56 protein-coding genes and 2 riboswitches (1 of these 58 running past the window's edge) are annotated in these 53,343 nt (G+C 43.8%); of the genes, 52 read left to right on the forward strand and 4 right to left on the reverse strand.

Annotated features, from left to right (window positions below):
• Positions 1-172: the 5' portion of a hypothetical protein gene (locus AC0NJP_RS10175; RefSeq protein WP_474040271.1), read on the reverse strand. 104 nt of this gene lie to the left of the window's left edge; 172 of the gene's 276 nt are visible here — the first part of the coding sequence; the start codon lies at positions 170-172; its stop codon lies off the left edge, out of view.
• A gap of 155 nt (positions 173-327) precedes the next feature.
• Here AC0NJP_RS10175 and AC0NJP_RS10180 point away from each other — a divergent pair, with 155 nt between their 5' ends.
• From AC0NJP_RS10180 to AC0NJP_RS10370, 39 genes are all read left to right on the forward strand, one after another.
• Positions 328-486, forward strand: a complete 159-nt coding sequence (locus AC0NJP_RS10180; RefSeq protein ID WP_474040270.1) for a hypothetical protein — start codon at positions 328-330, stop codon at positions 484-486.
• Positions 487-578: 92 nt separating this feature from the next.
• Complete coding sequence (locus AC0NJP_RS10185; protein ID WP_474699725.1) at positions 579-902, forward strand: hypothetical protein; 324 nt, start codon at positions 579-581, stop codon at positions 900-902.
• Positions 903-1,006: 104 nt separating this feature from the next.
• The gene (locus AC0NJP_RS10190) at positions 1,007-1,165 is read left to right on the forward strand and encodes a hypothetical protein (RefSeq protein ID WP_474040268.1); all 159 of its coding nucleotides are present in this window, start codon (positions 1,007-1,009) and stop codon (positions 1,163-1,165) included.
• Positions 1,166-1,237: 72 nt separating this feature from the next.
• Positions 1,238-2,026 carry a replication initiation protein gene (locus tag AC0NJP_RS10195; protein WP_474040267.1) on the forward strand — a complete coding sequence of 263 codons (789 nt, stop codon included), beginning with the start codon at positions 1,238-1,240 and terminating at the stop codon, positions 2,024-2,026.
• Positions 2,027-2,243: 217 nt separating this feature from the next.
• The gene (locus AC0NJP_RS10200) at positions 2,244-3,068 is read left to right on the forward strand and encodes a TIGR04282 family arsenosugar biosynthesis glycosyltransferase (RefSeq protein WP_474699726.1); all 825 of its coding nucleotides are present in this window, start codon (positions 2,244-2,246) and stop codon (positions 3,066-3,068) included.
• A 29-nt stretch (positions 3,069-3,097) separates the two neighbouring features.
• A complete protein-coding gene (locus AC0NJP_RS10205) occupies positions 3,098-4,231 on the forward strand; it encodes a (Fe-S)-binding protein (protein WP_474699727.1) in 1,134 nt (377 codons plus the stop codon).
• Positions 4,221-5,198, forward strand: a complete 978-nt coding sequence (locus AC0NJP_RS10210) for a DUF169 domain-containing protein (RefSeq protein WP_474040264.1) — start codon at positions 4,221-4,223, stop codon at positions 5,196-5,198. Before AC0NJP_RS10205 ends, AC0NJP_RS10210 begins: the two co-directional genes overlap by 11 nt.
• Positions 5,199-5,248: 50 nt before the next feature.
• On the forward strand, positions 5,249-6,100 hold the full coding sequence (locus AC0NJP_RS10215) for a TIGR04282 family arsenosugar biosynthesis glycosyltransferase (RefSeq protein ID WP_474699728.1): 852 nt from the start codon (positions 5,249-5,251) through the stop codon (positions 6,098-6,100).
• A gap of 126 nt (positions 6,101-6,226) precedes the next feature.
• Complete coding sequence (locus AC0NJP_RS10220; RefSeq protein ID WP_474040262.1) at positions 6,227-8,392, forward strand: sigma-54 interaction domain-containing protein; 2,166 nt, start codon at positions 6,227-6,229, stop codon at positions 8,390-8,392.
• Between the two features lie 238 nt (positions 8,393-8,630).
• A complete protein-coding gene (locus tag AC0NJP_RS10225) occupies positions 8,631-10,862 on the forward strand; it encodes a molybdopterin-containing oxidoreductase family protein (protein WP_474699729.1) in 2,232 nt (743 codons plus the stop codon).
• A gap of 1 nt (position 10,863) precedes the next feature.
• Positions 10,864-11,424 (forward strand): 4Fe-4S dicluster domain-containing protein, encoded by a 561-nt coding sequence (locus AC0NJP_RS10230; protein WP_474040260.1) that lies wholly within the window; start codon positions 10,864-10,866, stop codon positions 11,422-11,424.
• Positions 11,424-12,347, forward strand: a complete 924-nt coding sequence (nrfD, locus tag AC0NJP_RS10235) for an NrfD/PsrC family molybdoenzyme membrane anchor subunit (protein ID WP_474040258.1) — start codon at positions 11,424-11,426, stop codon at positions 12,345-12,347. Before AC0NJP_RS10230 ends, nrfD begins: the two co-directional genes overlap by 1 nt.
• Positions 12,348-12,386: 39 nt before the next feature.
• Entirely contained in the window at positions 12,387-13,691 is a 1,305-nt protein-coding gene (locus AC0NJP_RS10240; RefSeq protein WP_474699730.1) for a radical SAM protein, read from the forward strand.
• On the forward strand, positions 13,688-15,889 hold the full coding sequence (locus tag AC0NJP_RS10245; RefSeq protein ID WP_474699731.1) for a molybdopterin-containing oxidoreductase family protein: 2,202 nt from the start codon (positions 13,688-13,690) through the stop codon (positions 15,887-15,889). Before AC0NJP_RS10240 ends, AC0NJP_RS10245 begins: the two co-directional genes overlap by 4 nt.
• 21 nt (positions 15,890-15,910) lie before the next feature.
• Positions 15,911-16,933: a molybdopterin-binding protein gene (locus AC0NJP_RS10250; protein WP_474699732.1), complete on the forward strand. Its 1,023-nt coding sequence runs from the start codon at positions 15,911-15,913 to the stop codon at positions 16,931-16,933.
• Positions 16,934-17,200: 267 nt separating this feature from the next.
• The gene (locus AC0NJP_RS10255) at positions 17,201-17,680 is read left to right on the forward strand and encodes a GNAT family N-acetyltransferase (protein WP_474699733.1); all 480 of its coding nucleotides are present in this window, start codon (positions 17,201-17,203) and stop codon (positions 17,678-17,680) included.
• Entirely contained in the window at positions 17,677-18,474 is a 798-nt protein-coding gene (locus tag AC0NJP_RS10260; RefSeq protein WP_474699734.1) for an MBL fold metallo-hydrolase, read from the forward strand. Before AC0NJP_RS10255 ends, AC0NJP_RS10260 begins: the two co-directional genes overlap by 4 nt.
• 29 nt (positions 18,475-18,503) lie before the next feature.
• Positions 18,504-19,472, forward strand: a complete 969-nt coding sequence (gene arsS, locus AC0NJP_RS10265) for an arsenosugar biosynthesis radical SAM (seleno)protein ArsS (protein ID WP_474040251.1) — start codon at positions 18,504-18,506, stop codon at positions 19,470-19,472.
• Positions 19,469-20,044 carry a flavin reductase family protein gene (locus tag AC0NJP_RS10270; protein WP_474699735.1) on the forward strand — a complete coding sequence of 192 codons (576 nt, stop codon included), beginning with the start codon at positions 19,469-19,471 and terminating at the stop codon, positions 20,042-20,044. Before arsS ends, AC0NJP_RS10270 begins: the two co-directional genes overlap by 4 nt.
• A 3-nt stretch (positions 20,045-20,047) precedes the next feature.
• Positions 20,048-20,176: riboswitch (molybdenum cofactor riboswitch) on the forward strand.
• An 82-nt stretch (positions 20,177-20,258) separates the two neighbouring features.
• Positions 20,259-21,239, forward strand: a complete 981-nt coding sequence (gene moaA / locus AC0NJP_RS10275; RefSeq protein ID WP_474699736.1) for a GTP 3',8-cyclase MoaA — start codon at positions 20,259-20,261, stop codon at positions 21,237-21,239.
• Positions 21,239-21,739 carry a cyclic pyranopterin monophosphate synthase MoaC gene (gene moaC / locus AC0NJP_RS10280; protein WP_474699737.1) on the forward strand — a complete coding sequence of 167 codons (501 nt, stop codon included), beginning with the start codon at positions 21,239-21,241 and terminating at the stop codon, positions 21,737-21,739. The genes moaA and moaC overlap by 1 nt, the downstream gene beginning before the upstream one ends.
• Before the next feature lie 5 nt (positions 21,740-21,744).
• Entirely contained in the window at positions 21,745-22,233 is a 489-nt protein-coding gene (locus tag AC0NJP_RS10285) for a MogA/MoaB family molybdenum cofactor biosynthesis protein (RefSeq protein WP_474040246.1), read from the forward strand.
• Positions 22,234-22,289: 56 nt separating this feature from the next.
• Positions 22,290-22,727 carry an MOSC domain-containing protein gene (locus AC0NJP_RS10290; protein ID WP_474040245.1) on the forward strand — a complete coding sequence of 146 codons (438 nt, stop codon included), beginning with the start codon at positions 22,290-22,292 and terminating at the stop codon, positions 22,725-22,727.
• A 38-nt stretch (positions 22,728-22,765) separates the two neighbouring features.
• Entirely contained in the window at positions 22,766-23,788 is a 1,023-nt protein-coding gene (locus tag AC0NJP_RS10295; protein WP_474699738.1) for a molybdopterin-binding protein, read from the forward strand.
• A gap of 11 nt (positions 23,789-23,799) precedes the next feature.
• The gene (locus AC0NJP_RS10300; protein WP_474699739.1) at positions 23,800-25,014 is read left to right on the forward strand and encodes a molybdopterin molybdotransferase MoeA; all 1,215 of its coding nucleotides are present in this window, start codon (positions 23,800-23,802) and stop codon (positions 25,012-25,014) included.
• Entirely contained in the window at positions 25,011-25,676 is a 666-nt protein-coding gene (gene mobA, locus AC0NJP_RS10305) for a molybdenum cofactor guanylyltransferase (protein ID WP_474699767.1), read from the forward strand. The genes AC0NJP_RS10300 and mobA overlap by 4 nt, the downstream gene beginning before the upstream one ends.
• Positions 25,624-26,136, forward strand: a complete 513-nt coding sequence (gene mobB / locus AC0NJP_RS10310) for a molybdopterin-guanine dinucleotide biosynthesis protein B (RefSeq protein WP_474699740.1) — start codon at positions 25,624-25,626, stop codon at positions 26,134-26,136. Before mobA ends, mobB begins: the two co-directional genes overlap by 53 nt.
• A 93-nt stretch (positions 26,137-26,229) precedes the next feature.
• A complete protein-coding gene (locus AC0NJP_RS10315) occupies positions 26,230-26,907 on the forward strand; it encodes a L,D-transpeptidase family protein (RefSeq protein WP_474699741.1) in 678 nt (225 codons plus the stop codon).
• A 171-nt stretch (positions 26,908-27,078) separates the two neighbouring features.
• Positions 27,079-27,657 (forward strand): DMSO/selenate family reductase complex B subunit, encoded by a 579-nt coding sequence (locus AC0NJP_RS10320; protein WP_474040240.1) that lies wholly within the window; start codon positions 27,079-27,081, stop codon positions 27,655-27,657.
• Positions 27,658-27,701: 44 nt separating this feature from the next.
• A complete protein-coding gene (locus AC0NJP_RS10325) occupies positions 27,702-29,951 on the forward strand; it encodes a DMSO/selenate family reductase complex A subunit (protein ID WP_474699742.1) in 2,250 nt (749 codons plus the stop codon).
• 122 nt (positions 29,952-30,073) lie between these two features.
• Positions 30,074-31,231: an iron-containing alcohol dehydrogenase gene (locus AC0NJP_RS10330; protein ID WP_474699743.1), complete on the forward strand. Its 1,158-nt coding sequence runs from the start codon at positions 30,074-30,076 to the stop codon at positions 31,229-31,231.
• Positions 31,232-31,252: 21 nt separating this feature from the next.
• Complete coding sequence (locus AC0NJP_RS10335; RefSeq protein ID WP_474699744.1) at positions 31,253-32,560, forward strand: trans-sulfuration enzyme family protein; 1,308 nt, start codon at positions 31,253-31,255, stop codon at positions 32,558-32,560.
• A 26-nt stretch (positions 32,561-32,586) separates the two neighbouring features.
• A riboswitch (TPP riboswitch) is annotated at positions 32,587-32,685 on the forward strand.
• A gap of 53 nt (positions 32,686-32,738) precedes the next feature.
• Positions 32,739-33,575, forward strand: coding sequence for a hydroxyethylthiazole kinase (thiM, locus tag AC0NJP_RS10340; protein WP_474699745.1), 837 nt, complete (start codon positions 32,739-32,741; stop codon positions 33,573-33,575).
• Positions 33,576-33,884, forward strand: coding sequence for an MTH1187 family thiamine-binding protein (locus AC0NJP_RS10345; protein ID WP_474699746.1), 309 nt, complete (start codon positions 33,576-33,578; stop codon positions 33,882-33,884). It abuts the gene before it with no gap.
• The gene (locus AC0NJP_RS10350) at positions 33,881-34,588 is read left to right on the forward strand and encodes a thiamine phosphate synthase (RefSeq protein WP_474699747.1); all 708 of its coding nucleotides are present in this window, start codon (positions 33,881-33,883) and stop codon (positions 34,586-34,588) included. The genes AC0NJP_RS10345 and AC0NJP_RS10350 overlap by 4 nt, the downstream gene beginning before the upstream one ends.
• A gap of 90 nt (positions 34,589-34,678) precedes the next feature.
• Entirely contained in the window at positions 34,679-35,116 is a 438-nt protein-coding gene (locus AC0NJP_RS10355) for a hypothetical protein (protein ID WP_474699748.1), read from the forward strand.
• A gap of 185 nt (positions 35,117-35,301) precedes the next feature.
• The gene (hcp, locus tag AC0NJP_RS10360) at positions 35,302-36,921 is read left to right on the forward strand and encodes a hydroxylamine reductase (protein ID WP_474699768.1); all 1,620 of its coding nucleotides are present in this window, start codon (positions 35,302-35,304) and stop codon (positions 36,919-36,921) included.
• A gap of 196 nt (positions 36,922-37,117) precedes the next feature.
• Positions 37,118-37,315, forward strand: coding sequence for a hypothetical protein (locus AC0NJP_RS10365; RefSeq protein WP_474040231.1), 198 nt, complete (start codon positions 37,118-37,120; stop codon positions 37,313-37,315).
• Positions 37,316-37,437: 122 nt separating this feature from the next.
• Complete coding sequence (locus AC0NJP_RS10370) at positions 37,438-38,079, forward strand: hypothetical protein (protein WP_474699749.1); 642 nt, start codon at positions 37,438-37,440, stop codon at positions 38,077-38,079.
• A 3-nt stretch (positions 38,080-38,082) separates the two neighbouring features.
• Here AC0NJP_RS10370 and AC0NJP_RS10375 read toward each other — a convergent pair whose 3' ends face one another.
• Positions 38,083-38,274, reverse strand: coding sequence for a hypothetical protein (locus AC0NJP_RS10375; RefSeq protein ID WP_474040230.1), 192 nt, complete (start codon positions 38,272-38,274; stop codon positions 38,083-38,085).
• A 203-nt stretch (positions 38,275-38,477) separates the two neighbouring features.
• Here AC0NJP_RS10375 and AC0NJP_RS10380 point away from each other — a divergent pair, with 203 nt between their 5' ends.
• The 4 genes from AC0NJP_RS10380 to AC0NJP_RS10395 all read left to right on the forward strand — a co-directional run bounded on the left by AC0NJP_RS10380 (position 38,478) and on the right by AC0NJP_RS10395 (position 42,406).
• Positions 38,478-38,639, forward strand: coding sequence for a hypothetical protein (locus tag AC0NJP_RS10380; protein ID WP_474040229.1), 162 nt, complete (start codon positions 38,478-38,480; stop codon positions 38,637-38,639).
• 207 nt (positions 38,640-38,846) lie between these two features.
• On the forward strand, positions 38,847-40,052 hold the full coding sequence (locus AC0NJP_RS10385; protein WP_474699750.1) for an MFS transporter: 1,206 nt from the start codon (positions 38,847-38,849) through the stop codon (positions 40,050-40,052).
• 227 nt (positions 40,053-40,279) lie between these two features.
• Positions 40,280-41,479: a CaiB/BaiF CoA transferase family protein gene (locus tag AC0NJP_RS10390; protein WP_474699751.1), complete on the forward strand. Its 1,200-nt coding sequence runs from the start codon at positions 40,280-40,282 to the stop codon at positions 41,477-41,479.
• A 15-nt stretch (positions 41,480-41,494) separates the two neighbouring features.
• Entirely contained in the window at positions 41,495-42,406 is a 912-nt protein-coding gene (locus tag AC0NJP_RS10395) for a hydroxymethylglutaryl-CoA lyase (protein WP_474699752.1), read from the forward strand.
• A gap of 46 nt (positions 42,407-42,452) precedes the next feature.
• On the opposite strand, the gene AC0NJP_RS10400 is transcribed toward AC0NJP_RS10395, so the two are convergent.
• The gene (locus AC0NJP_RS10400) at positions 42,453-43,436 is read right to left on the reverse strand and encodes a peptidoglycan recognition protein family protein (RefSeq protein ID WP_474699753.1); all 984 of its coding nucleotides are present in this window, start codon (positions 43,434-43,436) and stop codon (positions 42,453-42,455) included.
• Between the two features lie 153 nt (positions 43,437-43,589).
• Between AC0NJP_RS10400 and AC0NJP_RS10405 the strand changes: the two genes are divergently transcribed.
• Together AC0NJP_RS10405 and AC0NJP_RS10410 are read left to right on the forward strand one after the other, a co-directional pair.
• Entirely contained in the window at positions 43,590-44,768 is a 1,179-nt protein-coding gene (locus AC0NJP_RS10405) for an exonuclease SbcCD subunit D (RefSeq protein ID WP_474699754.1), read from the forward strand.
• A gap of 2 nt (positions 44,769-44,770) precedes the next feature.
• The gene (locus AC0NJP_RS10410; RefSeq protein ID WP_474699755.1) at positions 44,771-47,920 is read left to right on the forward strand and encodes an AAA family ATPase; all 3,150 of its coding nucleotides are present in this window, start codon (positions 44,771-44,773) and stop codon (positions 47,918-47,920) included.
• Between the two features lie 13 nt (positions 47,921-47,933).
• Here the strand turns inward: AC0NJP_RS10410 and AC0NJP_RS10415 are convergent, their stop codons facing one another.
• Entirely contained in the window at positions 47,934-48,197 is a 264-nt protein-coding gene (locus AC0NJP_RS10415) for a hypothetical protein (protein ID WP_474040222.1), read from the reverse strand.
• Between the two features lie 165 nt (positions 48,198-48,362).
• On the opposite strand from AC0NJP_RS10415, the gene AC0NJP_RS10420 reads away from it, so the two are divergent.
• The 7 genes from AC0NJP_RS10420 to AC0NJP_RS10450 all read left to right on the forward strand — a co-directional run bounded on the left by AC0NJP_RS10420 (position 48,363) and on the right by AC0NJP_RS10450 (position 53,035).
• On the forward strand, positions 48,363-48,800 hold the full coding sequence (locus AC0NJP_RS10420) for a hypothetical protein (protein ID WP_474699756.1): 438 nt from the start codon (positions 48,363-48,365) through the stop codon (positions 48,798-48,800).
• 77 nt (positions 48,801-48,877) lie between these two features.
• On the forward strand, positions 48,878-49,159 hold the full coding sequence (locus AC0NJP_RS10425) for a hypothetical protein (RefSeq protein WP_474699757.1): 282 nt from the start codon (positions 48,878-48,880) through the stop codon (positions 49,157-49,159).
• A gap of 123 nt (positions 49,160-49,282) precedes the next feature.
• Positions 49,283-50,536 (forward strand): aspartate aminotransferase family protein, encoded by a 1,254-nt coding sequence (locus tag AC0NJP_RS10430; RefSeq protein ID WP_474699758.1) that lies wholly within the window; start codon positions 49,283-49,285, stop codon positions 50,534-50,536.
• Between the two features lie 14 nt (positions 50,537-50,550).
• Positions 50,551-50,991 carry a type II toxin-antitoxin system RatA family toxin gene (locus AC0NJP_RS10435; RefSeq protein WP_474699759.1) on the forward strand — a complete coding sequence of 147 codons (441 nt, stop codon included), beginning with the start codon at positions 50,551-50,553 and terminating at the stop codon, positions 50,989-50,991.
• 142 nt (positions 50,992-51,133) lie between these two features.
• Entirely contained in the window at positions 51,134-52,003 is an 870-nt protein-coding gene (htpX, locus tag AC0NJP_RS10440) for a zinc metalloprotease HtpX (RefSeq protein ID WP_474699760.1), read from the forward strand.
• Positions 52,004-52,089: 86 nt separating this feature from the next.
• Positions 52,090-52,506: a nucleoside-diphosphate kinase gene (gene ndk, locus AC0NJP_RS10445; RefSeq protein ID WP_474699761.1), complete on the forward strand. Its 417-nt coding sequence runs from the start codon at positions 52,090-52,092 to the stop codon at positions 52,504-52,506.
• Between the two features lie 19 nt (positions 52,507-52,525).
• Positions 52,526-53,035 carry a cob(I)yrinic acid a,c-diamide adenosyltransferase gene (locus tag AC0NJP_RS10450; protein WP_474040459.1) on the forward strand — a complete coding sequence of 170 codons (510 nt, stop codon included), beginning with the start codon at positions 52,526-52,528 and terminating at the stop codon, positions 53,033-53,035.
• Positions 53,036-53,343: the final 308 nt, after the last annotated feature.

Below are 53,343 nucleotides of genomic sequence, written 5' to 3' on the forward strand. Positions count from 1 at the left end.
TATACAGGCAGTGAACAGTCGGCCGAGGTATTGGCGGCGGCAATGCAGCACCGCATTTTTGACAGCGGTTTGTTTCATCGCGAAAGGTTAGTATATGGCAGGCTGGACATTTTAACGGTCTTTCTTTGGGCGGCTTACAGCCGCCGCAATAAGGGTTGCAGGACCAACACATTAAAACTCACTCCTTTTATAAATTTAAACTATGGATTTTGTTTATTTTATATGATTTTATTATATGACTCCTTGGAGAGTCGGTCAACTGCTCTTCTTACGGCAGTTTAGTTTGCTGCTATGAGAATAGAAAGAATATATAAGGAGATGACTGTGATGAGTGAAGAAAAGAAAAATGTTGAAGAAGTTGTAAAACCAAAACGGAAAATTGAAAAACCGCTTAATCCCTTAGCGCAGAAGCCAGGACAAAAATACGGATCTACACAGTTTGAAAAAGAAAAAACTTATAAAGAACAACTGAAGACAGAAGAATAAATTCTAACGCGAAAAGCGGCCAAACCTAAAATGAATGGCAAGGCTGCTTTCGCTTTTATAGCACGAAAAGAGAAAGGATGGTTGAGCAGAACATGATTTCTAAACAAATTGGCGATGTTAACCTAACTGTAACGATGGCTGAAAATCTACAGAAAGATCTTACTCTGCAAGGCATAAATCCCGGTGAAATCTATCGGCTCATTTTCAATTTTGCTGAGCAACTGCTTGTAGTAAAAAATGATACAGAATTAGTACTGACAAATGATGAAACAGGGGCGCAGATTATCCTTGCTGTACAGTGGGAGTCGCAGGAAAAAGTTACGATGAAGGTCATTGATACAGTTCGTGTCGGCGGTCGGCCCGAGCGGCAATTTGATTTGGCGCCTAAATTAGAGGAAGCGGCTACTTGCCAGTAATCGGTTTGGGTTGGACTATTTTGGCATGATTATTGCTTTAAATAAATGTGGTCGTGGTTATAAATAGAAATCACGCTATATTATGAATCGAGGAGGAATATAACATGTGTTTTAGACCAGCAGGTGTTGCTAAAAATCAAATATGTCCCAAATGTGGGAAAAAGCTAGTCCCGATTGGCGGAGTTATGCAGAAAAAATGTCCTTTCTGTAAAACAGACCTGACTAATCTTGGCGAAACGAAAGAAGAAGCGCCGAAAGAATAAGTATGTTGTTTGTTTTGGGGGATTTGTCAGCAGGTCGATTTTTCGTTAGAATAGGTTCATGAGGTGATGCTCGTGAATGAAAATGAGGCCGCTGCAGGCTTTTTTCAGAGTGAATGCAGTAGTTTGAAAAAGAGTGAGATTTTGCGTTGGAACGACTTGGTTGTCTACCGCGATTCGCTTACGGAAATACAGGTCAAAATGATTGGAGCTGTATTTGCCTGTCACAATAAAGAACAGAATCCGGCTGGCGAATATTCGGTACCTGCCTCTGAGCTTCTGGGCCTTTCTCCCAACGGTGATGAGCAAAAAGAAGCGTGGCTTTTGGCAGAATTAGCCAAAGTGTTGAAAAAAGGTGTTCTTCTTTATGAGAAAACTGAGCAGAGTATGTGTTACACTTTGTGGTTTCAGAAGATTGAATGGCGCAAAGAACAGATTGTTTTCCAATTTACCGAAAAAATGTTGCCGCTTATTTTGCAGGTTTCGCTGGAGGAGAAAGAAAGTGAATTTGCCAGAAAACTACAATACAAGGGAAAACATACGCTGGCTGTCTTTCAGATTATCTGGCCGGAGCAGTCAAAGGGAGTTGTTGAATTAACAATTCAAGAGCTGATGCGGCGACTGCAGCTGGAAAATACGCGGTACTCTTACGGTCAGTTGCGGCTTCGCGTGTTGGAGCCGGCTTTTGAAGAGATCTATGCATGGGATCCAGCAATTTTTGTGCGGTTCGGTCCGACCTTTTCGGGACGTCGCGTCGAGGGAGTCTGGTTTGAAGTGATTACGGGCGACAAGGCTGTTAAACTGCGCCAGGAAAAACCATCATTTTCCGTTTTGCTTCCCGAAGAAAAAATGCAGCAGTTATGAATCGTTTTTTTATCTATTAGCTTGTGTCAAAATGATACAAAAGCACAGAACTTTCTCAAATAAGGACAGAAAAATAAAAACGATCTCCAACTTTTCGAAAGAAAGATCCTGATTCTAAAACGGATCTTTCTTTTATTTTTTGGCATGAACTTTGCATAATTAACTTAAAGATAGCGTTGGCTTTACAGAAAAACGACGTTAATTGGGAGGAATTACGATGCGTAATGCAATTGTTGTATTTTCTAAAGTTCCGCAAATGAGCAAGACAAAAACCCGTTTGACAACACGAAAAGGAGGCATTTTGACTGATGAAGAAGCCATAGCTTTTTATGAAGGCTCTGTGGTTGATGTAATTAATGTTTGTATTGCTGCCCAATGCGGCGATGTGTGGATCTGCCACGATAAGGACGGAGATGAGGCGGTTCTAGATCGTTTACTAGCTAAGGTGAGTCAGCGATCGGCGATAAAAGGAATTTTTTCTGATCAGGGCGGCAGTTTTGATGCTTGCATGCAGTATGCGACTGAACATATGTTACTGGGAACAGAAGCTTTGGCTGACAGTATTATGATCGTTGGCGGCGATATTCCTAGTATTCAGCCGTATATGCTGCAATCTGCTTATCGTAAAATGGAAAAGCTCGCAGCGAGTGAAGCAGGCTTACAGGCGGCGCAGGCAGCTGGTTATTCCTGCGATAGTTTTGGCGCAGCTTTGGTGGAGGGCGCTTGTCAGGAAGGTGGATTTTCCATTGTCGGGTTTACCGCAAAAACTCCTTTTGATTTTTATAAAGTCTTTTATAATATGTCAGGGGTCACAGCTCTTGATATGCTCGTGGACAAGGCGCGGGAACGGAAGATACCGCTTGCTACGGTAGAAATGGCACCTGATGTTGATATCCCTATTGATTTAGCCAGTATGATACCCATGTTGCGAGCATTGCAATTATCGGCCCAATATGATGATACGGTGTTGGTTCCGCGCCATACGATTCATATTGTGGAGAAAATCGGTTTGCAAAGTATGACGACTCCGACGCAGCGGTAAAGGTCTTTTACAGGAAGGATCTGAATAGTATGTCAAAAGACGATTCTATAGACAGGTTGCTATCACAGTGCGTCGAGTGTGGCATGTGTCAGGATCAATGTTTTTTATTGCAGGAGAGTGGCCAGTCACCGCTAGCTATGGCGAGAAGAGGGATTACGCTAGAAGAGGCTCGGAGTTGTTTCTTTTGCGGTGCCTGTGAAACGGCCTGCCCTCAGTCGCTCAGTCCTAGTGCCTTGTTTCTAGCCAGACGCCAAGAAGGTATTCTTGCTGGTGAAATAATCGATAGCGAGTACATATATATGCTGCCTGATCGCAAGAATCACTTGGCAAAAGCGTATCGTTCGTATTATCAGGTTGATTACAGCGATATTTCTTATCGAGAAAATTGTGGCGAAAAGCGGTGCTTTTTCCCAGGCTGCACTCTAATGACCTATTCATCGGCTCTTACACGTGAAATTTGGCGGCAGTTACAAGCACAGGGATCTCCTGCGGGTTTGTGGGAGGAATGCTGTGGCAAGCTTTTGGTTCAGGTTGGTTTAAATGATCGTGTCGAGCAGTTTCATCAGAGACTGCGGGATTTTGTGAAGAGAAATGAAATCCAGGAAGTGATTGCTGCTTGTCCTGGTTGTTACTATGAATTGCGTGATGTTTTTGCTGGAATGGGTGTTACCGTAAAAACTGTTTATGAAGTTCTTACTTTTGGGCGGCGCGATGACGACAAGAAGCTATATACAATTCATGATTCTTGTCCAGATCGGCAGGAAGGAGTTTTTGCTAAGCAAGTTAGGAATGCTTTACGAGCAAACGGTTTTCGTTGTGCCGAGATGCCGCATCATGGACAAGAGACTATTTGCTGTGGCAGCGGTGGTCAGGTATCGCATTTTCGACCGGAACGAGTTGCAGAGCTTGTGCAGCAAAGGCAACAGGAAGCGGCAGCTTTGCAGGCGGATACAATTCTTGCTTATTGTCTTAGTTGTGTATTAAAGTACGATACTGCATTAGCCACTGTGCCAGTTATGCATGTCTTGGCGTTGCTACTAGGAGTAGATGAAGATTATCATGGTGGTAAGAACCGCCTCGAAACGATGTTTAGCAACAGTGATGGCAAAGCGCGATGGGAACAGTTATTTGCAGATGAAGGGGATAATAAACATGACAAATAAAGAACTAGTTGCACGATTTCGTGAAATTTTAACATTGCGGTGGTCACCTGTTGCCGTAAAGCTGCTGAAAGACGGTGAGGCTGTTCCTGCCGGAGTAATGGAACCGGCTGTGCCGCTGCGTCATTGTCAATCCATTAATCTAGCGCGGCGCGGCAATGGACTCTATATGCCGCCTAGCCGACACGCTTGCCCCGACGGTGCTGCCATTATGGGATTGATTCCTATGGCGCCGAAATTACGGTCTGGGGAGTTATATTTGTTGTTTAAAAAGCTTCCTAATATTGAATGCGCCCAAAAGATGATTGCTTCGCGGCCGGAATTTGATGCCGGTACTTATAGTGCTTCGGTTATTGCACCGCTAGAAGCAGCGGAATTTGAACCAGATGTAGTTATTTTTACTCTCTATCCCGAGCAGATGATGTGGCTTTGTTGTGCATCAAGTTATGGCAGTGGCGAACGCCATATTTTTCATACTTCCGGTTATAATTCGACTTGTGCTGATTTAACAGTGCAAGTAATGAAAAGCCAAAAAATGAATATATCCTTTGGCTGTTATGGGGCCAGGGCTATTACTGATTTAAATGATTTTGAAGCTTATCTTTCTGTGCCTTTTAAACAAATGGAGTCACTTGCCGAATCTTTGCAGAAACTTTCGCTTAAAAGCATACCGGAGGCGCGCAACAAGATCTATATGCCACCTGTAATTAGAAGCAGTTCGGCAGTATCTGCGGCAACGGGAGCGTATCGTGTTACGATAACTGTTGATGATAGTCGCTGCAATGGTTGTGGTCTCTGTGAGGCCTTTTGTCCTGAAGAGGTTATGAGAGTAAAATCGAATTCTGCTGGTAATGGTTCTATTGCCTTTGCGTCGACAGACAAGAAATGCTGCGCTTGCTATACCTGTGTTGGACAATGTCCACAAAAGGCGATCCGAATTGAGGTGAATCAGGAAGAAATTTTGGACTGAGCAGGCACGATGAAAGATACGCAAATATCAGGAGAAATGGTGGGATAGCCATGAAAAATGGAATTCTTGTTTTTACGAAAGTACCTGAGGCAGGCAAAACAAAAACACGGTTAACCATAGAAAAAGGCGGGATTTTCACGGCGAAAGAAGCGAAAATGTTTTATGAACACTGTCTTCTTGATGTAGTGGAACATTGTTTGGCCGCGCAATGCGGCGATGTGTATCTTTGCTATAATCAAGATGGGGATCGCGGTTACTTAGAACAGATACTAGGAAAAATTGCTGCTTTCGATTCTATTGCAGGGATCTTTCCCGATCAGGGCGGTGATTTTAATGAAGTGATGCAATACGGCGCCGATTATTTGCTTGGCCGAGGGCAGGGCCCGCATCGAACAGACAGTATTTTAATTGTTGGCGGCGATATGCCTGTACTACAGCCCGTTGTTCTGCAAAATGCGGCGAGGGAACTGTATCGTCTAGCGCAATCAGAAGCCGGGATGCGTTGTGCCTCGCTTCATTCAGGCCAACAGGAAGAAGTTGGCGCTGCGCTCGTGGAATCAGCTGATCAGGCTGGAGGATTTAATGTAATTGCTTATACGCGGACAACGCCGTTTCGCTTTACCAATCTGTTCTATGATCGAAATGGCGGAACCGTTCTTGATCTTGTTATTAGAAAAGTTAAAGAAAATAAGATTCCCCTGGGGATGGTAGAAATGGTGCCGGATATTGATTTACCGGAAGACTTGGGCGGGATGCTGCCAGTTATGCATACGATGCAGACTGCGTCGTTGTATAGTCAGGATATTTTATCACCTCGCTGGACGATTGATTCCTTACAGAAACTGCAAATAGAAGCCTTTGCAGAGGTTCCCGAAGAAGAAGTGGGCGAATCACCGAAGTGAAATTACAGAATAATAAAAATTTTACAATTGATATATTAGTTAATTTATTTTATACTGAATTTGGTAGAGTGTTGCAGGCCCGGTTTACGTCCGGTTCTTATCAGTAAGAATTAGGAGGACTTTACGGTGGCTAGTTTCAATCAGATTTACCCTGTATCGACAAAGCATTCCGAGCAAGTACCTGAGGCGAAAGAACGCGTAGCATGGGAACGTTGGCAGAACATTTTGCAGTATAAGCAAAAGTTTTTTCAAAATCAGGAGACCGATGCTTGCCCGAAAGATTTTATGAATCAAGAGGTATTTGATTCTTGGATTCGTTCGCGCAGCTTAGGGGTCGATCCTTATTCGATTGTAAAGCACGCTAATTTGGCACAGGCTAATTTGGAAGAGTTGCTGCAAAAATATCATTTATTGATTCATATTACGAATTCGGTTATCGAAAATATAAAGGATAAACTTATTGCCTGTGGCGATATTCTGTATTTATTTGATAAGAGTCGTGTAGCTTTGCTAAGTGAAGGGAACTGGGAAGCTGTTCAGCTGTTTCAAGAAAAAAACTCGCGCCTTGGTATTGTTTCCGATGAACATTCGGAGGGGACGACGGCCCATGAACTGTGTATTCGTCTAGGAAAACCAGTTCAATTGCTGGGGCCCGAACATTACTGTATCGCCTTTCAAGACTGTATTTCTTCTGCTGCTCCTATTCGTGATGAGAATAATGAAGTGACAGCGGTACTTGTTCTGCTCAATTCCCCGTTTACGGAAGAGATTGATAAAGAAGTACTAGAAAAAACTTGTTTTCATAGTTTTGGTATTGTTGCGTCGCTGGCGTCCAGTATTGAAACACAGTATAAAGTCGCTAAAATGGTTTGTGGTGCCGCTAAAGATCAGGAGAAAGACAGTATTTCGGGCTGGGATTTCTCTTTTACGATGGCGCGAATGACGGCGGCTCATCATGCGTTGCTTACTATGATGGCTATGACGAACGAAGGCATTGTTGTTACGGATCGCCAAGGGAAAATTCTGCATGTTAACGCTCGGGGGCTGTCACTGTTCAATCTTCCGGAATCAAATATGGTTGGTATGAATATTGCGGTTTTCTTTCAGCAGGTGCCTTCACTCATTCCGGCGATTGAAAAAGGTGAAACAGTTACGATAGAAGGAACTATCGGGAGCGGCAGCAATCGACAAGTATGGCAGATTTCTGTAATGGCTGAGATGAATTCCTATACGCAACAGCGTGATATTGTTGTTGTTATGCTTTCGCCAGTGGAGAAGAGCGTTACTGGTATCGTGAAAGGCGGACGTAGAGGCGTTGCTCTGACCGATACGGCGTTTGAACACTTGATCGGTGAAAGCAACAAACTGAAAAAAAGTATTGCTATGGCCCGACAATTTTCTTGTATGGGAGAAAGTATTTTGCTTACTGGCGAAAGCGGCACGGGTAAAGAGCTGTTTGCTAAGGCGATACATCAGATGTATCGGCCGCAGGGACCCTTTATTGCTGTTAACTGCGCAGCTATGCCCGCTCAGCTTATCGAAAGCGAAATGTTTGGCTATGAAGGCGGTAGTTTTACGGGCGCTGAACGAAGCGGACGGCCTGGTAAAATTGAGCTAGCTCATGGCGGGACGCTTTTTCTTGATGAGATCGGCGATATGCCGCTTGAACTGCAGGCTGTATTGCTGCGAACGCTGGAAGATAAGCAAGTTATGCGTATTGGCGGACGTTACTATAAGCAGGTCGATTTTCGACTGATTTCAGCTACCAATAAGAACTTATATCAGATGGTACAAGAAAATAAATTTCGCGGTGATTTATTCTTTCGATTGTCTGTGTTGCCAATCAATATTCCTCCTTTGCGCGAGCGCGGTAACGATATTGCAACTTTAAGTCAGTATTTTGTAGAGAATTACTGCTTGAAGAATGGCTGGAAGATTCCCCAGATCAGTTTGTCAGCTCAGAAGATTATTGAGCAATACACTTGGCCTGGTAATGTGCGGCAGTTGCAAAATGCGATGATTTATTCGGTTAATATGTGTTCTGACGGTATAATTAAGCCGGACAACCTGCCTTATTATATTCCGCTGGAGGCTTGTGCCCAGGAACAAGGCGGGAGAAGCGACAGCAGCGAATCGATTGGCGAGATTCTGTGTTTAGAAAAGCTAGAGAAAAACGCGATAGAAACAGCTTTGAATTATACGAATAAGTGTGTGCCAAGTGCGGCGGAAATTCTAGGAATCAGTCGATCCACGTTGTATCGGAAGTTAAAAGAATATCATATTGGCTATTGAACGGTGAAAAAGATTCGGCAGATGTTGTCGGGTCTTTTTTTATCCTACATTTAGAAAATGCGTGTCATTTTGATACAAGAAGACGTGAGGTTTGGTGAGCTCTGATCCTTTTCTGCCTTGAAAACAAGCTGAATGTTTATAAAATAACAATGGCATGGTTATTGCATAAATTAACGATAACGGCAAATGAAGATCATTTCGTGCGCTGTAATGTCAGGAAGGAGGCAATAGGGAGAATATGATTGATATGACGGAAGAAGGAATAGAAGTTAAGAAATCTTGCTGCTATTTTTGTCATCAAAATTGCGGTGTACTAGCTTATGTAAAAGACGGAAAAGTGCTTGATATTGAAGGGGATTCTGATTTTCCGACCAACCAAGGCGGTTTGTGTTGCCGGGGAAATATTGCTATGCAGCATCTTGATCATCCGGATCGGGTCAATTACCCTTTGAAACGGGTTGGTAAGCGGGGCGATGGTCAATGGCAGCGCATTTCCTGGGATCAAGCACTTGATGAAATTTCCGCAAAACTTTCAGAAATCCGTGATTCTTTCGGTGCTGAAGCGGTTGCTACGGCTGGCGGCACGCAGAGAACAGACGACTGGGCAAGACGGAGGTTTATGAATTTGTTCGGTAGTCCTAATGGATTTCATAATTCTCATCTTTGCTGGATTCCCACGTTCATGGTAGAAACCGCTATTTATGGCTGGTGTCCTTTTGATTTGGATCTTGACAGCAGTCGCTGTCTCGTTTTATGGGGGCAAAACCCCGGGGCGTCAGGTATGCCGGAAATGCATCATATTATGGATCTGAAAGCAAAAGGTTTGAAACTGATTGTGATTGATCCGCGCTATACAGAAACGGCGGCAAAAGCCGATATGTGGCTTCCCATACGACCTGGATCAGACTTGGCTCTGGCGCTTGCCTGGCTGAATGTTATTATTTTTGAAGGGCTCTTTGATCCGGAATTTGTTGATGAATGGTGCGAAGGCTTTGGTGAACTGGCCGATCATATTGAAGAGTATACGCCGGAGTGGGCAGAACCGCTGACTTGGATTAGCGCTGATAAGATTAGGGAAAGCGCGCACATGTATGCGATGAATAAACCAGGCAATATTCAATGGGGAACGTCGATTGACCAGATCGGCCGACCAGCTGGGGCAGCCATGCAGGCACGGGCTTTGCTGCGGGCTATTACCGGTAATCTGGATGTGCCAGGATCAGACCTTTTGACAGGGCCGAGTCCTGAATTTGTTACGGATGAGGAAATGGAAGCGAATGATAAGCTGCCTGATGGACAGAAAGCGAAGCAGATTGGTTCGGATCAGTTCCGCCTGATTACTTGGCCGGGATATAGCCGGATTGCTGAGCTGACAAAAGAAGTATGGGGCAAGGCGCCAACGGCTGAATGGATGTGTGAGGCTCATCCGCCCTCTGTATTCAAGGCTATATTGACAGAAAAGCCCTATCCCGTAAAAGCCTTACTTGTTTCGGCAACAAACCCAATCAATTCCTATGGTGATTCGAATCTAACGTTGGAAGCCTTAAAAGCTGTTGATTTTCTTGTAACTTGTGACTACTGGCTGACACCGACGGCCATGCTGTCTGATTATGTGCTGCCGATTGCCGGAGCGTTGGAACGGCCGACGATTACAAGTTCTTATGGCTGCGCCGACTTCCTACTTGCATCACAACGGGCCATTCAGCCAATGTATGAACGACGCAATGATTATAATTTCTGGCGTGATCTAGGTCTGCACCTTGGGCAAGATGGGATGTGGCCATGGGAAACCGTGGAAGATGCTTATTACAGTAAAATTGAACCACTAGGCTATGGCGTAAAAAACTATGACGAATTCGTAGAAAATTACCGTTTCCATTTCCCCGAACGGGAATATCAAAAATATAAACGGATCGGTTTTGCCACGCCGTCAAAAAAGGTAGAGCTTTATTCAACGGTACTAAAAGATCTAGGTTATCCGCCACTGCCAACCTATGTTGGTCCATCAGAAAATGAATTAGATGATCCGGAGATTGCCGACGAGTACCCGCTGGTGTTAACGACAGGCGGCGGATTTATGCCTTACCATCACTCGGAACATTTCCAGATTAAGGAGCTCCGTTTCTTGCGTCATGAGCCCTATATGGATATCAATCCGATTACAGCCGAAAAACTAGCAATTCATGATGGCGACTGGGTATGGATTGAAACGAAACGAGGTCGTATCAAACAAAAGGCAAATCTGACACAAAGCATTGATCCCCGGGTCGTATTCGTACAGCGCGGCTGGTGGTATCCGGAGCGCGATATGAATGCGCCAGAACTTGGCGGCTGTATGGAATCCAATGCGAATGTTTTGACAAGTGTGAATGATGATGACTGTGATCCTTTTAGCGGCGCCTGGGCCAACCGTGGGCTGCTCTGTAAGGTATATAAAGTGACTGCAGCTAATGCAAAGGAGGCGAAGTGAGATGACGCGTTATGCTATGGTGATTGATACGCGACGTTGTATCGGTTGCCATTCTTGTACCGTTGCCTGTAAGGTTCATAACCATCTCCCCCTTGATATGATCTATAATCCGGTTACGACGATTGGGCCTACTGGTGTATTTCCTGATGTGCATATGGTGCATCTGCCACTTTTATGCATGCATTGCGGCAACTCTCCCTGTGTTGACGCTTGTCCGACGGGGGCATCGCAGCAAAATGACGACGGTATTGTTTTTGTGGAAGAGAAAAAGTGCATTAGTTGTAAGGCTTGCGTGATGGCTTGCCCTTACGGTGCGCGAGTTTCCAATCATGAAAAAGGGACTGTGCAAAAATGTGACTTTTGTAAAGATCGCATTTATGCGGGATTACTGCCGCATTGCGTGAAAACCTGTCACCAGAAGGCGAGAATTTTTGGTGATCTTGATGATCCGTCTAGTGAAGTATATAAGCTAGTTCATTCCAATCATCCAGTACGATTATTGGGAGAACTGGGAACAGAGCCCTATGTATTTTATATTTGTGATTCGGAGGTGAAGCTCTGATGAGTCAGAAGCATGATATTTGGGGATGGATGCTGGCTGTTGATATTTTTCTTGCTGGCATGGGCGGCGGAATGCTCGTGATTATAGGAGTCCTTGATTTGTTTGTGGGAGAAGGACGGACTTCTTTGCTTGCTAATGTATTAGCGCCTGTAGTGATTGGTCTGGGGTCGGCTATGCTGATTCTCGAACTAGGAAGACCGTTCCAGGCCTTACGGGTATTTATGAATCCTAAAGCAATCCTGACAGTTGGTGCTTGGTGTATGTCTTTTGCGATTACTTTCGGACTGATTTATGCGTCATTTGGTTTTGATTTCTTTTACTGGAGCAATTGGGCGCTTATTCGTAAGATTTTTGCGATCCTTTGTGCCGTCAGTGGTCTTGTTGTTGCCACGTATCCCGGGGTTTTACTCGCACGGCACAAAGGTCGGCCGTTCTGGCATGGGCCTGGCATAATGGTTTTATTCGTTCTTTCGTCTTTTGTAACCGGATTGGCAGCCCATATTCTGTGCGGTCTAGTAATTCCGCCAGCTACACTGACTGATGCGCTGTCCGTATTTCCGACGATTGCCGCAGTATTGCTCTTTTTTCAATTGCTGTTTTGGCTGGGCTATGTGGCTGTTAAAAAGAGCGGCGGTCAGGCGGCGGAAACTGTGGCGGCCCAGCGTTGGCTGAAGGGGGATTTTTCCCTGTGGTTTAAAGGCGGATTCCTGTTTGTTGGTACGCTTGTGCCGCTGATTCTATTACTGTCTGATTCAATGAACCTGCGAGCAGCTGGAGCTGCTTTAACGCTCTTTGGCGGTATAACCATGCGTATGTTGGTTATTTATGGTGGTAAAGACCGCACTTGGCTGCCAGGAGAAGTATTGTATCGGTCTCGTCTGCCCAAAGGTGATGAGGCCTTTATTAAAGCTTGGAACAAGTAATAAAGCTAATATCTACCCATTGAGTTAGGAGTGAGCCATGTGCAATTATCTAAGCCGAAGCAACAAACCAACCTGATTGATACGACTAAGAGTGTCTGCCCTGTTTGTTTGAAGGTAATTGCAGCACAGATTACTACGCGTGATCAGGCTGTCTATATGGAAAAAGAATGTCCGGAGCACGGCGCTTTTGAGTCTTATTTATGGCCTGATGCCGAGCACTATCGTTGGATGAGCAGTTTTCACTTTCCTTATATAAAACCGCAAACTGTTCGACCGTCAACGGGCCGCTGCCTTGAAGACTGCGGCCTATGTGAAACACACCGCCGTCGTCCGACTTTGGTTGAATTTGAAACGACTCACCGTTGTAATTTGCGCTGTCCTGTCTGCTTCATGGCGGCTGGGGAAGAGGCTTGCGTAAAAGATAAGGAGTACTCTTTGCCAGTACTGAAAGGCATGTTTGAAACGGTAAGAGATCAAGTCGGTTTTGATGTTAGTATTCAACTCACTGGCGGTGAACCAACAGTACGGCCTGATTTGCCTGATATTGTAGCATTAGGAAGAAGCGTTGGATTTTCAGCGATTGAAATCAATACTAACGGCCTGGTTATTGCCGAAGATGAGGCTTATTTAGCCAAGCTTGCTGCGGCGGGGATCAGTGGCGTGTACTTGCAGTTTGACGGAATGAACGGCTCTTTATATAAAACAATCCGCGGTCGTGACCTTTTGGCAAAAAAAATGCAAGCGATTGCCAATTGTCGACGCCAGGGAGTTCAGGTGGTATTAGCGATGACCGTTATTGCCGGCATCAACGATGATCACGTTGGAGCTGTCTTGAAATTTGCATTGGAAAATAATGATGTGATTGCTGGTGTAGCTTATCAGCCTGCTTTTGGTTCAGGCCGTTTTGATGTGGCGCCAGTGCGGCGCTTGACAATTGGCGACGTAGCCCATATGTTGGAACAACAAAGTGACGGTATTGTCAAAGCAAATGATTTTTGGCCGTTGGGCTGTTCCCATCCTCTATGTGATGCGGCAACTTATCTTGTGGAACAGGATGGGGCTATTGTTTCACTTACGAGTATGATTACGCCCCAAACCTATCAAGCGGCTTTTGATCCGTCCAGTCCGCAAGGGGCGGTATTTCCTGATATTGCGCAAGCCTTATTTCCTGAGATACAACGTGGATTGTCAGTCGTTATGATGAATTTTATGGATGCGGATATTCTTGATTTGAAAAAAATACAGGAATGCAGCATGACCGTTATGGGGCCTGATGGCCATATTATTCCTTTTTGCGTGTATCAGTTGACAAATAAAGAGGGAAAAAGGAAGAATGAGTTATGACGAGTCAACCGAATGATCTAGAGGCAGTCAATTTGGTCAAAACGAATTGTCGTTTCTGCGGTTATCAGTGCGGGCTGTTGGCTGATGTGAAAAATGGTAAAGTGAAAAGTGTTAGACCGGATCCCACGCAGTATCCTGGTGATGAAAGCATTCAGCGCGGTTGCTCGCGCTGGCGGTTGGCGCCGCAATTTATTGATCATCCGGAGCGGATTAATTATCCACTGAAACGCGTGGGGGAGCGGGGCAGCGGCCAATGGCAGCGAGTATCGTGGGATGAGGCTCTTGGCGAAATTGCACAAAAGCTGGAAGAACTGAAAAATCGCTATGGACCGGAAATGCTGGCAACATGCATTGGTGGCCCTCATGCTATATATTGGCCTTTACATCGGTTTATGAATTTATTTGGCAGTCCCAATAATATGGGAATTGGCCAGATTTGTTGGAACCCAGGAACCTGGATCAATACCGTTTTATTTGGCTGGCCTATTGAAAGTGAACTTGATCCGGCAAAAACGAATTGTCTGGTTGTGTGGGGAATGAATCCTGCTGAATCAGATAATTCACTGCTATGGCGAGAGATGATTCATTTTCGTAAAACAGGTAAGCCCTTCATTGTTGTTGATCCGCGAAAAACTCGCGCCGCGCAGCTCGCGCAGTTATGGCTGCCTGTACGACCGGGAACTGATGCAATTCTGGTATTAGGGCTATTGCATGTAATTATTAAGGAAAAACTCTATGATCAAGCTTTTGTGGAAAATTGGTGCCATGGCTTTAGCGAGCTAGTTCAGCATGTTTCGGCCTATACGCCAGCAAATGTGGCCGAAAAAACTGGTGTTGAGGTTGAGCTGATTATAAAAGCGGCTCGCTTGTATGCGAAAAATGGTCCAGCCACACTCTTTTCGGGGAGAGGAATTGATCAGATTGGCTGCAATAGTGTACCGACCCATCATGGCCTAGCACTGTTGAAAGCCATTACAGGAAATATTGATCGTGATGGGGCTTCGCATATTCATGAAATGCCCGATTTTATTCCAGAATTAGATCTGGAACTGAGTGAAAATCTTCCTGATTCTGTGCGGCAAAAGCAGCTCAATTCGTTTTTACTGCAGTCTTATAAGGGGTATGATCGGGTTCGGGAGCTGACGATGCGCCATAATAAGCGGCTGCCGCTACGCTATCTGACATCGGCACAGCCCAATCTAGTCTGGAACGCGATCATCACAGGCAAACCTTATCCGATACGGTCGCTTGTGGTTATGGCAACGAATCCTTTGTTGACGCAGGCTGATACGCACTTAGTCTATAAGGCTTTAAAAAAGCTTGATCTATTGGTGTGTCTCGAACTATTTCAAACGCCAACAGCTATGCTGGCTGATTTTATCCTGCCAAGTGCGGGAGCGCTGGAGCGTCCCTTGTTTGAGACGAAAGCAGGTACGGCCAATATTGCTTACGGCGGTCAAAAAGCAGTGGCGCCGTATTATGAACGGCGTACAGACTATGCTTTTTGGCGGGAACTCGGATTGCGTCTAGGGCAGGAAGGTCAATGGCCTTGGGAAAGTTTAGAAGATACATTAGAAGATATTTTAGCGCCAACGGGATTTACGTGGCAGGATTTTTGCGAGTCCGGTCTATATTATCCCGAAGAAGATCACCAAAAATATGAACGGATTGACAGCCAGACTGGTAAGCCTGTTGGTTTTGCTACGATGACTGGCAAGGTAGAATTGTATAGCGAGCTTTTGAAAGCAATTGGCGGTGATCCACTGCCCAAAGTCCGACTAGGCCGCGATAAAGCTAAATTTCCGCTGCAACTGATTACCGGTGCTCGGTTTCAGCCTTATTATGCATCAAGTTTTCGGCAATTTGATGCTTTGCGCAAGCTCCATCCTGCACCGCTTATCGAAATGAGTCCCGCTACGGCCAAACAGCTGGGGGTAAGTGATGGAATTCCTGTATGGGTGGAAACAGAAAGAGGAAAAGCACGTTTTATTGTCAAAATTATTACGATGTGCGATGGCGTTGTGAGCGTAGAATATGGTTGGTGGTATCCAGAAATGGCCAAAGCAGAGCCTACGCTAAGCGGGCTTTGGATTGCCAATGCCAATATTTTGACTCAGGCCGATGCAGAAGCGGCGGATCCATTGACAGGAACCTCGGTATATAACGGGATTCCTTGCCGAGTCTGGTCCGTTGACTAGAGTGACGCAGGAGGGATCCGTATGAGCTTACGTAAAGTAAATGCGGAAGATGCAGTGGGAATGGTTTTAGGACGGAATTTGACGAGTCCTATTTCTGGCTATGGCGGCGAAGTACTGAAAAAAGGTCATGTTATTTGTGCCGAAGATGTTCCTTATTTAAAGAAAATAGGCAGTGATCCTATTTTCCTGTTAGATTTATTGCCTGGACAAATTCATGAAGAAGATGCGATTGTTCGGATTGCTGAATCTGTCTGCGGTGAAAATGTTGTTATGACTGAGCCGAAAGATGGACGGATTAATATTATTGCCGATAGTGACGGGTTGCTGAAAATCAATCGCACTGCAGTGACCGCGATTAATATGGTCGAGCATGCCGTTGTGTCAACGCGTCATGACAATATACTGGTAAAACGCGGCGAATTGTTGGCCGGAATCAAGGTAGTGCCTCTTGTTGTGAATGAAACAATGGTTCTTTCGGTCGAAAGTATCGCTGGTCAATACAATGGAATTATTTCTGTGAAATCGCTGCGCAATCTGAATGTTGGCGCGATCATTACAGGCAATGAAGTATATTATGGCCGGATTAAAGACCGTTATGCACCGATTTTTGCCGAAAAAGTGGCGGGGTATGGGGCAACGCTTGTCGATATTGTGTATCAGCCCGATGATCGTGAGGCGATCAAGCAAACCATTCTTGACTATAAAGAGCGCGGGGTAGACATTATTATTGCTACAGGCGGTATGTCTATTGATCCGAGCGATGTGACGCCTGACGCAATTCGCTCTACAGGAGCGCAGGTTGTTACGTATGGAACACCAGTACTGCCAGGTGCTATGTTTATGCTGGCTTACCATGGCGATACGGTGATTATGGGCATGCCTGGCTGTGGCATGTATGCTAAAATTACTATTTTTGATCTTGTTTTTCCACGAATTTTGGCCGGAGAATGGATGTCAAAACTTGATTTTGCGGAACTCGGTTATGGCGGCCTTTGTTTGCAGTGCAATACTTGTACCTATCCTGTTTGTCCTTTTGGTAAATAACAAGTATGAACAATAAAATAGATAACAACAAGGAAGGATCGTTTGATAAAAGCGATTCTTCCTTGTTGTTTATCTCATTGTGTCAAAATGGGAATCGGAAAAACTAAATCGCAAAATGAAACGAAAAGAGAAGAGCTTTTCTGCCAAAGTCCCCCTATTCCTGCTGTTGGGACATTGGCACAAAACTTGCTAAAGTATAAATGGACGAAACATTCAAATTTTTTACTGGAAGAACTTATAACAAGAAAGGAGCTCAGGAGTTGCGAGATGACACCTACGATTACCTTTGCTCAGGAAAGTGACGAAGCTGCACTAAGAAATCTCTTTTTATCATATCAAATGGATATAGCGGGGCCCGCGGAATTTCATGTCGTTGTGAGGAAGGGCGATAAAATAGCGGCAGGTGCTATGGTTGTACCGACTGAAGTGGTGGGGGAATTCCACTTAGCTGTTTTTGCTGTTGAACCAGGCTGGCAAGGAAAACGCTTAGGAGCGAGCTTTCTTCAAGCGTTGATCAAAAATCCAGCCCGTTACTGTTATGATTTTTCCGAAGCAACGCCGGAAGTGTTTCGGGTTACGACTGTTGCAAAGGGGAGTGTCGTTGGCTTTTATGAAAAATACGGTTTTATTGTGAGTGATTTTTCTAAGCTCGCTTATCCCTTTGACTGTCAGTGCCAATTCTGTTGTTCGCAAGACGAATGTCGGCCTGTAGCTATGCTTGCGGAAAGGATGCGGAAAAAGCTATGAAAGAAATTGTAAATCATTTCATGATATTAGGATCAGGTTGTGGCCCTGGTGTTCCTTCGTTTTTTTGTTCTTGCGCGGAATGTAGAGCAGCTAAGGAAAAGCGAGCACTTAGAAGAACACGCAGCAGTGCTCTGGTGCAGAGTGGTGACTATCGGATTTTGATTGATGTTTCACCAGATATCAGACAACAGCTTATTGACCATGATATCGATTCATTTGATGAAGTGTGGATTACTCATTGGCATTATGACCACTTTGGCGGCTTAGGGGAGCTGGAGTATTATATACGACTCAAACGAAAAAGCAAGGTTCTGTTGCGGCTGCCGCCTAGCGCTGTACAGGAATGTCAGGCAACGTTTCCTCAGTTGAACGATATTATTCAGATAGAACCATGGGTTTTTGAACAACCAGTTGACTTTGGCGATATACAGATCATGACTCTTCCAGCTGAACATGGCATAGAAACGGCAGGCATACTTTTGACTTCACCCAAAGGAGCGATTGCCTACTTTACCGATACAGCCGGATTGCCGAGTGTAACAGAGAAATATGTAAAAGGAGTACAATGGCTTATCTGTGATGCAACTTTTTATGGCGACAACTGGTATCCTAAGTCGCATATGTCAGTTGATCAGGCTATTTTATTGGGCGAAAAAATGCAGGTTGAACATACTGTCTTGACCCATTTGTCTATGCATTATGCTCAAGCGATTTCTACTCAGGAATTAGAAACTGTTTTGCAAAAGTACAATACAGTAAGTATTGCCTATGATGGTCGCAGCTTTGCCTTGTAATAATTGATGATGGAAAACAGGAGGACACTATGGAGGATTTTACAGCGTATATACAGGAGGCAAAAATGCCTTTAACTCGTTCCGAACTTCACAGTTTACAGATCAATGTCGGTTATATGTGTAATTTGCACTGCAACCATTGTCATGTGGACGCTGGCCCGCAGCGAGAGGAAATGATGGGGCCTGATGTACTCAGTGATTGTATGGCCTTTGTCAGACGGACTCGGATTTCTCATATTGATATTACTGGCGGTGCGCCTGAACTGAATCCGCAGTTGCCTTATCTCATACTAGGATTGCGCAAGCTGCCTTCGGTTAAAACGATTACCGTACGGAGTAACCTGACGCTCTTGGAACATAAAAAGTATTCCTATTTAAGATCGTTTTTCCGGGAGCAGCAAGTAGGTATTATTGCATCTTTGCCTTGTTATACAGCTGAAAACGTCGAAGCACAGCGTGGCGCCGGGGTTTATGATTCTAGTATCCGCGTGTTACAAAAGCTTAATAAAATTGGTTATGGAACAGAACCGAATCTTACGCTGGATTTAGTATACAATCCAGGAGGCCCTGTATTGCCAGGGCCACAGGCGGAGTTGGAAGCGGATTATAAACGCATCCTCTGGGAAAATTTTGCGATCCAGTTCAATCATTTGTTTACGATCACGAATGTGCCAGTCGGCCGTTTTCGTCAGCACTTGGAGCAGGAGGGGGAACTGGATTCGTATATTAAGATGCAGGCCAATCATTTTAATGAAAAAAACCTGGAGAAAGTCATGTGTTGCAGCCAAGTGAGTGTAGATTGGCAGGGGCGTTTGTATGATTGTGATTTCAATCAGGCACTCCAACTGCCGATTCCTGGCATCGCTACTGTGGCTGAGGCAACAGCGCAGGATGTGCTGGGAAAAGCCGTTTGTGTTGGAGAACACTGTTTTTCCTGCGTAGCGGGCGCTGGCAGCAGCTGTCAGGGATCATTAGCTGAGGCGGCAGTCGGGGAATGAAAAAGCGGTTGGGGCCTTCACTATTACCGTTTCCGTCACCAGTATGGCTCATTGGTACCTATGACGAGCTGGATCGTCCTAATGTGATGCCCCTTTCCTGGGGAGGTATCTGCTGTTCTGAGCCGCCTTGTCTTGCTATTTCGGTGAAAAAAGAACGTTATACTTATGAAAATATACGCAAACAAGAAGCTTTTACAGTTAATATTGTTTCAACTATGCAGATGGTGCAGGCTGATTATATGGGAATGCACTCAGGGCGAGAGGAAGACAAGTGCATGGCTTTAGGCTGGCAGGCAGTATCCGGCGTTTTGGTTCATGCGCCAGTTTTTGCACAAGCGCTTGTAGTATTTGAATGTCACGTTCGCTGTCAACTGGAACTAGGATCACACTGGCAGTTTATCGGTGAAATTTTAGAGGTTCACGCTGAGGAAGCAGTGCTTGATGAACAGAATGCAGTGCGTATGGCAAGCGTTTCACCGCTAATAAGCAGTGCTATTGACAGGAAGTATTATAAGTTGGGAGCGACAATTGGCAGCACCTATGCGGCAGGAAGCAAATGGAATAAATCCTAGATGATAAATATATATCTCCGAGCCGTGCGATCTAAAGTTCGCCAGGATTGCACGGCCTGGGCTCACAGCCCGCAAGGTAACCGGAGAAATCCGGCTGCCTCCTGTTTGGAAAGGAGACGCATAAGAAAACTTTAAGAGAGTTTTCGTACGTTTCCTGTATGAAAGTTCTTTTAAAGTTTTTGTCTTTATTTAAAGGAGAAGGGTGGGGACTCGGATGAAAGATAGTTTTGGCCGAGAAATTGACTATTTGCGTATTTCTGTTACGGATCGCTGCAACCTGCGCTGCCGCTACTGTATGCCCGAAGAAGGCGTTGATAATATTGGACATTATGGCGTTTTATCGTTGGAGCAGATTGAACGGATCGTTGTTTTAGCTGCTGGTCTTGGTATTTGCAAGGTGCGTTTTACCGGTGGAGAGCCGCTCGTTCGTAAAGATATTACAAAGCTAATCAGGGCAACAGCAGAACAGGCGCAAATTGAAGACATTGGTCTTACAACAAATGGCGTTCTGTTTACGGCTATGGCTAGAGAATTAAAAGCAGCAGGGCTTACTCGGGTAAATTTCAGTTTAGATAGTCTTAAAGAGGACTGTTTTCACTATATTACCCGTCGGGGACATGTTGGTGATGTGACAAAAGCAATTGAAACCGCTCTGAAACTAGACATGAATCCTGTCAAGATCAATGTCGTTGTAATGAAGGGGATCAATGATCAGGAAATTGCTGATTTTGCCAGACTTGCTTTTAGATTGCCGCTTCATGTTCGATTTATCGAGTTTATGCCTGTAGGTGATTTGCCTTTTTATCAACAAGATCGCCTGATGGGTGTTGATGAAGTAAAGGAAATTATTGAGCAAGACTACAAGCTTCTTTCAACTTCGCTGGTACGAGGCGGTGGACCGGCGAAAAGCTATAATCTTGAAGGCGGCAAGGGGTCGGTAGGTTTTATCAGTCCGATGAGCCATCATTTTTGCCAAGAATGCAATCGGATTCGAATGACGGCTGATGGTAAGATTAGAGGCTGCCTTTTCGGGAAAAAAGAAATTAATGTACAACTAGCGTTGCAAAATGGTCTCAATGATGAAAAAATCACAGAGCTGTTGCGAAAAGCTATTTTGGAAAAGCCCAACAGGCATCATATGGCAGAAGGCTGGGGGGCCGACAATGAACGAAAAATGTATCAAATTGGAGGCTAATGATGGAATTTACGCATTTTAATACAGAAGGACGGGCTCGCATGGTCGATGTGAGCGCTAAGGACGATACGGTTCGAGTGGCTGTTGCCAGGGCTGTTGTAAAAATGCAAGCGGAAACCTTGCAGAAAATTGCGGCAGGAACCATGAAAAAAGGTGATGTTTTAGGTGTTGCACAGGTTGCCGGAATTATGGGCGCCAAGCAGACGTCGTCCCTGATACCGATGTGTCATCCGCTGTTTTTATCATCTGTTGATATTTCCTTTCAACTTGAGCCGGAAGAATCACAAATTGTAATTCTTTGCGAAGCGAAAACAACTGGTAAGACTGGCGTGGAGATGGAGGCTATTAGCGGCGCGTCCATTGCGGCGCTTACAATTTATGATATGAGTAAGGCCGTAGATCGCTGGATGACTATTACTAATATTGGCCTGCTAGAAAAACAGGGCGGGAAAAGCGGTCATGTACGGCGCAATGAAATTGATAGTGGTAAAGGGGACTGACATTTATGCATACACTAGGCATTTTGATTTTAAGTGATAAAGGGTCGCGGGGAGAGAGAGAAGATGGCAGTGGTCAGGAAATACAAAGGCTGCTAGAAAAAAACTACAAAGTTATCTATTATGAAATTATTCCTGACGAACAAGCCTTAATTGAAGAAAAAATGCGTTACATTTGTGATGAAGTAGGTGTTGAGTTGCTTTTGACGTCAGGCGGAACCGGTTTTTCCAACCGTGATGTAACGCCTGAGGCGACAAAGGCAGTTATTACGAAAGAGGCGCCAGGCATTGCTGAGGCGATTCGTTTTTACGGATTGCAAAAAACGCCAAAAGCGATGTTATCTCGTGCGGTTTCCGGTATACGCAATAAAACGTTGATTATTAATTTGCCTGGTAGTGTGAAAGGCGTTAGAGAGTCTTTGGAGGCTATCATGGGGCCGCTTGACCATGGCCTGGATATTTTGATAGGCGCTGCAGCAGAGTGCGGCCAAGGTTGATCGAGACCTAGGACTTAAAAATAAAATAGAATTGAAGAATCATGAGGAGGAGAATAATGATGGCAAAAGTATTAGCAGTTAATATTAGCAGAGAAAAGGGAGTTCCGAAAGAAGCAATTGACCAGGGACATTTTCTGACAGAACATGGTCTGGAAGGAGATGCTCATGCTGGTAAATGGCATAGACAGGTTAGTTTGCTAGGAATAGAAAGTGTTCATAAAATGGAAGCAATGGGGTTAAGTGAACTGGCCACAGGCAGCTTTGCTGAAAATATTACAACAGAAGGGATTACTCTGTTTGAGCTTCCCGTAGGAACGCGGCTGAAAGTCGGCAGCACCGTTATGGAAGTTACGCAGATCGGCAAAGAATGTCATGGCGGTTGTGCGATTCGCCAACAGGTCGGTGACTGCATTATGCCGCGAGAAGGGATTTTTACTAAAATGATTACTTCCGGGTGGATTCAGGCTGGCGATCTGATTGAAATTATGGAATAATTGCTGGAAGGCCAAAAGCGCGGAAAGGGATGAAGACCATGGAGATGATTAGAGTAGAAGAAGCTGTTGGCTCGGTTTTGTGTCATGATATAACCAAAATTGTTCCCGGCGAGTATAAAGGAAGAGCTTTTAAAAAAGGGCACGTAATTACTGAAGCCGATGTGCCTGAGTTACTAAGTATAGGTAAAGAACACATTTATGTATGGTTGCCGCAAGAAGGCTTGCTGCATGAAAATGACGCAGGGATTCGCTTGGCGAAAGCGGTAGCCGCGCCCGGACTTTTTCTAACTGAGCCCCATGAAGGTAAGGTCAATCTTGTTGCTGAAGAAGACGGCATTTGCGTGATTGACGAAGAGACGCTCGTGCAGATCAATACGATAGAAGATATGATTGTAGCGACACGCAGCAATTATCGTCCTGTGAAAAAAGGCGATACAATTGCTTCAGTCCGTGTTGTACCGCTCATGATGGAAGAGGAAAAAATTCGGCAGGCTGAAGCGATTGGCGCTCGAGACCCGGTTATTACCGTCAAGCCTTTTAGACCTCGCAGGGCTGGCATTGTTACAACAGGCAGTGAAGTATATCATGGACGGATCGAAGATAAATTTGGTCCTGTTGTAAAGCAGAAGGTGGAAAACTATGGCTGTGAAGTGATTCGTCAGTGCATTGTTTCTGATCAGGCCGAAGAGATTACTCGATCAATTCATCAACTGATTGCCGAGGGAGCAGAGCTGATTTTGACAACTGGCGGCATGTCAGTAGATCCTGATGATGTGACGCCGCTGGGAATCCGTAATTCAGGGGCGAAGATTGTTACTTATGGAGCGCCCGTATTACCAGGAGCTATGCTTATGGTTGCTTATTTAGGAGATGTTCCTATTCTAGGTTTGCCCGGGTGTGTTATGTATAGTAAGACAACGGTATTTGATCTGGTTTTACCGCTTGTAATAGCCAATGAGACGATTACTCGTTCCATGATCGTAAAATGGGGTTTAGGCGGCTTATGTTTGAAGTGTGAAACTTGCCATTATCCTGTCTGTTCGTTTGGTACAGGTGTATAGGAGGCGTTGGTATGCAGCGTAATATTTTGCTAGAGGCAGCTAGAGATTTGCTGCTCGAACAGGCCGTACCTACTGGACCAGAGAAAGTTTCTCTGCTGCGAGCCAACGGGCGGATTTTGGCGCAAAAAATAGTGTCCGAGCAACAAGTACCACCTTTTAATCGGTCTCCCCTTGATGGCTATGCCGTAAGAGCTGCTGATACGAAGGGAGCAAACGCTGCCGCGCCAGCAATTTTGACGGTTGTGGAAGAAATTCGAGCGGGATTTGTGGCAGTAAAACAAGTAGGCGAAGGTATGGCCATTAAGCTGATGACTGGAGCGCCTATTCCTGCTGGCGCCGATGCCGTCATTAAATTTGAAGATATAACAAGAGTGAAAGATAAGATTTTTATTGCCGAGGAATTGCAGCCTCACAGTAATATTGTTCCTGCCGGTGAAGATGTACAGATTGGGGATCCGATCGGTCAGCCAGGCGAGATCGTGACAGCACCGCTGATCGGACTCTTTGCGGCTGTGGGCCTTGATTCAGTTTTAGCCTATCGGCCGGTACGTGTTGCTTTAATCAGCACAGGCGATGAACTTGTCGAGCCAGGCTGCTCCTTGGCAAAAGGGAAGATCTATAACAGTAACTTACATTGTCTGGGGGCTCGTTGTTTGGAAATTGGGGCGGAGCCTCAGTACAAAGGAATTGCCGACGATGATCTTGGAGCCATTGTCAGTTTGCTGGAGCCTGCCGCCAGTGAGGCTGATCTGGTGATAACGACAGGTGGCGTTTCTGTGGGCGATTTTGATCTTGTTCCCAAGGCGCTGGAGACAGTTGGCGCCACCACTTTATTCCATCGTATTCGGATAAAGCCAGGATCGCCGATGATTGCGGCGAAAAAAGATCAGACTTTGTTTATTGGTTTGTCGGGGAATCCTGCGGCAGCTTTTATTACTTTTGAACTTATTGTTGTGCCGCTGATTAAAAAGATGATGGGACAGCAGGCATTTATGCTGCCTTCGATCGAAGCGACACTGCTTAATAGTTTTTCCAAGGCAAGTAATCAGCGGCGTTTTTTGCGGGGCATGTTGCAGCGCGATAGAGACGGAAATCAGATCATGCTGGCAGAAAGCCAGAGTAATGGTACGATGAAATCGATGATTGGCTGCGATGTACTTGTTGATGTACCTGCAGGTAGTGAGCCGCTTGCCAGTGGGCAGACTGTGAAAGCGTGGCTAATATGATTGCTGCCAGCGGTATTATTTTGGCTGGCGGCCGCAGTTCGCGTATGGGGCAGGATAAGACCTTTTTAAAGATTAATGGACGGACACTTCTCGAAACAGTTCTTGTTACCATGCAAGCTGTTGTGGATGATATTATTATTGCTAGTAATCAAAGGAATAAGTATGGGATCGACGGCGTGAGAGAAGTGCCTGATCAGTATGCAGGCAAAGGACCGCTAGGCGGGATTCATGCGGGGCTGCTTGCCGCAAAACATGAGTATTCTTTGATTGTTTCTGCCGATATGCCCTTTGTTACGGCCCCGCTACTACAGTATCTTCTGTTGTGTCAAAATTCCTGTGACAGTGTTGTTCCCCTTGTCGGCGGTCGGCGGGAGCCTTTGTGCGCTGTTTACTCGAAAAGCTGTATTCCTTCGATTGAAGCCTGTCTCGAACAGGATCAAAGAAAGGTACAGGCTTTATATGAGCGAATATCTGTACGCGAAGTGGCTGCTGCGGAACTTGAACCCTTTGGTGATTGGCGCGAGCTGTTTTTTAATATGAATACGCCGGAAGATTATCGAAGTGCCAAAGAAGGCAGTCAAATTTTAGATCCCGAAGGGAGTAAAAATCATGGAGGCAGTGATACCAGTTATATCGATTGTGGCGAGATCCGGCACAGGTAAGACTACTTTATTGGAACAGGTTGTTCGGGAGCTGAAAGCGGACGAAATTCGGGTTGCCGTGATTAAGCATGATGCGCACGACTTTTCGATGGATTGTCCCGGAAAAGATACTTGGCGGTTTGCGGAAGCCGGCGCCGATATTGTAGCCATTGCATCGCCAAAAAAAATGGCGATGATTGAATATGGCGGATATGAAAAGACGCTTGATGAGATAATCGCCAAGATCTCTGGTGTGGACTTGATTGTGACTGAAGGCTATAAGTACAGAGATAAACCAAAAATCGAAGTCGTTCGAGCGGCTGTTTCCAGCCAGTTGCTATCTAATCCCCAAGAGTTACTGGGGATTGTCAGTGACTTAGCGTGGGATGTAGGCGTACCTTGTTACAAACTTGACGATTACCAAGGCGTTGCGAAATTAATCGAGGAATACTGTGAGAGTTTTATGAAGCGTTCTTCTTGAATATTTTAGTAAAAGGCATCATATTTATAAAAATATTCATAGAAAAGAAAGAACGTGGTTCTGATTCATACGATTGTTTTAAGGAAACCTAAAATGAGTGCGATTGTTATGTTCTTTCTCTTAGTAAGCTTACCTGCTATTGTGATGGGGCTTCAATATTGGGAGAATATGCAATTTGCAACAATTCCGAGTCAGAATTTAAATCCTCCCGCAGGGCCAATAACGATCATTATCAAAATTCCTGAGCGAATTTTACAATTATATAACGCTGGAAACTTGTATAAAACATATCCCATTGCCGTTGGCAAAGACGAAACCCCTACTCCTGTGGGCGATTGGACAATTGTATGGAAATCCTACAGGAAAGGTGATATGTTTGGTACTCGGTTTTTAGCTCTTAGTGTACCATGGGGAGGATATGGAATTCATGGTACAAACCAGCCCTGGAGTGTTGGTACAGTAGCGAGTCATGGGTGTATCCGAATGCGAAATAAGGACATAGAAGAGCTTTATGAATGGGTGCCAGTAGGAACTTCAGTAAGAGTAGAAGATCAAATATTTCATATTGAGCGTACACTTAGCTATGAAATATCGGGCGCGGATGTCGTAATCCTACAACGGAAATTGAGAGAACTTGGTTATTTTGAAGGGCAGGCTGATGGTTTTTTTGACCGGAATACGGAGGTAGCTGTAAAAAGATATCAATATGACAATGGATTAAATCCTACCGGAATCGCTGATAAGAAAACTATTAAAAAACTAGACTTATAGTTGATTCTTTATAAGTGTTTTAAAGGATGATAATGCAGGATTTTACTGAAGGTAAGGCGAAACGATAAAACATAAAACATAAAACATAAAATATAAAATATAAAGCGTTTATGGCGCAATTGATTTGGAAATTTGCGCCATGGCGCTTTTTTCATATGATGGAGAGAGTTTATGACAAAACAATTGGCATTCTATTTTGCACAAGAACATTGTTCTGGCTGTTGTACCTGTCAAATTGCCTGTAAAGATAAAAATAATTTGCCTCAGGGGCAATTGTACCGGAAAGTCTATGAATATTGCGGCGGTGAATATGAGCAGGTCGATGGTGTGATTCGCCAGAATGTATTTGCTTTCTGGACTTCTTTAAGCTGCAATCATTGCCAGAAACCAGTTTGTGTTGCGGTATGTCCTACTGGCGCCTTAAGAAAACGTGAGGAAGATGGTATTGTTTTATTAGCAGTGGAAAAGTGTGTTGGCTGTAAACAGTGTACGACAGCTTGTCCTTATGAAGCGTTACAGCTTGATCAGACTACAGGAAAAATGGGAAAATGTGATTTTTGCCTTGATCTACTGGAGCAAGACAAAGAACCGGCATGTGTAGCGGCTTGTCCGATGCGGGTGTTAGACTATGGCTTGCTAGAAGAGTTGCAGCGAAAATATGGCTCAGTTTCGCAGACAAAGGGCATGGTTGATAAATCCTTGACGGAACCGGCGCTGGTCATCACGCCGCATCGTCACGGCAATATATAATGGTCTCAGTTAGAATTGTAAAATCGGTACCAGAGGTGTAGGTTATGGCTGAAAAAGTAGTCTATACGGCAGGCGCTTTAAATTGTGGCGGCCGCTGTCTGTTTAAAACCCATGTAAAAGATGGTAAGGTTGTAAAAATTTCTGCTGATGATACGATTTTGGATAAGCCTGGCGATCCGCAGTTGCGTGGTTGTTTGCGCTGCCGTTCTTATCGTGATTATATGTATCATCCCGATCGCTTAACTCAGCCTTTAAAGCGTATCGGCAAGCGTGGCGAGGGTAAGTTTACGCCAATTAGTTGGGATGAAGCTTTAGAGACGATTGCCTGTCAGACAAGGCGAATTATGCAGCAATACGGCCCTGAGGCGATCTATTTAAATTATGCTACAGGGAATTCCGGAAAAACGTCGGAACGCGTTTGGATGGCGAGACTTCTAGGTTTTTACGGCGGTTTTCTTTCCTATTATGGAACGTATAGCACAGCCTGTACGGAAGATGCGACTCCCTATACCTTTGGAACGAATCGCACTGGAAGTAGCCGGGAAGATTGGATAAACTCAAAACTGATTATTCTTTTAGGTTGGAATCCGGCAGAAACGATTCACGGTACGAATACGGCTTTTTATCTTAAGCAAGCTAAACAAGCTGGGGCCGAAATTATTTCGATTGATCCCGTCTATTCGAATACGACGGCAGCTTTGGCCGATCAATGGATTCCGATTCGTCCTACAACGGATTGCGCTCTTTTAGAGGCAATGGCGTATGTCATGATTACTGAACACTTACAGGATCAGTCATTTCTTGATACCTACTGTCTGGGATTTGATGAGCAGCACATGCCGCCGCATATTCCAGATGGAAATTCTTTTAAAGCTTATATTTTAGGATTGGGATCTGATAAAAAGGCAAAAACTCCGGAATGGGCCGAATCAATTACGGGAATACCACGCGAGCAGATTACAGCTTTAGCGCGAAAATATGCTACAAGGCGACCAGGCGCTTTGATTCAAGGGTATGGTCCACAGCGTCATGCCTATGGCGAACAAATAGTTCGTTGTGGCACTGTCTTAGCGGCCATGACAGGAAATGTTGGCAGGAAGGGCGGTTGGGCTTCAGGCCATGGTAAACCAGCCCAAGACATTCCACTTGCGTCTATCCCAATTTCCAATCCTTGCAAAGCACAAATTTCTATGTTTACTTGGACTGAAGCGCTAGTACGGGGAACTGAAATGGGAGCGGAAGCAGGGGTCAGAGGGGTTTCTAAACTGAATTCTAATATTAAGCTAATTTTTAACTTGGGCGGTAATTGTTTAACAAATCAGCACTCTGATACGAATGGTACGGCTCAATTATTGGAAGATGAAGCATTAGCGGAATTGATTGTTGATAACGGCCACTTTCTTACACCTAGCGCAAGATATGCTGATATTGTTTTACCTGCCGATACGTTTATGGAACGGGAAGATCTAGTCAATCCCTGGCTTTATGGCGACTATGTTTTATATGGAAATCAGGCGGTAGAGCCACCAGGCCAGTGCCGCAATGGCTATAGTTGGGTTAGCGATTTGGCTCAAAAACTGGGGCTGCACGATGTGTTTACAGCAGGGCGTACCTTACGAGAATGGCTACAGTATCTTGTGGCAGAAACGCGAAAGGTTGATCCTGATTTTCCGTCATTTGAAAAGCTTCAGGCCAAAGGGATTTATCGTCGTTATTACAAGGAGCCTTATATTGCCTTTCAAGAGCAAATTGATAATCCCCAAGAATACCCTTTTCCAACGCCATCAGGAAAAATCGAGATCTTTTCACAGCGGCTATGGCAAATGGAGAAACTAAAAACGATTCCGGCTATACCGAAATATATTACGGCTTGGGAAGGACCGGAAGATCCTTTGATAAAAGAATATCCGCTTCAGTGTATCGGGCATCATTATAAGCGCCGTGTCCACTCGACCTTCGATAATACTCGCTGGATGGAGGAAGCAGGACGTCAGGAAGTCTGGATGAATCCGCTTGATGCCGCAAGCCGACAGATCGTTACTGGGGAAAATGTCCGGGTCTTCAACGCTCGCGGTATTATTGTTTTACCAGTAAAAGTAACTCCTCGAATTATGCCGGGTGTTGTATCAGTACCGCAAGGAGCCTGGTGGACGCCTGATGAAACAGGGATTGATCGGCGCGGCTGCATTAATGTTCTGACGAAATATGCGCCAACACCTCTGGCTTTTGGAAATCCCCAGCATACGAATTTAGTGGAAGTGCAAAGCGACGAAAGGGAATCTTTAGAAAAATAGAAAATTGGGCTTTTTTGCCAGGGTTTAATCTGATCATGGAGAATATACAATATGACACAAATAGACTGCGTCAAGTAAAAAGCCTGTTCGTGGTATGTTAGTACATTAAGGGGGCGGATGTATTGATCGACTGTTTTGAATTTCTATTACCAACAAAAATTAGATATGGCGCTGGAATAGTAAGTGTTTTGGCGGAAGAACTGCGATTATTGAACGTAAAAAAAGTCATGATTATTACAGATAAAGGTTTAGCGGCAACGGGACTTTTGCAGAAAATCAGTGATCTTATTGCCGCTGCAGACGTGGCTTTTATTACTTATGACGCGATCGAGGCAAACCCGAAGGATACCAATGTGGAGGCGGCGGCTGAGCTTGCTAGACAACAGGGAGTTGATGCATTAGTCGCTTTTGGCGGCGGCAGTCCAATTGATGCGGCCAAGGCGGTGGCTGTCCTGACGCGCCAAGGGGGAAAAGTCCGCGACTATCAAGGCAAGAATAAAATAAAGGATGATTGTTTGCCGCTTATTACCATTCCGACAACGGCTGGTACGGGCAGTGAAGTCACTTTTTCCTCAGTTATTACTGATACAAAAGAGAAGTTCAAATTTACCATAAAAAGCCCAGCAATTGCTGCAAAAGTGGCTATTGTCGATCCTGAACTGACATTTACTGTTCCCGTAATGGTTACCGCGGCTACAGGAGTTGACGCTCTGACGCACGCAATCGAAGGCTATACAGCAAATTGCACGGAACCAATTGCTGAGGCTGTTGGATTGTACGCTGTCGAATATATCGCGCAAAATATCCTAGAAGCCGTAACAAATGGTACGAATCGCGAGGCTCGTGATAAAATGATGATGGGCAGTCTTTTGGCGGGACTTTCTTTTAGTCATGCCGATGTTGCTTCAGTGCACTGCATGGCGGAAGCCTTGGGGAGTCTGTATGATGCGCCGCATGGTATGTGCAACGCCATATTACTGCCTTATGTGATGGAATACAATCTGCCATCGGTGGAATATAAGTACGCACGAATTGCTCGCGCTATGGGAATTGACGAGCAGGATGACGCGAAGGCTGCGCAACAAGGCATTGAACATATTAAGGCCTTGTCGCAAAAAATCGGGTTGCCTGGGATACGGTCTTTAAACATCGATAAGGCAGATTTTGAACTTCTGGCGGAAATGTCGGTGAAGAATGGTTCGAATGACAGCAATCCGCGAGTTATAACCAAGAAAGGCTATATGGATTTGTTTGATAAGGCTTACAATGACGGTTATTAAGGTATGGGAGAATAATTTACTATGAAATATGAAACAATGGAAGCTGCGATGCGGGGCGAGGCAAGACGTAACTTTCTCATGCAGTGCTCAAGCAAGACCAGACTGGTGCAAGAGCCAGTTATGAATCCTTATAAGGTTCACGGCCATCCCAATCCCGCCGGGCTTGGTGATGCAGCGCAGTTTTCGCAAACGGGTTCCTGGGGGCAAAGCTCAGTTTTATTTCCTACACTGGAAGCCTATCGTATCGCTGATGAATGTGGCAAAGCACCCTATGGCGGGGCGGAATATGGCATACCTCAAACGCCGGAAGCCGATGCTGTTTGCAGAAAAATCGCGGCGCTTCATAATGGCTATGGAGCAGTTATTTGTCCATCAGGCTTGTCGGCAATTTCGACAACTTTGGCAGCCTTTTCACCGAAAGCAATTTTGATTCCTGATTGCGTCTATGGACCGATGGTACGTTATTTAAATAGAAGAAAGATCACTCAGATTCGTTATCCATCAGGCGCATCAAAAGAAGAATTTTCTACAGTTTTATTTAAAGCGCGCCAAGATTATCCTGAACGAGAGGATCTCATAATTTATTTAGAGGCGCCAGGCAGTGGTACTTTTGAAATTCCCGATATCGACGGAATCATTGCTATAGCAAAAGCGGCAAGTCTGCGTACTGTTATGGATAATACTTGGGCAAGCCATGTTCGGTTTAAGCCCCTTGACTATGGCGTGGATATTGTTATACAAGCTACCACGAAGTATGAAGGCGGCTATGGCGATACGCCATCAGGCGTTGTCATTACAAAGCATGAAAATGATTGGCAGAGTATTTCCGATGAATTGCGCGCCGCAGGCAATGGCGCAGTAGCGCCAACGACTTGTTCCCGGCTGTATCATCGTATTGATTCGGCTAGAGAGCGGCTTGACTGTCATGCTGCCACGGCGCAGCACCTGATAGAATGGTTTAGAGAGCAGCCTTTTACCCAAGAAGTTCTGTCGCCGACGCTGATATCTTCTCCCTACTATGAACGTTTCCAGCATTATTTTCATAAAGGGAATGGTTTGTTTAGCGTGGTTTTTCGCTCTGATCTAGCGAGTCGACAGATTGAAGCTTTTATGGATGCCTTAAATCTATTTTGGATTGCTGAAAGCTGGGGCGGACATTTGTCACTTGTACTGCCTGTACATGGTAAGCGGGAAGTTACGCCGCTACCGGACGGCTTTATTTTACGGTTCCATGCAGGACTCGAAGCGTATCAAGATCTTGTGGCGGATCTTACTCAAGCGGCAGAGAAGCATTTACTTTGCTCGGCAGATACTACATTGACAGAATAGATGAGAAGTGATACGTTATAGAAAATAATAGATTGCGGGGGGACTCCTTAGAGTTGAGAAGGTAAAACCTGACCCTTTGAACCTGTTAGTTAACGCTGACGTAGGGAAGCAATAGGACAGTGCGAAAGATGCTTACCGAATGCAGGTGAGCATTTTTTTTGCATGGAAAGAGGGCAAAATGATCGATAAGAAAAGTATTCAAGCGCAGATGATACAAGCCGTAGAAACAGTACAGAAAACAAATCCAATGGCAGGTTCTATCACAAATTCTGTTACAATCAATTTGGTGGCAAATGCCCAGCTCGCTGTCGGTGGAGCGGCGGCTATGGTGTATTTGCCTGATGAAGGCGAATTTTTAGCAAGGGCTGGCGGCGCTACTTATATTAATGTCGGCACACTTCTTCCCGTTTACGAGGAGACATTGCCGCGTACCGCAAAAGCCTTGTATGAGGGAAATAAACCTTGGGTGCTTGATCCTGTTGCTGTAGGCATTGGCGAACTAAGAACAAAGCTATTGCTTCAATTTAAAGAGTATAAGCCTAGTATCATTCGAGGCAATGCTTCAGAAATTATTGCTTTAGCTGGTTTATGGAATTTAGCAGGAGGAACTGAGGCGTCAAAGGTGCGCGGCGTTGATTCGACTGACTCTGTGAATACGGCCCAAACAGCAGCTGTTGCCTTGGCGAAATGGACGGGCGGCGCTGTTGCTGTATCAGGAGAAATCGATTTAATCACAGACGGTGCCATCGTTGCTTTTTCTCAAGGCGGGTCAACTTTTTTGACTAAAATTACTGGGGCAGGCTGTTCTCTAGGCGGTGTTGCGGCAGTTTATCTTACAGCGGCATCACCCTTTATTGCAGCGCTTACCGCTACAGCGATTTACAATTTAGCGGGACGTCGCGCGGCCGAGCAGGTGGATGGGCCAGGACATTTTCAAATCCAGTTTCTTGACGAATTATATAAAGCCACAGCAAGCGAGATTGCTGATAATCCTTTTGATATTAAGGAGGTATAAATGATGAATACTTTAGTTGCTGTTGCTATTGCTCCCTGCGGCGTAGGCGATGAACTTGCTCCCTATGTAGCTGAAGTGGTAAAAGTCATTCGCGAATCCGGTTTGCCTAATCGTACTACTGCCATGTTTACTGAGATCGAAGGAGAATGGGACGATGTGATGCAAGTTGTTAAAGCGGCAACTTTTGTACTTGCGGCGAAGGGGATTCGTACCGAAGTCGTTCTAAAAGCTGATATACGCCCTGGCTTTACTAATATGATTCAGGCGAAGGTGGAAAAGGTCAACGGAATTTTGGAGGATGAGAAATGAGTATAAGAACAAATTTAGATATTTCAGCCTATCTTGTTGTTGGTCCAGAAAATACGAAGGAGCGTCCTGTAGCAGAAATTGTTCGTGATGCTGTGGCGGCTGGTTTTACTTGTGTGCAAATTCGTTCGAAAGTAGCTTCTGCAGCTGAAATGATTGAACTAACCCGTCAGGCAGCCGATGTTATTAAAAGTCTTGGTAAATCAAACACTGTGGCCCTTCTTGTTGATGATCGCTTAGATGTTGTTTTGGCGGCAAGAAAGCTTGGTGTAAAAGTAGATGGAATCCATGTTGGTCAAACTGATATTCCTGTAGATGTTTGCCGGGAATATCTCGGCAAAGATGCGGTTGTTGGCTTATCGGCTAGAACGCATGAATTGTTTGATTATATTACAACGGCTGATGTGAGTCAGATTGATTATTTTGGCGCTGGCCCTTTACATGAAACAAAAACAAAACCCGATTGCGGCATGGATCACAGTGGAAATGTGATTACTAGAAGCTTTGATGAAATCGCAAAATTGGCTAAGCTTAGTCCCATTCCCGTCGTAGTGGGTGGGGGCGTTAAACTTGTTGATATACCGCAGTTAGCCCAAACGGGAATCGCAGGCTTTTTTGTTGTATCGGCCGTTTCTGAAGCGGATGATCCAAAGGGAGCAGCTACTGCGTTGGCCAAAGCCTGGGATGAGGCTAAAGGGCAGCGGTGATATAGCTAAGCCATTATTTGGGTAGTATAGTCATAATTTTGTCATATTTCTAGTTTATACTTACATTAGTAAATAGTGGAGGGATAAACTATGAATCAAAAAGCGAAGAAATTTATTGCTTTCTCTTTATTGGCCGGAATTATGCAAACAGGATTGTTTATGAGTACCTCCGAAGCATCGCCTGGTGACGAATGGCGGATGCGTCATGATGAAGCTTATACACAGGAAGATCGGCGCCATAATGAAGCGATGCAGCGCTGGAGTTTTGAAAGTCGGAGTCATTGGCGGGAAAGACAGCGTGAGGAAAGAGAACGTCATGAACGGTTTATGGAACGTTTCCATGAAAGAGAGCGGCAACATGATTTAGAGATGGCTCGTCATGAGCGCGAAATGGCTCGGCGCGATCATGAATCCTGGCGATCATGGAAAGATCGCCAAGAGCTTGAAGAGCAGCGGCATAATGAGGCTATGCATAATATCGCCGCTTTTCTAATCGGGCTTGCTGTTGGCTCAGCTTCTAACGGATGAGTTTCTCAGTTGAAAAACTACATTGTACATCGAAACCTAATGAAAAAGCTGCCGAAGGCAGCTTTTTTAATTTGGAAAATTTACGATAAAAAGGAGGAATTTTGTCTTATAATGACAAATTTTATTAATAGTCCACAAAATAAGTAATTTTCAAAAAAATATTTGAGGAGGTTTTTTTAGTGAGTATGTTTTGTTATCAGTGTCAGGAAACCGCAAAGGGAACGGGCTGCGAGGTGCGGGGAGTCTGTGGCAAGACCGCCGAAGTAGCAAAACTACAGGATCTGCTCATCTATACAGTTAAGGGAATTGCTCATGTGGTTGTTCACGGAAAATTAAATCCGGCTGAAATGGCTGAAGTAAACCATGAAGTTTTGAAAAGTTTATTTATTACTATTACAAATGCGAATTTTGATGAGATAGCGATTGAAGAACAGATTCATAAAATGCTGGAACTGCGGGATGCCTTAAAAAAGAAAAGCGGTTATTCTGATGTGCTTGATGTAGCTTCTTTTACTGTTTCTACGAAAGAGTCGCTGCTGGCAAAAGCGAATAGCATCGGCGTATTGGCGACAACGAATGCGGATATCCGGTCTTTGCGCGAATTAATCATTTATGGTCTAAAAGGCATGGCTGCTTATACGCATCACGCCCTGCAGATTGGCAAAGAAAATCCCGCAATTTATGCTTTTATCTATGAAGCGCTTGATGCTACACTGCATGATCGAGCCGTAGATGAACTGGTTGCCCTTACACTAAAGACAGGTGAACTAGGCGTAGCAGCTATGGCGCTATTAGATGAAGCGAATACGAGTAAATATGGCAACCCAGAGATTACAAAAGTAAATCTTGGCGTGCGCGAAAATCCGGCTATTTTAATTTCTGGTCATGATTTGACAGATTTGGAGCAGTTATTAGAGCAGACACAAGGAACGGGTGTAGATGTATACACTCATAGCGAAATGCTGCCAGCTCACTATTATCCTGCTTTTAAAAAGTACGAGAATTTAGCAGGTAATTATGGCGGTTCCTGGTGGCGGCAAGTTGGTGAGTTTGAAAAGTTCCATGGTCCTATTCTCTTTACCACAAATTGTATTGTGCCGCCTAAAGTAGAAGAAGTACGGGAACGGATTTTTACCACAGGGGCAGCTGGTTATCCAGGTTGCAGTCATATTGTAGCTGATGCGGCGGGGAAAAAAGATTTTTCGCCGATTATTGCTATGGCGAAAACGTTAAAAACACCGGAAGAACTTGAATCGGGAACGATTGTCGGCGGGTTTGCCCATGGACAAATATTAGCTCTTGCTGATAAGGTTGTTGAAGCTGTAAAATCAGGCGCTATTAAGAAATTTGTTGTAATGGCAGGCTGTGATGGCCGGATGAAGTCAAGAGAGTATTATACTGAATTTGCCGAAAAGCTGCCTCAGGATACCGTGATTCTCACGGCAGGCTGCGCAAAATATCGTTATAATAAGCTGCCACTCGGTGATATTGGCGGGATTCCTCGTGTTCTTGACGCCGGACAGTGTAATGATTCTTATTCATTAGCGCTTGTAGCGCTTAAGTTAAAAGAAGTATTTGGCCTCGATGATGTAAATCAGCTACCCATAGTTTATAATATTGCTTGGTATGAACAAAAAGCCGTGATTGTACTTTTAGCATTACTTTATTTAGGTGTTAAAAATATTCATTTAGGTCCAACTCTGCCAGGCTTTTTGTCACCGCAGGTTGCGAAAGTTCTTGTAGAGAATTTTGGGATTGCGGGCATTAGTACAGTAGAAGCAGATTTGGCAAAATTGATCGGCTAGAAATTATTGTTTTGCAAAAAAGCGAGAGAACTTTTCAGTTCTTTCGCTTTTTTGTAAAATCCCTTTTATAATCCAGTACATCTACTTTATTAAGTAATAAAAATTATAGCTGGAAAGCAACTTTTAGGACTAAAGGAGGAAAGGAAAAGGTGTCTTTTCAGAGAAGAATATTATAAATATAAAAGGGGGAATGTAAATGGAAAGACCAACAAGAGTATTTACCCCAATTATTTGGACGAATGGTTCTGAAAAAATTTGTTGCAGTAACTTCGGTTTTGCTTTTCAGGATAAAAATGGCGTTGCACATCGGATGGGACCAACACTGCAACGAGTCATAAAGAAGCTTGAGAAAATGGAACGATATGATATTGCAGAAACTTTACGTAATTCGTAAGTGATTATTCTGCAAGAAAAAAGCGGCAAGGATATTTTCCTTGCCGCTTTTTCTTGTATGTGGTATTATATGGAACGTATCGACTGCCTAGTCAGTCAATTTGTTTTATAAAAAGGAGTGAAATGATGAAGAAATATTCTCTATTTCACATAACCGGGGCAACCTATTGTTCTGTAATTGTTTTGTTTTTTTGCCTTGTTGGCGCAGTTATGCTACCTAATTCTTGGGGAGCAGAGGATGGGCCGTTAGAGTGGCTCCAAGTCATCGTATTAGTAGTTACTGCGATGGTAACGGCAGTGATTCCGTTTCGCGGCTATGGACCTCTAGCTAAAAAGCAGTTGGCATTCTATGTAGCGCCAGTCTGGCTAATGGCTGCAGGTCGAGAACTTAGCTGGGGGCGAGTTTTATACACTGATTCGACAGGTGCTTATTTACGATTACAGGATTTATGGTATGGCTTTTTAGTCCATCCTTTTATTTTGTGCCTCAGTGTGTTTATTCTGTGGAATTTTTACCAGCGGGGGTTAGCTCAAGAAATTCAGTCGTGGCTGAAAAATGCGGCTGTTCCCTATATCGAGATTAGTCTTATTCTTTTCTCTGGAGTGATTGCAACCGGAGTAGAGCATTATAGTTTTGGTTTCTTTGGTTCTAAAGAGGAACTTTTTGAAGAATTGGCCGAATTAGTTTGCTATTGTAGTCTTTTCTTTTTTACGATTGATCTGGGCTTTAATCGGCAAATTCAAAAAAAACAGCTTACTCGCTAAACGTTAGAGACGTACGATTCTTACCGGATTATTTTTTTGTAACTCGCGGCCTTTAGCGGAGAGTTCTACAATATAAGCAGGCCCTACATCAAGATCATCACCTAGATAGTGTAGAAGGTGGTCAGAAGGGTTTGCTTTTTTTGTGACTTGATTTAATTGACTAGGAGAACTATTGGAAATTATATCAATGGGCATTACACTAACCTCGCCTATAAATAGTATCTTGCTATTAATATGCTATGTTTTTTTTTGATTGTCAATATAAAGATTTATATAATTCAAAAGAGTAATAGTAAATTTAAAATTTAAACAATAATCATTATCATTTACAAAGCGATTTTGTAAGTATATAATAAAAGCAGTTAAAAAACTTGCTGCTTTTTAGGGAGATGATTGCCGTGGCAAACGCTTACTGTCATGAAAAATATTGCAATGTATCAGAAGAAGAAAAAGATCATATTACGGTAGAAAAATCTTCGCAGAATAGCGTATTTTTAGGTTGGCTGTACATGGCTGCTGTTTTAGCAGGTGCTATTCTCTTAGATAATCTTCTATTGTAATTATTTTATGGAATCGAACTAGGTTATTTTCCTGCCTGAGCAACCAACACTTCATACTGTTGGTTGCTCAGGCTTTTGTTTTGCTGCTTTAAGTAAAATTTTTATATGATTTGCTTTGTCTTTTCATTTGTAAGTGTGTTAAGCTTAGGTTAGTTAAATAATATGAGAAAACTGAAATATTTTCAGTAAACAAAGGAAGTTGGATCTTTGGTTGCAGAGTGGAAGAAAAGTTTGGCTGTTATGTGGTTTGTTCAAGTCATTGGAACAATTGCTATTACTGGAATGATTTCATTTTTACCGCTATATGTTTCCCACTTAGGAATCAGCGACCCTGGAGAAATTGGTTTATGGGCGGGTGTCCTCATGGGTGCATCTTCTTTTGCGGCGGCTATTTCTAATCCTTACTGGGGAACTGTAGCTGATCGCAAAGGTCGTAAACCCATGGTGGAAAAAACATTACTACTGTTTGGCCTGATTATTATTGCTATGGCATATGTGGCTAACGTATATCAACTGCTAGCTTTACGTATTTTTCAAGGCCTTTGCGGGGGATTTGTAGCCGCTTCCACAGCGCTTGTGACAAGTATGTCGCCGCGCGATAAGATTGCTTTTACTGTCGGTTTGTTTCAGACTGCTATGATTGTAGGCGGCGCTGTCGGTCCGATGCTTGGCGGTGTTATTGCCGATCACTTTGGCTACCGTCAGCCGTTTTTTGTTTTTGGCATTTTGTGTCTTGTGGCTTTAGGGTTAAGTCATTTGGCAGTCAGGGAAAAATTCACGCCGGTAAGGCGTGCTAAAAAAGAATCGATTTTAAAAAGTTTCAGTTATTTTTGGGCGCTGCCTGGTCTTGGGGCTATTTTATTTATACAGTTTTTGACGCAGTTTGCCACACAAAGTATCGGCCCCATTCTGCCAATTTATATTCAGTCCATGGTGACTGGAACAGAACTTCTTGCGAGTATTTCCGGAACGATGATTGCTATCGGCGGGGTAGCTAGTGCCTTGGCATCTTTAAGTATGGGCTTTATCAGTCGCCATGTTTCCCATGGTAGAATTTTGCTCGTTGCAGCTTTAGGTGGTGCAATTACTTTTGTAGGCCAATTATTAGCCCAGGATATTGTAACTTTTGGTTTGTTGCGCGCTTTGAATGGTCTGTTTATTGGAGCGATGATTCCCAGTTCCAATACGCTGTTAACGCTGTTGATTCCTGAAGAAAAACGCGGTGTTGCTTTTGGAATTACTAGCTCAGCGGCTTTGCTTGGTAATATGCTGGGGCCCTTATCAGCTGGGGTCTTATCCTTACATTTTTCGTTATCCTCTATTTTCTGGGTCACGTCGGTTCTGTTTGTGACCGCTTTCGTTTTAATGTTGTGCTACGATGAACAAGGGTCGTCCCGTGAAATTAGAGAATAATTTTATTTTGAAAATGAAATATACATACTAAAAATGAGATTTGTGGGTTTGTCCGGGAATTGATTGGATTTTGTTACTGAATATGCAAGATGGAAAAGGAAAATAGAATAAGCAGTATCTCATATATGAAATGTTTGATTGTGAAAAGCAGCGGATTCGCTGCTTTTTTTAGTTGGCATGATTGTTGCAAATATAAGATTCTATAAATTCTTATAGGAGATGATTGTATGACGCAAAATCATGGTGCTTTGGCGGGGTTAACAGTTCTTGATTTGACAAGGGTACTAGCAGGGCCTTTTTCGACAATGATGCTTGCTGATATGGGGGCCAATGTTATTAAAATTGAAGAAGCTGGTAAAGGCGCTGACGAGCGGCACATGGGACCGTTTCAAAATGGTGAAAGCGCTTATTATATGAATTTAAATCGGAATAAAAAAGGTATCACGTTAAATTTAAAATCCCCTAAGGGAAAGGAAATTTTTAAAGAGCTGGTTAAAAAAGCTGACATTGTTGTTGAAAATTATCGCCCTGGAACAATGAAGAAGTTGGGACTTGATTATGACGTTCTCAAGGAAATTAATCCGCGCATTATTTATGCGGCTGTATCGGGTTTTGGCCAATATGGACCTTATACGAAACGGCCTGGCTACGATATTATCAGCCAGGCTATGAGCGGTTTGATGAGTACTACCGGTTGGCCTGGCGGCAATCCAACTCGTTCTGGTACGGCTATGGGCGATGTATTAGGCGGCCTTTCCGTAACTATTGGCATTTTAGCAGCTGTTAACAGCCGCTATCAAACGAATCGGGGACAAATGGTTGATGTGGCGCTAGTCGATTCGGCAGTAGCCAGTTTGGAAATTATTAATATGATTTATTTTGTAGAACATCGTCTGCCGCAACGTATTGGCAATCGCTATGAATCGGTGTATCCGTATGACTCTTTCCAAGCGAAAGATGACTTAGTCATTATTGGTGCTGGCAATGATAAACTCTGGGGGTTATTTTGCCAAGTGATTGGGCAGCCAGAGCTCATTGAAAAACCAGAATTTCTTCATTCTAAAGATCGTGTTCAAAATCATGTGGCAATTAAAGAAATTGTTGAGAGCTGGACGAAAAACCGTACTGTAGCTGATATCGTTGATACACTGCTAGCTGCAGGGATTCCCGCGGCGCCGATTTATTCTATTGCGCAGGTAGCCGAGGATCCTCATATTGCCGGCGCTAGAGAGATGTTTGTAAAGACGGTGCATCCGAAGGCGGGCGAAATGCTCTTGACTGGTCCTCATATTAAATTGTCCGAAACAAAAGCAGCTATCCGCACTCCCGCTCCGGGGCTTGGCGAGCATAATGCAACCGTATTGCAGGAAATGCTTGGCCTTTCCGTTGCGGAACTGGCAGCTTTGCAAGATGAAGGAGTTATTTAAAAGGAGGGGTCAATAATGCTTCATTTACCACAACAAGTAGAAGTGATTGATGTCGGACCACGTGATGGCTTTCAAAATATTAAAGAATGGATTCCGACAGAAGTCAAAATGGAAATTATTGATGGCTTAATGGCGGCTGGGGTGAAGAGTATCGAAGTTACTTCTTTTGTACATCCTAAAGCGATTCCCCAAATGGCTGATGCAACAACGGTTGCCGCTACCGCTCTAGAAAAATATCAACAGGTCGGTTTAAAAGCGAAAGCCCTAGTGCCAAACTTACAAGGCGCTAAAAAGGCTTATAGTCAAGGAATTCGGGAAGTAACTTATGTAATTTCGGCCAGCGAAAAACATAATTTGGCCAATATAAATCGAACGCGAGAACAGTCTTTAGCTGATCTTGCAGCAATTATTAAGGAACTGCCTGATTTGACCATACGTTTGGCAGCAGCTACCTCTTTTGGTTGTCCTTTTGCCGGTCAAGTACCGGAGGAACTTGTTTTATCACTTATTCAGTCAGCTGTTAATTTGGGCGTAGACTATGTAGTTCTTTGCGATACGATTGGCGTGGGTGACCCTAAACAAGTCTATTCGTTAGTTCAGGCTGTGAAAACAAATTATCCTAATATTACAGTAGCGCTGCATTTGCATGATACGCGCGGAATGGGATTAGCCAATACCTTGGCAGGTCTTGAAGCTGGGATTACTGTTTTTGAATCGGCGATTGGTGGTCTGGGGGGGTGTCCTTTTGCCCCTGGCGCTGCTGGAAATACGGCGACAGAAGATATGATCAATATGTTTCATCGCATGGGAATTCAAACAGGCATTGATTTGGATAAATATTTATCTGTTGTAGAAATTGTTAAGACGAAGATTCAGCCTGTGCTCACAGGCCACCTTGCTTCAGCTTGTAAGTACGATAATTTATAAATTGAAAACAGCTGTCCGTCAGAGTTGTTTCTGGCGGACAGCTGTTTTAGTTGATTTTCATGAGCTTTGCAGCCTGTTCCCGTAGGTCTCCCATTTGGACATAAAGATTCTTTCCCGGACAAAGCGTGTCGTTTAAATCTCTATGGCCTACAACTGAGGTGTCATCCGGTGAAAAATTATAAAGATTACATAAGGCGGCAATGAGTTTTGCTGCCGTTTTGACTTGCGCTTCTTTTGGTTCGACATCTTCAAAATTGCCGACAAGATTGATACCAATGGATGTCTTGTTGAAACCATATGCATGAGCGCCGACTGTATCACGCGGTCTGCCTCGCTCAATACGGCCATTTTTGCGAATGACATAATGATAGCCAATGCCGGACCAACCGTTGGCAAGGTGCCATTCGTGAATCTTAGCGGCGCTTACATCTTCATCGACGAGGCCTACATGATGAATAACAATCAAATCGGTAGCTGGTCTTGTATCAAGGGGACCAAAAGCGAACGCTGTCTCGAGAATCGCTAAGTCCCTTTCTTTTAACGCTTTGGGACGACTGAATGTGCCGACTTGAATCGTTAGACGGTAAAGACGAGTATTTCCTGGTTGCTCGGCTAAGGTATAACGAACTTCTGGTGCGAGGGAAGGGTCGGCGATTTTTAGACGGAGTTGTGTATCTTTTTTAGCAATTTCTTTTATGTCTAAGGTGCTGACGAAAACATTACGGCAGGCAAAAGACTTGATGAATTTTTCAGCATGGCAATTTTTAATAAGAAAGAATAGTGAGTCTGCTGTTTCTGTTTTTATAATTTCAACATTTCCTGTTAGATCAATTGTTGTTTGAAAATAGACTTGTTGTCCTTGTTTTACATTTGTTGTTGACCATTGTACATTGTTGATGTTTGCTGGCTTTTTCGGAGGTGGAGGCAATTCTTGCGCTAGAGCGGAGCAAGCGTCTACGATATTTTGCCCGAACCAGAGAACAGAACAAGTGTAAAGTGATCTTTTTAGAAAAGTTCTTCGGTTCATCATATATTCTCCAATGAAATTAAAATAAAATAATATGTTCATTATACTGCGATTTAAATGATTTTTAAATAAGAAGATTTTCCCGCGAAGAAGCAAAGATTGACCGTTATGTTACAATAGATTTGAGAAAATGCGTGAATTATTGGGAGAAAAATCATGAGAATTATTCACACAAGTGATTGGCATATTGGCAAAATTGTAAATCAAGTCTATATGACAGAAGATCAAGCTGTTTGTTTGGCATCGTTGATTGATCTTTTAAGAGAAGAGCAGCCTGATGCGTTAGTGATAGCCGGTGATGTTTATGATCGGTCTATCCCGCCAGTTGAGGCAGTGGAATTGCTTGATAAGACTTTAAGCACAATTCTGCTTGAATTAAAAATTCCCATACTGATGATCGCCGGAAATCATGACAGCCCGGATCGGCTCGGATTTGGCAGTCATTTACTTGAGGCAGGGGGATTATATATTGCAGGGCCCTTGACGCAGCAGATTAAAAAGGTTTCTTTAAGCGACGAATATGGACCTGTTCATTTTTATTTACTTCCCTATGCGCCGCCGGCTTTAGTCAGAGATGTTTTTCAAGCAGAGGCTGCGAGAGATCATGATTCTGCAATGAAGGTGATGATCGAAGCGATTCAAAGCGAGTGGGATGCAACTGCGCGTAATATATTAGTCACTCATGGTTTTATAAGGGGCATAAAGGAACTTACACTCAGTGAATCGGAAAAACCCTTATCTTACACCTTGTCAATTGGCGGGGCTGACTATGTGGATGTAGAACTTTTTTCTGGCTTTACTTATACAGCATTGGGCCATTTACATAGACCACAGCAAGCTGGTACGGAGCGGGTGCGTTATGCAGGATCTTTATTGAAATATTCTGCCTCAGAAGTGGCTCAGAAGAAATCAGTTACATTGCTTACAATTGGGAAAGATCAATCAATTACCATTGAGGAAAAAGTATTACAACAAAAACGGGATATGCGTAAAGTGACGGGATCGATACAAGAGCTGTTAATGCCCGATTTTTTGCCAGAAGCAGCAAAGAATGACTATCTTTTTGTAACTTTAACGGATCAAGCGGAGATTCTTGATCCCATGGGCAAACTGCGTACGCTGTATCCAAATGTTTTAGGGCTTGATTTTTTGCGCAATGAAGGAGCTGTTTCTGGCGAAAAAACAGCTGCTGGCGAAGGCTATAAACAGCAAGGAAAACTAGAACTTTTTGAAGATTTCTATGGTAATATGACTGGTCAGACTTTTGATGAAACGAAAAAACAAATTTTAGCGGAAGTTATTGCACAGGTAGAAACCGCCGGAAGGGAAGAGTGACGATGCGGCCACTGAAATTGACTATGACAGCGTTTGGTCCTTACGCGTCTCAGCAAGAAATTGATTTTACCCTGTTAGGCAGACGAAATTTGTTTGTCATTTGCGGCAACACCGGGGCCGGCAAGACAACAATTCTTGATGCGATTGCCTATGGTCTGTATGGAAAGGCTAGTGGCCAAGATCGTGACGGCGAAAGTCTACGCAGTCATTTTGCCAGCGAAGATATACTTACAGCGGTGGAACTGGAATTTGAGCTAAAAGGGGAAAGATACTATATTCGTCGCGTACCGAAACAGCAACGGAAAAGATTGCGTGGCGAAGGTCTTATGGATCAAAATGCTGAGGCTGAGCTGCAGAAACTTTCTGGCGATGCCAAAGAGAGCGTTTGTGGTATTAAAGAAGTAAATGAAAAAATTTTGCAGCTTTTAGGGATTACCTATGATCAATTTAAGCAAATTATTATGATTCCGCAAGGAGAATTTCGCGAGCTTTTGACGGCTGATAGTAAAATGAGAGAGGAAATCCTGCAAAAGATATTTGGTACGGAAGGGTTTCGTCAAGTCCAGCAGAGCTTAGAAGAAAAAGCGAAAGCTTTATTACAGTCTGTTCAGGAAATTAAAATTAAACTAGGTGAAGCAAAGGCCAAGCTTGATGTAACCGATCATGCTGTTTTAACAGATTTAGTAGAGGGAGAATCCTGGCAAGCTCCCGCTTTGATTACCGGACTGAAACTTGCTTTAGAGACAGATCGGCAGACTTTGTCAGGTGTTGATCAGCAAATCAAAGAGCAGGAACGACTTTTGCAAGAGAAAGAGAAGTTGATTTTTCAGGCGGAAAGTTTAAATCAAAAATTGGCAGAATTGACTGAGGCAAAGCAGAAATTGGCTGAACTAGAAGTACTGCAACCGCAAAAAAAATCACAAGAGATATTATTGAAGCAAGCGCGGAAAGCTTTGACTATTTTGCCACAAAAGGAATATCTAACTCGCTGTGCTGATGATAAAAAGATCAAAACAATGAGAGGCGTGCAAGCGTCGGCGGCTCACAAGGAGTCTCTCCTTTCCTTTCAAGCAGCAGAAGCTCATTATAACGAAACTCTAAAAAATGAAGTGCTTTGCCGGGAATTGCTTATTGAAGAAACTCAGCTCACTTCGTTACGAGAGAAACTCGAGCAACTTGCTATAACGCAAAAAGAGCTGGCTGAAGAACAGAAAACTTTGCGATTGCAGGAACAGCAGCTAACTCAAAATAAGAAAATTATTGAAAGCGATAAAGAACAATTAAAAGACAATAAAGCTTTACTAGAAAAAATGCGATTAAAGCTGGAATCGCGAGCTGTAAAAATAGAAGAGAAGAATCATAAAGAGCAAAGATTGCAGTGGCTGAACAAATGGAGTCAATCGCAAGCTGAGTTAGAAAAACTGCGCTCTGCTTATAAAATAAAGCGCAATGATCGAGATGCGGCGCAAAAACGCTATGAAGCTTGTCAGACGCTCTATGATGAACAGTACCGTCTGTTTTTATCGGGGCAGGCGTCTTTATTAGCTAAGTCGCTCCAAGCGGGTGAGCCTTGTCCAGTTTGTGGCTCTGCCCATCATCCTAATCCGACTGTTTTTCACGGAGATTTGCCATCGGAAGATCATGTGAAAAGTCTTTTTGATAAAAGTAAGGCTTTGCGTGAAGCGGCAGAACAGAGCCGGATTGCTTTTGAGCAAAACTACGCGGAGGGCATAAGGCAAAAAAAACAAGTTGATGAGTATTTGCAAGAATTGGCAGCGCTAGAAGGACCTGAACTGCTTGATTATCAACAAGAGCAGTTAACAAGTTTTATTGCTGAGAAAAGTCAGTTATGGCCTGCTGAAATTCAGCAGCTCGTAGAAGAACTTGGTCATCTTGGCACTTGTAAACAACAAAGTGAGAGGCTTAGACAAAGCATCGAGCAGAGCGAGCAGGCCATCCATAAACAAGAGCAGCAGGTTAGTGAACTTGATCAAAGGCATTCGCAGCTTTTGGGGCAGGTTCAGACGAAGGAAGCTTTATTTAAAACTCTTAGATCGGAAGTGCCTGAGCAGTTTCGTTCTCTTGCTCTGTTAGAAGCTAAAATAACGGAAATTCAAAAACGGCAAGAAACTTTAAAGGCTGCGTTAGCGAAAGCGGAACAAGCTTTTCGTCAGTCTGATCAAAAAAGGGCGCAGGCAGAGACGGAGCAAAAGCAGGCGGACGAGGCATTATTCGAGGCCCAAACTGCTTTTACGGCAGCCGCTTTACAATGGCAGGCAGCTTTGCAAGCAGCCGATTTTCTTTCAGATGAGATGTATGAACAAGCGCAACGAACGCCGCAAGAAATTCAAGAACTCGAAGAATCGGTTCGTGCTTATGAATTAGATTTGCGAGCGGCGCAAGAACATAAAATTCGCTTAGAATATGAGACGCAAGGGGTTCAAGTGGTTGATATTGCTCTGTTACAGCAGGAGAAGGTTTTTATGCAATCAGAGCGAGAAGCTTTCTTGGTTCAAAAAAATAAAGTTGCCTTCCGTTTACAAAATAACGAAAGACAACTCTTAAAACTCGGTGAACTTTGGCAGGCGCTTGAAAATATCGAGGAAGAATTTAGTGTTGTCGGTCATTTAGCACGAGTTGCCAAAGGCGACAACCAGGAAAAACTGAGTTTTGAACGATATGTACTAGCGGCTTTTTTTCAAGATATTATAGTTGCAGCCAATCTACGCTTGAAAAAGATGACGGCAGGCCGTTATTTGATGCGTCGTATTGCGTCGCGTGGGAAAGGAAATGGCCAAAGTGGTCTCGAAATTGAGGTGTTTGATTATTATACAGGTCGAACTCGTCATATAAAAACCTTATCAGGCGGAGAGAGCTTTAAGGCTTCTCTGGCTTTGGCTTTGGGGCTTGCTGATGTAGTACAGTCATACTCCGGTGGAATTCATATTGAAACGATGTTTATTGACGAAGGTTTTGGTACGCTTGATCCTGAATCGCTTGATAGTGCGATTGAAACGCTTATGGAATTACAACACTCGGGCCGTTTAGTTGGAATTATTTCGCATGTACCAGAGCTGAAAGCTTCAGTTGACGCCAGGTTGGAAGTTCAGGCGTTTAAAAATGGAAGTTCTGCTGAGTTTCATATTGTGTAATGAGAGAAGTTTTTTATACTGGATATTTTATAAAGATCACATAGTAAGCAATCGCGCAAGCGGCAACGCTGGAAAGGAGTGCTGCGGGCCAGGCAATCAGGTGAAAGAAAAATCCCATAATACCAATTACGGCAAAAGAGCAAACAATGCCCCAACGGGAAATTGCTTTTTTGTCTTTTTTTATTTCATGACGATTTTTTACATATAAGCGAAGGTAAAGGCTTAAGATGGTTATGAGTAATCCGTAATAGATATATTCGTCAAAGGTTATATGCAAGAGACTTCCTCCTAAGTGATGAAATAAATGAGACTTTATTAAAAAGACTTATTGTTAGTGTAAGCTTTTTAATGTGAAAAAAATGTCAAAATAAAAATAAAAAACCAGAGGAATTTGTAGTTTTTTGTAGAAATTATAATATTAAACGAAGAAGGAATGATGAAAATGCTGCTATTGCTTTTAGGCGCCAGTTCATTAGTCATATTCTTTTTTGTAATCCGGCTGCGTTCAGCAACTGCGAAGCGGGGAGAGCTATTTCGGGTTTATTACTGGGGATCTTATCCTGCTATAGTTTTTCGTGACCCTTTGCCAGCTTTTTTGCTACTTGATGATACAAATCGCTTGCTGATGCTGCGCCATATTACTGTGCCCTATTCCAATATTTTATCAGTTCAGCTTACTTCCTTACAATCATTGCAACGCAATGCTGTTGCTGCTTTAGGTCTGTATTCAAAGCAACTGAGTAAGGAATATCCTTTTTTGCTGATTGCTTACCAGCAGGGCACGTCTAAAACTTGCTACGCTGTGCTGCAAGCGGAACAGGCGGTAGCGATTCGACGCTTGCTCCATAGGCGCGGCCGGAGAAACTCCATATTCGCTTAATTTAAGTCTAAAGCGTTTTCTACCATGTAAACTTCGAGTGTTTGCTATTCCCAAATAGATAAGGAGGCTATGAGTTCATGAGTACTGCTCGTTCATCAACTAAGATCCTTTGCCGTAAATGCCAGAGTTTAATGCTTCCCCGTAAAAGTTTATCGCCAAGTCAGGAAACTTTACAATGGTATGCCTGTAGCAATCCTCAGTGTAATAGCGTGAGTTGTATTGGTGACAATAGCGATTTTTGTAATTTGTCTTGGATTCTTGAAACAGCAAAGCTTGTTAAGGAAAAACAAGGACTTTCTCATCCTCTGCCTACTTTAGTCAAACCGGTTGGATCTGATGACTTTTTTCATCTGAACTGACTGAATTATACTGTGATTTCATAAAAACTCCGCTAAATGCGGAGTTTTTATTTTGTCATGATTTATTTTTTGGACAATACAAATAGAATAAGTAGAACTTGATACTAGTAGGGAGGCAAATAGATGGACAAAGAATGGGTTGGTGAAACAATTTCGCAGTATGAACAGTTTTTGAATCCTTCGCTGGCACGGTTATTTCGGTATCTCGGTCTAGATAAGGTAGAATGCAGTGCTAGTGGTTGTTTTGTCACAGATCATCAGGGAAAGCGTTATATTGATTGTTTAGGTGGCTATGGGGTTTTTAGTTTAGGGCATCGTCATCCGGCAGTTGTGTCAGCAGTCAAAAAGCAATTAGACGTGATGCCTTTATCTAGCAAGGTCTTTTTTAGTCGATCTCTAGGTGAAGCAGCGGCCTTGCTGGCCGAAGTTATGCCGGGAAATTTGCAATACTCTTTTTTTTGCAATAGCGGTGCGGAGGCGGTCGAGGGCGCTTTAAAATTGGCGCGTCTTGCTACAGGGCGCAGTACGTTTATTGCCGCTCACAACGCTTTTCATGGGAAAAGTTTTGGGGCACTGAGTGCTACGGGGCGTGCAATATTTCGCGATCCCTTTAAACCCTTGCTAAAGGAGTTTATTCATGTTCCTTTTGGTGACGCGTTAGCTATAGAAGAAGCGCTAGATGATTCAGTCGCTGCTGTAATACTAGAGCCCATTCAAGGTGAAGGGGGCATTATTGTTCCTCCCGATAATTATTTATTGGCTGTGAGTAATCTTTGCCGGCAAAAAGGCGTTTTATTGATTTGTGATGAAGTGCAGACTGGCTTAGGGCGAACTGGCGAATGGTTTGCTGTAAATCATTATAAGGTTGAACCAGATATACTTACAACAGCAAAAGCCTTGGGCGGGGGGGTGATGCCTGTAGCGGCATTTACGGCGACGCCGCAGGTTTGGCAGCCTTACGTGGAGCATCCTTTATTACATACGTCTACCTTTGGCGGGAATCCTTTGGCGGCAACTGCAGCGCTAGCGGCCATTAGTGTAATAAAAGAAGAAAATCTCTGTCAGCAAAGTAAAGAAAAGGGAGAATTTTTATTGGCGCAGCTACGAGCCTTGCAAGAGCAGTATCCTGATCTTATTTATGATGTTCGTGGGCGTGGCTTGATGATCGGAGTCGAATTTTTTCAAGAAGGACAAGGTGGGGCGCTTATGGCGGCGCTTATGGCGCGTGGCGTGCTGGCGGCCTATACTTTAAATAATCCAAAAGTACTGCGGTTAGAGCCGCCTCTTATTATTTCCTATGAACTACTTGCCCAGGTTATCGAAATTTTTTATGATAGCCTGGCAGAAGTTCGTGGAATTTTGCAAGATTTATCGTGAAAGAAGGGATGATTATGCCTTGTGTAAAAGTCAGTCAGGAAATCACTGCTTCACCACAAGAACTTTATCTTGTTTTAAGTGACATGGAAAAATATCCTGAATTTATGCCCAATTTGGTTCGTGTTACTATTTTAGAAAAGCGGAAACCCATAACGATTAGTCAATGGGTTTCGAATGTTGATGGCAGGATGATTTGTTGGACCGAAAGGGACCTTTTTCGCGAGGAGCTTTGGCGAATTGAGTATGAGCAAATTGCTGGAGATTTGAAACGATTTCAAGGTGCTTGGCAGCTCTGTGAACAAGAAAACGGTACGCTGGTGGAACTTACGGTTGACTTTGAATTTGGCATCCCTATGCTTGCCGGACTGCTTCATCCTTTATTAAAATATAAGGTCAAAGAAAATAGTCAACTTATGCTCGCCGCTGTGAAAAAGCGCTTAGAAGGCTGTAATTAGTTGTTTTCCCTGTCGTTTCAGTATATAATATTATTAAAAATTTACCTTTTTCTATGGAGGAGGTGATTGACAAGGAATCGCACATGAACTGTCTATTCTTTAATTTGCATAGATTTGTCTGAAAAGACAGGGGGGAACAACTATGAATAACTTCAAGACTGTGATCTTACTGGCGGCTATGACGGGGCTTTTGATGGCTGTAGGCGCCTTGTTTGGCGGTCGGGCAGGCATGACTATTATGCTTGTAATTTCGATTCTAATGAATTTTGCCAGTTACTGGTACAGTGATAAAATTGTTTTGAATATGTATGGGGCGCGGGAAGTAAACGCCTCCGAGGCGCCTGATTTAATTCGCCTCGTTTCTGGCCTTGCGCAGAGAGCAGCTTTGCCGATGCCGAAAATCTATATTATGGACACAGATGTTCCCAATGCGTTTGCAACAGGCCGAGACCCTGAACATGCTGCTGTTGCGGTAACCACAGGAATTATGCGTGCGTTAACGTTGCCGGAATTAGAGGGCGTTTTAGCTCACGAATTAGGACACGTAAAGCACCGCGATACGTTGATTAGCACCGTGGTTGCATCTGTAGCTGGTGTTATTACCATGATTGCTAATATTGCTCAGTGGTCGGCTTTTTTTGGCATGGGTCGAAATGATGAGGAAGGCGAGAATGGACTTGCCAGTATTTTGAATTTTGTGTTTCTGGTGATTCTTGCTCCCTTAGCGGCGACTTTGATTCAGATGGGGATTTCTCGTTCGCGCGAATATTTGGCGGACGAGGCTGGTGGTGTATTTTGCGGTAATCCCTTAGCATTGGCTAAAGCCTTGGAAAAAATCGAATATTATGCGCAAAATCGTGTATTGCCTGAAGCAACGCCGGCTACGTCGCACATGTTTATTGTGAATCCCTTTAGCGGCAAAGCTGATTGGCTGATGAATCTTTTCAGCACACATCCAGCGACAAGAGAACGGATTGCTCGATTGGAAGAACAGGCAAAACGGATTCGCTAGTTCTCGTTCTTCTTGAGTGATATCCATCATTCAAGAAGAACTTTTTTTACTTCTTTATAGTTTTTTTAGCAGAAAGGATGAACAAGATGGAACAAACTTTGGTACTAGTAAAGCCTGATGGGGTAGCCCGAGGCTTAATTGGCGAAATTATTCGTCGCTTTGAACGGCGTGGTCTTGCCATTAATGCTTTAAAGCTGTTGGAACTTACGAAAGAACAGGCTTATGATCATTATGCGGAGCATAAAGGGAAACCTTTTTTTTCAGACCTCGTTTCTTTTATTACGTCAGGGCCGATTGTTGCTATGGTTGTTTCTGGACATGATGTTGTTGCTATTGTAAGAACTATGATGGGAAAAACCAACCCGGTGGATAGTCAGCCTGGTACGATTCGTGGCGATTTTGCCACAGAGATGTCCCGTAATGTCATTCATGGCTCTGATAGTGTCGAAAGCGCCCAACGGGAAATTGCGATTTACTTTACAGAGCAAGAAATTATTTTATAAGACAAAGGGGTAGAAAGTGATGAAGGTATACACCAAAACAGGTGATAAAGGAACTACCGGATTATATACTGGCGAACGAGTTGATAAAGATAGCCTGCGGGTGGAAGCTTATGGATCTGTTGATGAAATTACTTCTTTCTTAGGTTTGGCTAGAAGTCAATGCAGTGATAGTTCGGTCAAAGAGGCCATTTTTGTATTACAAAAGAAGCTTATGTCGCTTATGGCTGATTTGGCTAGTTTAGGTGAGGATACTGCTTATATTACGGAAACTGATATTCATGATATTGAGACGGCTATAGATTCTTTTGAGGGAAAGTTGCCGCCGTTGACGAGCTTTTTGATTCCAGGCAATGCTCATTCGTCAGCTTTGCTAGATGTAGCGCGAACTGTTACAAGACGGGCAGAACGCCAGGTGCTTCGCCTAAGTAAGGTGGAGACTGTCAATTCTTTTGTACCTGTCTATTTAAATCGATTGTCTGATTTCTGCTTTGTATTGGAACGCTTTGAAGATCAGTGCAACACTAAATAAGCACGAAAAACTACGGTGGGGCATAAAGTAAAGCAAAGCAACTTGTAAGGAGTGGATAGCAGTGAAATTGCGGATATATGTGATGACTGTGCCAAAGCCTTTCCGGCGTATGCTACGCTTTTTTTATAAGTCGAATGACAATATTTTACCTTTATAACCGCATTTTTGCGGTTATATTTTTTATTGTATAAAGAAAACCACGCGATAGTCGCGTGGTTCCAGAGAGCTTAAGCGGTGAGCCCTAACGTGGTAATCTGTAAATAAGCCTGCCAGCTTAAAATACAGATTACCCATTAGGAGATGTCACT

It is taken from the genome of Pelorhabdus sp. sgz311002, assembly GCF_056134285.1.

Bases quoted from the DNA above. Each gene is read 5' to 3' on its own strand.
- AC0NJP_RS10180 (WP_474040270.1), top strand. From the start codon at position 328: ATGAGTGAAGAAAAGAAAAATGTTGAAGAAGTTGTAAAACCAAAACGG.
- AC0NJP_RS10185 (WP_474699725.1), top strand. From the start codon at position 579: ATGATTTCTAAACAAATTGGCGATGTTAACCTAACTGTAACGATGGCT.
- AC0NJP_RS10190 (WP_474040268.1), top strand. From the start codon at position 1,007: ATGTGTTTTAGACCAGCAGGTGTTGCTAAAAATCAAATATGTCCCAAA.
- AC0NJP_RS10200 (WP_474699726.1), top strand. From the start codon at position 2,244: ATGCGTAATGCAATTGTTGTATTTTCTAAAGTTCCGCAAATGAGCAAG.
- AC0NJP_RS10205 (WP_474699727.1), top strand. From the start codon at position 3,098: ATGTCAAAAGACGATTCTATAGACAGGTTGCTATCACAGTGCGTCGAG.
- AC0NJP_RS10210 (WP_474040264.1), top strand. From the start codon at position 4,221: ATGACAAATAAAGAACTAGTTGCACGATTTCGTGAAATTTTAACATTG.
- AC0NJP_RS10215 (WP_474699728.1), top strand. From the start codon at position 5,249: ATGAAAAATGGAATTCTTGTTTTTACGAAAGTACCTGAGGCAGGCAAA.
- AC0NJP_RS10225 (WP_474699729.1), top strand. From the start codon at position 8,631: ATGATTGATATGACGGAAGAAGGAATAGAAGTTAAGAAATCTTGCTGC.
- AC0NJP_RS10230 (WP_474040260.1), top strand. From the start codon at position 10,864: ATGACGCGTTATGCTATGGTGATTGATACGCGACGTTGTATCGGTTGC.
- nrfD (WP_474040258.1), top strand. From the start codon at position 11,424: ATGAGTCAGAAGCATGATATTTGGGGATGGATGCTGGCTGTTGATATT.
- AC0NJP_RS10245 (WP_474699731.1), top strand. From the start codon at position 13,688: ATGACGAGTCAACCGAATGATCTAGAGGCAGTCAATTTGGTCAAAACG.
- AC0NJP_RS10250 (WP_474699732.1), top strand. From the start codon at position 15,911: ATGAGCTTACGTAAAGTAAATGCGGAAGATGCAGTGGGAATGGTTTTA.
- AC0NJP_RS10255 (WP_474699733.1), top strand. From the start codon at position 17,201: ATGACACCTACGATTACCTTTGCTCAGGAAAGTGACGAAGCTGCACTA.
- AC0NJP_RS10260 (WP_474699734.1), top strand. From the start codon at position 17,677: ATGAAAGAAATTGTAAATCATTTCATGATATTAGGATCAGGTTGTGGC.
- arsS (WP_474040251.1), top strand. From the start codon at position 18,504: ATGGAGGATTTTACAGCGTATATACAGGAGGCAAAAATGCCTTTAACT.
- AC0NJP_RS10270 (WP_474699735.1), top strand. From the start codon at position 19,469: ATGAAAAAGCGGTTGGGGCCTTCACTATTACCGTTTCCGTCACCAGTA.
- moaA (WP_474699736.1), top strand. From the start codon at position 20,259: ATGAAAGATAGTTTTGGCCGAGAAATTGACTATTTGCGTATTTCTGTT.
- moaC (WP_474699737.1), top strand. From the start codon at position 21,239: ATGATGGAATTTACGCATTTTAATACAGAAGGACGGGCTCGCATGGTC.
- AC0NJP_RS10285 (WP_474040246.1), top strand. From the start codon at position 21,745: ATGCATACACTAGGCATTTTGATTTTAAGTGATAAAGGGTCGCGGGGA.
- AC0NJP_RS10290 (WP_474040245.1), top strand. From the start codon at position 22,290: ATGATGGCAAAAGTATTAGCAGTTAATATTAGCAGAGAAAAGGGAGTT.
- AC0NJP_RS10295 (WP_474699738.1), top strand. From the start codon at position 22,766: ATGGAGATGATTAGAGTAGAAGAAGCTGTTGGCTCGGTTTTGTGTCAT.
- AC0NJP_RS10300 (WP_474699739.1), top strand. From the start codon at position 23,800: ATGCAGCGTAATATTTTGCTAGAGGCAGCTAGAGATTTGCTGCTCGAA.
- mobA (WP_474699767.1), top strand. From the start codon at position 25,011: ATGATTGCTGCCAGCGGTATTATTTTGGCTGGCGGCCGCAGTTCGCGT.
- mobB (WP_474699740.1), top strand. From the start codon at position 25,624: ATGGAGGCAGTGATACCAGTTATATCGATTGTGGCGAGATCCGGCACA.
- AC0NJP_RS10315 (WP_474699741.1), top strand. From the start codon at position 26,230: ATGAGTGCGATTGTTATGTTCTTTCTCTTAGTAAGCTTACCTGCTATT.
- AC0NJP_RS10320 (WP_474040240.1), top strand. From the start codon at position 27,079: ATGACAAAACAATTGGCATTCTATTTTGCACAAGAACATTGTTCTGGC.
- AC0NJP_RS10325 (WP_474699742.1), top strand. From the start codon at position 27,702: ATGGCTGAAAAAGTAGTCTATACGGCAGGCGCTTTAAATTGTGGCGGC.
- AC0NJP_RS10335 (WP_474699744.1), top strand. From the start codon at position 31,253: ATGAAATATGAAACAATGGAAGCTGCGATGCGGGGCGAGGCAAGACGT.
- thiM (WP_474699745.1), top strand. From the start codon at position 32,739: ATGATCGATAAGAAAAGTATTCAAGCGCAGATGATACAAGCCGTAGAA.
- AC0NJP_RS10345 (WP_474699746.1), top strand. From the start codon at position 33,576: ATGATGAATACTTTAGTTGCTGTTGCTATTGCTCCCTGCGGCGTAGGC.
- AC0NJP_RS10350 (WP_474699747.1), top strand. From the start codon at position 33,881: ATGAGTATAAGAACAAATTTAGATATTTCAGCCTATCTTGTTGTTGGT.
- AC0NJP_RS10355 (WP_474699748.1), top strand. From the start codon at position 34,679: ATGAATCAAAAAGCGAAGAAATTTATTGCTTTCTCTTTATTGGCCGGA.
- hcp (WP_474699768.1), top strand. From the start codon at position 35,302: ATGTTTTGTTATCAGTGTCAGGAAACCGCAAAGGGAACGGGCTGCGAG.
- AC0NJP_RS10365 (WP_474040231.1), top strand. From the start codon at position 37,118: ATGGAAAGACCAACAAGAGTATTTACCCCAATTATTTGGACGAATGGT.
- AC0NJP_RS10370 (WP_474699749.1), top strand. From the start codon at position 37,438: ATGATGAAGAAATATTCTCTATTTCACATAACCGGGGCAACCTATTGT.
- AC0NJP_RS10375 (WP_474040230.1), bottom strand. From the start codon at position 38,274: ATGCCCATTGATATAATTTCCAATAGTTCTCCTAGTCAATTAAATCAA.
- AC0NJP_RS10390 (WP_474699751.1), top strand. From the start codon at position 40,280: ATGACGCAAAATCATGGTGCTTTGGCGGGGTTAACAGTTCTTGATTTG.
- AC0NJP_RS10395 (WP_474699752.1), top strand. From the start codon at position 41,495: ATGCTTCATTTACCACAACAAGTAGAAGTGATTGATGTCGGACCACGT.
- AC0NJP_RS10400 (WP_474699753.1), bottom strand. From the start codon at position 43,436: ATGATGAACCGAAGAACTTTTCTAAAAAGATCACTTTACACTTGTTCT.
- AC0NJP_RS10405 (WP_474699754.1), top strand. From the start codon at position 43,590: ATGAGAATTATTCACACAAGTGATTGGCATATTGGCAAAATTGTAAAT.
- AC0NJP_RS10410 (WP_474699755.1), top strand. From the start codon at position 44,771: ATGCGGCCACTGAAATTGACTATGACAGCGTTTGGTCCTTACGCGTCT.
- AC0NJP_RS10420 (WP_474699756.1), top strand. From the start codon at position 48,363: ATGCTGCTATTGCTTTTAGGCGCCAGTTCATTAGTCATATTCTTTTTT.
- AC0NJP_RS10425 (WP_474699757.1), top strand. From the start codon at position 48,878: ATGAGTACTGCTCGTTCATCAACTAAGATCCTTTGCCGTAAATGCCAG.
- AC0NJP_RS10430 (WP_474699758.1), top strand. From the start codon at position 49,283: ATGGACAAAGAATGGGTTGGTGAAACAATTTCGCAGTATGAACAGTTT.
- AC0NJP_RS10435 (WP_474699759.1), top strand. From the start codon at position 50,551: ATGCCTTGTGTAAAAGTCAGTCAGGAAATCACTGCTTCACCACAAGAA.
- htpX (WP_474699760.1), top strand. From the start codon at position 51,134: ATGAATAACTTCAAGACTGTGATCTTACTGGCGGCTATGACGGGGCTT.
- ndk (WP_474699761.1), top strand. From the start codon at position 52,090: ATGGAACAAACTTTGGTACTAGTAAAGCCTGATGGGGTAGCCCGAGGC.
- AC0NJP_RS10450 (WP_474040459.1), top strand. From the start codon at position 52,526: ATGAAGGTATACACCAAAACAGGTGATAAAGGAACTACCGGATTATAT.